The sequence below is a fragment of the Paenibacillus glycanilyticus genome (assembly GCF_051200795.1).
Taxonomy (GTDB): Bacteria; Bacillota; Bacilli; order Paenibacillales; family Paenibacillaceae; genus Pristimantibacillus; species Pristimantibacillus glycanilyticus.
On the sequence record NZ_CP195155.1, the window covers coordinates 6,395,685 to 6,453,008 of the forward strand.

56 protein-coding genes are annotated in these 57,324 nt (G+C 52.8%); 18 read left to right on the forward strand and 38 right to left on the reverse strand.

The genetic code is table 11. The annotated features are described in order from the left end of the window. Positions 1-75: 75 nt before the first annotated feature. Entirely contained in the window at positions 76-894 is an 819-nt protein-coding gene (yidC, locus tag ACR9FF_RS28850) for a membrane protein insertase YidC (protein WP_127496155.1), read from the reverse strand. Beyond that, entirely contained in the window at positions 860-1,189 is a 330-nt protein-coding gene (locus ACR9FF_RS28855) for a hypothetical protein (protein ID WP_435167397.1), read from the reverse strand. The genes yidC and ACR9FF_RS28855 overlap by 35 nt, the downstream gene beginning before the upstream one ends. A gap of 261 nt (positions 1,190-1,450) precedes the next feature. Between ACR9FF_RS28855 and ACR9FF_RS28860 the strand changes: the two genes are divergently transcribed. After that, a complete protein-coding gene (locus ACR9FF_RS28860) occupies positions 1,451-3,544 on the forward strand; it encodes a multicopper oxidase family protein (RefSeq protein WP_435167400.1) in 2,094 nt (697 codons plus the stop codon). 60 nt (positions 3,545-3,604) lie between these two features. Here ACR9FF_RS28860 and ACR9FF_RS28865 read toward each other — a convergent pair whose 3' ends face one another. Next, entirely contained in the window at positions 3,605-4,489 is an 885-nt protein-coding gene (locus ACR9FF_RS28865) for a LysR family transcriptional regulator (RefSeq protein ID WP_435167403.1), read from the reverse strand. 130 nt (positions 4,490-4,619) lie between these two features. Between ACR9FF_RS28865 and dapA the strand changes: the two genes are divergently transcribed. Next, a complete protein-coding gene (gene dapA, locus ACR9FF_RS28870; RefSeq protein WP_435167406.1) occupies positions 4,620-5,486 on the forward strand; it encodes a 4-hydroxy-tetrahydrodipicolinate synthase in 867 nt (288 codons plus the stop codon). Between the two features lie 3 nt (positions 5,487-5,489). On the opposite strand, the gene ACR9FF_RS28875 is transcribed toward dapA, so the two are convergent. Then, a complete protein-coding gene (locus tag ACR9FF_RS28875) occupies positions 5,490-5,903 on the reverse strand; it encodes a glycosyltransferase (RefSeq protein WP_435167409.1) in 414 nt (137 codons plus the stop codon). A gap of 211 nt (positions 5,904-6,114) precedes the next feature. Here ACR9FF_RS28875 and ACR9FF_RS28880 point away from each other — a divergent pair, with 211 nt between their 5' ends. The 5 genes from ACR9FF_RS28880 (at position 6,115) to ACR9FF_RS28900 (ending at position 9,317) form a co-directional block, all read left to right on the forward strand. Further along, complete coding sequence (locus ACR9FF_RS28880; RefSeq protein ID WP_248756641.1) at positions 6,115-7,089, forward strand: aldo/keto reductase; 975 nt, start codon at positions 6,115-6,117, stop codon at positions 7,087-7,089. 96 nt (positions 7,090-7,185) lie between these two features. Further along, positions 7,186-7,755 (forward strand): TetR/AcrR family transcriptional regulator, encoded by a 570-nt coding sequence (locus ACR9FF_RS28885; protein ID WP_435167412.1) that lies wholly within the window; start codon positions 7,186-7,188, stop codon positions 7,753-7,755. Positions 7,756-7,847: 92 nt separating this feature from the next. Further along, positions 7,848-8,390: an NAD(P)H-dependent oxidoreductase gene (locus ACR9FF_RS28890; protein WP_127496163.1), complete on the forward strand. Its 543-nt coding sequence runs from the start codon at positions 7,848-7,850 to the stop codon at positions 8,388-8,390. After that, positions 8,387-9,019 (forward strand): DsbA family oxidoreductase, encoded by a 633-nt coding sequence (locus ACR9FF_RS28895; protein WP_435167417.1) that lies wholly within the window; start codon positions 8,387-8,389, stop codon positions 9,017-9,019. The genes ACR9FF_RS28890 and ACR9FF_RS28895 overlap by 4 nt, the downstream gene beginning before the upstream one ends. Positions 9,020-9,068: 49 nt before the next feature. Continuing rightward, positions 9,069-9,317: a tautomerase family protein gene (locus ACR9FF_RS28900; RefSeq protein WP_127496165.1), complete on the forward strand. Its 249-nt coding sequence runs from the start codon at positions 9,069-9,071 to the stop codon at positions 9,315-9,317. Between the two features lie 71 nt (positions 9,318-9,388). On the opposite strand, the gene ACR9FF_RS28905 is transcribed toward ACR9FF_RS28900, so the two are convergent. Beyond that, the gene (locus tag ACR9FF_RS28905) at positions 9,389-10,285 is read right to left on the reverse strand and encodes a LysR family transcriptional regulator (RefSeq protein WP_435167420.1); all 897 of its coding nucleotides are present in this window, start codon (positions 10,283-10,285) and stop codon (positions 9,389-9,391) included. A gap of 127 nt (positions 10,286-10,412) precedes the next feature. Between ACR9FF_RS28905 and ACR9FF_RS28910 the strand changes: the two genes are divergently transcribed. Beyond that, positions 10,413-11,462 carry a YeiH family protein gene (locus ACR9FF_RS28910; RefSeq protein WP_435167423.1) on the forward strand — a complete coding sequence of 350 codons (1,050 nt, stop codon included), beginning with the start codon at positions 10,413-10,415 and terminating at the stop codon, positions 11,460-11,462. 45 nt (positions 11,463-11,507) lie between these two features. Here ACR9FF_RS28910 and ACR9FF_RS28915 read toward each other — a convergent pair whose 3' ends face one another. From ACR9FF_RS28915 to ACR9FF_RS28935, 5 genes are all read right to left on the reverse strand, one after another. Then, positions 11,508-13,478, reverse strand: a complete 1,971-nt coding sequence (locus ACR9FF_RS28915; RefSeq protein WP_435167426.1) for a GTP-binding protein — start codon at positions 13,476-13,478, stop codon at positions 11,508-11,510. 134 nt (positions 13,479-13,612) lie between these two features. Further along, positions 13,613-14,773 carry a glycoside hydrolase family 172 protein gene (locus ACR9FF_RS28920; protein ID WP_435167429.1) on the reverse strand — a complete coding sequence of 387 codons (1,161 nt, stop codon included), beginning with the start codon at positions 14,771-14,773 and terminating at the stop codon, positions 13,613-13,615. A gap of 76 nt (positions 14,774-14,849) precedes the next feature. Beyond that, on the reverse strand, positions 14,850-17,087 hold the full coding sequence (locus tag ACR9FF_RS28925) for a bifunctional 2',3'-cyclic-nucleotide 2'-phosphodiesterase/3'-nucleotidase (protein ID WP_435167432.1): 2,238 nt from the start codon (positions 17,085-17,087) through the stop codon (positions 14,850-14,852). Between the two features lie 258 nt (positions 17,088-17,345). After that, positions 17,346-18,092: a type I methionyl aminopeptidase gene (map, locus tag ACR9FF_RS28930; protein ID WP_127496170.1), complete on the reverse strand. Its 747-nt coding sequence runs from the start codon at positions 18,090-18,092 to the stop codon at positions 17,346-17,348. Between the two features lie 153 nt (positions 18,093-18,245). Further along, positions 18,246-18,449: a hypothetical protein gene (locus tag ACR9FF_RS28935; RefSeq protein WP_164775516.1), complete on the reverse strand. Its 204-nt coding sequence runs from the start codon at positions 18,447-18,449 to the stop codon at positions 18,246-18,248. A 207-nt stretch (positions 18,450-18,656) separates the two neighbouring features. Here ACR9FF_RS28935 and ACR9FF_RS28940 point away from each other — a divergent pair, with 207 nt between their 5' ends. Together ACR9FF_RS28940 and ACR9FF_RS28945 are read left to right on the forward strand one after the other, a co-directional pair. Next, positions 18,657-19,160 (forward strand): hypothetical protein, encoded by a 504-nt coding sequence (locus tag ACR9FF_RS28940; RefSeq protein WP_015847483.1) that lies wholly within the window; start codon positions 18,657-18,659, stop codon positions 19,158-19,160. A gap of 179 nt (positions 19,161-19,339) precedes the next feature. Then, complete coding sequence (locus ACR9FF_RS28945; protein WP_435167437.1) at positions 19,340-21,601, forward strand: ATP-binding protein; 2,262 nt, start codon at positions 19,340-19,342, stop codon at positions 21,599-21,601. On the opposite strand, the gene ACR9FF_RS28950 is transcribed toward ACR9FF_RS28945, so the two are convergent. The 5 genes from ACR9FF_RS28950 to ACR9FF_RS28970 all read right to left on the reverse strand — a co-directional run bounded on the left by ACR9FF_RS28950 (position 21,598) and on the right by ACR9FF_RS28970 (position 27,829). Further along, entirely contained in the window at positions 21,598-22,476 is an 879-nt protein-coding gene (locus ACR9FF_RS28950; RefSeq protein ID WP_127496172.1) for an ABC transporter ATP-binding protein, read from the reverse strand. The genes ACR9FF_RS28945 and ACR9FF_RS28950 overlap by 4 nt on opposite strands. A gap of 3 nt (positions 22,477-22,479) precedes the next feature. Next, positions 22,480-25,326 (reverse strand): FtsX-like permease family protein, encoded by a 2,847-nt coding sequence (locus tag ACR9FF_RS28955; protein WP_435167441.1) that lies wholly within the window; start codon positions 25,324-25,326, stop codon positions 22,480-22,482. Between the two features lie 31 nt (positions 25,327-25,357). Next, on the reverse strand, positions 25,358-26,380 hold the full coding sequence (locus ACR9FF_RS28960) for an efflux RND transporter periplasmic adaptor subunit (RefSeq protein WP_164775517.1): 1,023 nt from the start codon (positions 26,378-26,380) through the stop codon (positions 25,358-25,360). After that, on the reverse strand, positions 26,358-27,083 hold the full coding sequence (locus ACR9FF_RS28965) for an ABC transporter ATP-binding protein (RefSeq protein WP_127496174.1): 726 nt from the start codon (positions 27,081-27,083) through the stop codon (positions 26,358-26,360). The genes ACR9FF_RS28960 and ACR9FF_RS28965 overlap by 23 nt, the downstream gene beginning before the upstream one ends. A gap of 188 nt (positions 27,084-27,271) precedes the next feature. Further along, positions 27,272-27,829 (reverse strand): CatB-related O-acetyltransferase, encoded by a 558-nt coding sequence (locus ACR9FF_RS28970; RefSeq protein ID WP_164775518.1) that lies wholly within the window; start codon positions 27,827-27,829, stop codon positions 27,272-27,274. Between the two features lie 198 nt (positions 27,830-28,027). Here ACR9FF_RS28970 and ACR9FF_RS28975 point away from each other — a divergent pair, with 198 nt between their 5' ends. Beyond that, positions 28,028-28,861, forward strand: coding sequence for a lipoyl protein ligase domain-containing protein (locus ACR9FF_RS28975; protein ID WP_435167446.1), 834 nt, complete (start codon positions 28,028-28,030; stop codon positions 28,859-28,861). Between the two features lie 288 nt (positions 28,862-29,149). Here ACR9FF_RS28975 and ACR9FF_RS28980 read toward each other — a convergent pair whose 3' ends face one another. From ACR9FF_RS28980 to ACR9FF_RS29045, 14 genes are all read right to left on the reverse strand, one after another. Beyond that, positions 29,150-29,923, reverse strand: coding sequence for a hypothetical protein (locus ACR9FF_RS28980; RefSeq protein WP_127496177.1), 774 nt, complete (start codon positions 29,921-29,923; stop codon positions 29,150-29,152). A 62-nt stretch (positions 29,924-29,985) separates the two neighbouring features. Continuing rightward, complete coding sequence (locus tag ACR9FF_RS28985) at positions 29,986-30,735, reverse strand: GTP pyrophosphokinase (RefSeq protein WP_127496178.1); 750 nt, start codon at positions 30,733-30,735, stop codon at positions 29,986-29,988. Between the two features lie 111 nt (positions 30,736-30,846). Then, the gene (locus ACR9FF_RS28990; protein ID WP_435167450.1) at positions 30,847-31,440 is read right to left on the reverse strand and encodes a hypothetical protein; all 594 of its coding nucleotides are present in this window, start codon (positions 31,438-31,440) and stop codon (positions 30,847-30,849) included. Between the two features lie 52 nt (positions 31,441-31,492). Then, positions 31,493-32,365, reverse strand: a complete 873-nt coding sequence (locus tag ACR9FF_RS28995) for a PhzF family phenazine biosynthesis protein (RefSeq protein WP_435167453.1) — start codon at positions 32,363-32,365, stop codon at positions 31,493-31,495. Between the two features lie 75 nt (positions 32,366-32,440). Continuing rightward, the gene (locus ACR9FF_RS29000; protein ID WP_317978779.1) at positions 32,441-32,884 is read right to left on the reverse strand and encodes a threonine/serine exporter family protein; all 444 of its coding nucleotides are present in this window, start codon (positions 32,882-32,884) and stop codon (positions 32,441-32,443) included. 19 nt (positions 32,885-32,903) lie between these two features. After that, complete coding sequence (locus tag ACR9FF_RS29005) at positions 32,904-33,677, reverse strand: threonine/serine exporter family protein (RefSeq protein ID WP_435167456.1); 774 nt, start codon at positions 33,675-33,677, stop codon at positions 32,904-32,906. Positions 33,678-33,701: 24 nt separating this feature from the next. Further along, positions 33,702-35,090, reverse strand: coding sequence for an MATE family efflux transporter (locus ACR9FF_RS29010; RefSeq protein WP_435167459.1), 1,389 nt, complete (start codon positions 35,088-35,090; stop codon positions 33,702-33,704). A gap of 29 nt (positions 35,091-35,119) precedes the next feature. Continuing rightward, positions 35,120-36,322 (reverse strand): ROK family protein, encoded by a 1,203-nt coding sequence (locus ACR9FF_RS29015; RefSeq protein WP_127496182.1) that lies wholly within the window; start codon positions 36,320-36,322, stop codon positions 35,120-35,122. A gap of 40 nt (positions 36,323-36,362) precedes the next feature. Next, positions 36,363-37,550 (reverse strand): response regulator, encoded by a 1,188-nt coding sequence (locus ACR9FF_RS29020; RefSeq protein WP_127496183.1) that lies wholly within the window; start codon positions 37,548-37,550, stop codon positions 36,363-36,365. Then, the gene (locus tag ACR9FF_RS29025; RefSeq protein WP_164775519.1) at positions 37,528-39,378 is read right to left on the reverse strand and encodes a cache domain-containing sensor histidine kinase; all 1,851 of its coding nucleotides are present in this window, start codon (positions 39,376-39,378) and stop codon (positions 37,528-37,530) included. Before ACR9FF_RS29025 ends, ACR9FF_RS29020 begins: the two co-directional genes overlap by 23 nt. A gap of 157 nt (positions 39,379-39,535) precedes the next feature. Then, complete coding sequence (locus ACR9FF_RS29030; protein ID WP_373312721.1) at positions 39,536-40,336, reverse strand: carbohydrate ABC transporter permease; 801 nt, start codon at positions 40,334-40,336, stop codon at positions 39,536-39,538. 93 nt (positions 40,337-40,429) lie between these two features. Continuing rightward, positions 40,430-41,320 (reverse strand): carbohydrate ABC transporter permease, encoded by an 891-nt coding sequence (locus ACR9FF_RS29035; protein ID WP_127496186.1) that lies wholly within the window; start codon positions 41,318-41,320, stop codon positions 40,430-40,432. A 120-nt stretch (positions 41,321-41,440) separates the two neighbouring features. Continuing rightward, the gene (locus ACR9FF_RS29040; RefSeq protein ID WP_127496187.1) at positions 41,441-42,814 is read right to left on the reverse strand and encodes an extracellular solute-binding protein; all 1,374 of its coding nucleotides are present in this window, start codon (positions 42,812-42,814) and stop codon (positions 41,441-41,443) included. 393 nt (positions 42,815-43,207) lie between these two features. Continuing rightward, the gene (locus ACR9FF_RS29045) at positions 43,208-44,428 is read right to left on the reverse strand and encodes a polysaccharide deacetylase family protein (RefSeq protein WP_435167465.1); all 1,221 of its coding nucleotides are present in this window, start codon (positions 44,426-44,428) and stop codon (positions 43,208-43,210) included. Between the two features lie 177 nt (positions 44,429-44,605). On the opposite strand from ACR9FF_RS29045, the gene ACR9FF_RS29050 reads away from it, so the two are divergent. After that, a complete protein-coding gene (locus ACR9FF_RS29050; RefSeq protein ID WP_435167468.1) occupies positions 44,606-45,235 on the forward strand; it encodes an NAD(P)-dependent oxidoreductase in 630 nt (209 codons plus the stop codon). A gap of 62 nt (positions 45,236-45,297) precedes the next feature. On the opposite strand, the gene ACR9FF_RS29055 is transcribed toward ACR9FF_RS29050, so the two are convergent. After that, positions 45,298-45,780, reverse strand: a complete 483-nt coding sequence (locus ACR9FF_RS29055) for a glutathione peroxidase (RefSeq protein ID WP_127496190.1) — start codon at positions 45,778-45,780, stop codon at positions 45,298-45,300. A gap of 187 nt (positions 45,781-45,967) precedes the next feature. On the opposite strand from ACR9FF_RS29055, the gene ACR9FF_RS29060 reads away from it, so the two are divergent. The 6 genes from ACR9FF_RS29060 to pepT all read left to right on the forward strand — a co-directional run bounded on the left by ACR9FF_RS29060 (position 45,968) and on the right by pepT (position 51,012). Then, positions 45,968-46,408 (forward strand): MarR family winged helix-turn-helix transcriptional regulator, encoded by a 441-nt coding sequence (locus ACR9FF_RS29060; RefSeq protein ID WP_127496191.1) that lies wholly within the window; start codon positions 45,968-45,970, stop codon positions 46,406-46,408. A 135-nt stretch (positions 46,409-46,543) separates the two neighbouring features. Further along, on the forward strand, positions 46,544-46,912 hold the full coding sequence (locus tag ACR9FF_RS29065; RefSeq protein ID WP_435167472.1) for a GntR family transcriptional regulator: 369 nt from the start codon (positions 46,544-46,546) through the stop codon (positions 46,910-46,912). Then, complete coding sequence (locus ACR9FF_RS29070) at positions 46,912-47,808, forward strand: ABC transporter ATP-binding protein (protein WP_174806580.1); 897 nt, start codon at positions 46,912-46,914, stop codon at positions 47,806-47,808. The genes ACR9FF_RS29065 and ACR9FF_RS29070 overlap by 1 nt, the downstream gene beginning before the upstream one ends. Continuing rightward, on the forward strand, positions 47,805-48,485 hold the full coding sequence (locus ACR9FF_RS29075) for a hypothetical protein (RefSeq protein ID WP_127496194.1): 681 nt from the start codon (positions 47,805-47,807) through the stop codon (positions 48,483-48,485). The genes ACR9FF_RS29070 and ACR9FF_RS29075 overlap by 4 nt, the downstream gene beginning before the upstream one ends. A gap of 104 nt (positions 48,486-48,589) precedes the next feature. Further along, positions 48,590-49,630, forward strand: coding sequence for a Glu/Leu/Phe/Val family dehydrogenase (locus tag ACR9FF_RS29080; RefSeq protein WP_317978789.1), 1,041 nt, complete (start codon positions 48,590-48,592; stop codon positions 49,628-49,630). Positions 49,631-49,776: 146 nt separating this feature from the next. After that, the gene (gene pepT / locus ACR9FF_RS29085) at positions 49,777-51,012 is read left to right on the forward strand and encodes a peptidase T (protein WP_435167477.1); all 1,236 of its coding nucleotides are present in this window, start codon (positions 49,777-49,779) and stop codon (positions 51,010-51,012) included. Here pepT and ACR9FF_RS29090 read toward each other — a convergent pair whose 3' ends face one another. The 8 genes from ACR9FF_RS29090 to ACR9FF_RS29125 form a co-directional block, all read right to left on the reverse strand. Next, the gene (locus ACR9FF_RS29090; RefSeq protein WP_201002668.1) at positions 51,013-51,627 is read right to left on the reverse strand and encodes a flavin reductase family protein; all 615 of its coding nucleotides are present in this window, start codon (positions 51,625-51,627) and stop codon (positions 51,013-51,015) included. 20 nt (positions 51,628-51,647) lie between these two features. Continuing rightward, positions 51,648-52,253, reverse strand: coding sequence for an alpha/beta hydrolase (locus ACR9FF_RS29095; protein WP_435167481.1), 606 nt, complete (start codon positions 52,251-52,253; stop codon positions 51,648-51,650). Positions 52,254-52,285: 32 nt separating this feature from the next. Further along, positions 52,286-53,236: a VOC family protein gene (locus ACR9FF_RS29100; protein ID WP_127496199.1), complete on the reverse strand. Its 951-nt coding sequence runs from the start codon at positions 53,234-53,236 to the stop codon at positions 52,286-52,288. 95 nt (positions 53,237-53,331) lie between these two features. Continuing rightward, the gene (locus ACR9FF_RS29105) at positions 53,332-53,775 is read right to left on the reverse strand and encodes a MarR family winged helix-turn-helix transcriptional regulator (protein ID WP_127496200.1); all 444 of its coding nucleotides are present in this window, start codon (positions 53,773-53,775) and stop codon (positions 53,332-53,334) included. 137 nt (positions 53,776-53,912) lie between these two features. Then, a complete protein-coding gene (locus tag ACR9FF_RS29110) occupies positions 53,913-54,923 on the reverse strand; it encodes a peptidoglycan-binding domain-containing protein (protein ID WP_435167486.1) in 1,011 nt (336 codons plus the stop codon). 165 nt (positions 54,924-55,088) lie between these two features. Continuing rightward, positions 55,089-55,907: a GNAT family N-acetyltransferase gene (locus ACR9FF_RS29115; protein ID WP_435167489.1), complete on the reverse strand. Its 819-nt coding sequence runs from the start codon at positions 55,905-55,907 to the stop codon at positions 55,089-55,091. A 123-nt stretch (positions 55,908-56,030) separates the two neighbouring features. Further along, positions 56,031-56,549 (reverse strand): DUF3231 family protein, encoded by a 519-nt coding sequence (locus ACR9FF_RS29120; RefSeq protein ID WP_435167492.1) that lies wholly within the window; start codon positions 56,547-56,549, stop codon positions 56,031-56,033. 2 nt (positions 56,550-56,551) lie between these two features. Continuing rightward, positions 56,552-57,028 (reverse strand): WGxxGxxG family protein, encoded by a 477-nt coding sequence (locus ACR9FF_RS29125; protein ID WP_435167495.1) that lies wholly within the window; start codon positions 57,026-57,028, stop codon positions 56,552-56,554. Positions 57,029-57,324: the final 296 nt, after the last annotated feature.

Genomic DNA, 57,324 nt, shown 5'->3' on the forward strand with positions numbered 1-57,324 from the left:
TACGGGAAATTAAAAGGACGCATCAACCTGTGCAAACAGGTAATGCGTCCTTCTTCTTTTAACCCGCACGGGATATTATTTTGCCGAAACCGCAGGCGAATCGTTAACCCCCGCTGCAGGCAGCGTCGGATATAGCTTCTTCGATACAAGCGTTTGAATGATCATAAACGTTCCCCCGACAACCCAATACAGCGGAACCGCAGCCGGAGCGCTGAAGGAGAAAATCCCCATCATCACCGGCGAGAGCAAGCCTAGCATCGCCATTTGCTTTTGCTGGGCAGAATCCACGCCAATCTGCGATACGCGGAACTGCACGTAATAAATCGCTGCTGCCAGGAACGGCAGAATGTGATCCGGCGTGCCGAGCTGGAACCACAGGAACGAATGCTGGGCTAGCTCCGGCGTCATCTTGATCGCGTAATAGAGGCCGGTCAGGATCGGCATCTGAATCAGCATGGGCAGACAGCCTATCGCCATCGGATTAAACTGATGCTTGCTGTAGAGCTCCATCGTTTCTTTTTGCAGCTTGGCCTGGTTCTCGGGCGTCTTCTCTTTGTACTTCTCTTTCAGCTTGTTCAGCTCCGGCTGAATGACGCTCATCTTCTGCTTCATGCCTTGCTGGCCTTTATACTGCCGCAGCATCAGAGGCAGAAGGACGATCCGCACGAGCAGCGTCATGACGATAACGGCCATGCCGTAGCTGTCGCCAAAGAAGGAAGCAATGTGCTGAATCAGATACGAGAACGGAAAAACGACATAGTGGTTAAAAAAGCCCGGCGTATCGGAATCAATCGTTCCTTTGGCGCCGCAGCCGCTGACGATCACAAGGATCGCGATCGCTGCGAGAATTCTGTATTTTTTAGTAAAAGCGGTGAATGCATTGTTTTTGCTCATAATAGCCTCCTCGTTTGTGTGCGTGCTCGGTAATCTCCACAAACGAAGCGCGACAATCCGCAGATTCACCATCCGGTGCTTCTTTACGCTTAATCCTTCGGGCCAGCCAATGCTGGATCCTCTCCAGCCTGCTGATGACCACGACAATCGGAATAATCGGCTCCCATACAACCCGCTTCTGCAAGGTATTAAACTCCGCGTCAACGCTCTGATGGGCGAAATACGCCAGATAAGCCATCGAACATAAAATACTGATCGAGAAAAAATACGGGATTAAATCCTGCAGCTCTAACAATGCATTCACCTCCTTATCGTAATTAGCATTGTAAGCATTGCTGCTTGCTTTCCTCTAATACGGCTGCAGCCGGCATACGTTTCTTCTCCCGGCCCAAAGTCCAGTGCAAATCCCATCTCGGGACGGTTAAGGCGAATGTCCGCCGGCGCTACAATGAACTATGACTATATTATCACATCGCGGACAGGATAGCTTCCTTGGCTTCTTGGAATCCGATGCACTATTTTCCGCGGCAAAGTCCGGGACGGAGGAATCGATTGTATGTATTTTGCAGCTATTAGCGTGGCAAGGGGCTTCCTGCTTCTTACCCTGCTGCTCGCCTGGATTGCCGGCAACAAGGCGTCCGCCCTGCTATTCAGCGGTTCAGAGGCGAATTTAAACCGAAAAGCGCATAAATTAATAACCTGGGCCGTCTTCTTGTCCATTTCCTGCGCGGGCGTTCTTGCAGGCATCATATGGCTTATGGCGGTTACGGATTCCGTCTTCTGGCGGGACCGCCTGCTCATCCCGCCCGTCCTGATTGTTCCGATGCTGATGATATGGCTTGGCGCGTTCCCCCGCCTTCGCCGCATCCGGCAAGCGACGATGCGCAGGACGGAAGCGCCGCTTGACGTCAGACTGCTGAGCCGGGCTTCGCAGCCCGCGCTTGTTGCGCCTTACCAATTCGTAGCGCTTGGCTCCCTGACCGGCCTGTATTGGACGTTCACGACCACGATTCCGTTCGACGTCATGAACGGAACCATCCCGCTGGTACTGCTTCTTATCGCCGGGATGGTTCTCTGGCTGACGCATCTTAACCGCAGCTCAAGAGTAAGCTTGACCGGAACAAAGCCGGTTAACCGTCCCCTGATGCGGTTCCTGCGACGGATGGCCGTATTCGCGGTTGTTCTGGCAATAGGAAGCATCCCGTTTTACGGCGCGTTAGAAGCCAGCAAGCTGCCCGAGAAGATCTCCATGACGGATGGTCCGATGGATAACGGAACGGGTACGGCACTTGCCCATGACCATCACAGCGGTGCCGTTACGGCATCGGCAGAACCCGTGAAGGAGATCTCCGTCGACAGTCTGACAGGCCCCGCGGAAGGAAAAGCCGATGTTTCGTTTACGCTAACTGCCGAGAAGAAGACCATTACGCTGGCTTCCGGACGAACGGTAGAAGCCTGGACCTATAACGGTCAGACGCCCGGACCGGAACTGCGCTTCAAGAAAGGGCAGCTGGTCGAGGTCAAGCTGATTAACAAAGATATCGAGGAAGGCGTAACGCTGCACTGGCATGGCCTTGACGTTCCCAATGCGGAGGACGGCGTGGCCGGAGCAACGCAAAATGCCGTCATGCCCGGCGATACCTATACGTACCGGTTCGTAGCCAATCAGGTCGGCACCTTCTGGTACCATTCCCATCAGGATTCGCAGGAAGCCGTGGAAAAAGGGCTGTTTGGCCCGCTGGTGGTCGAGCCGGAGGAAGGAATGCCTCCAAATACAAAAGACATCACGGTGATGACCCATATCTGGGATAACCGGGGCGTTGCCATCGGGGATAACGAAGGCATCCAGCATACAAAGATCGCGCCGGGAACTCCGGTACGTCTACGCCTCATCAATACGGATGACTGGGTCCGACAGTCTTATGCGCTGCTAGGAGCCTCCTTCAAAGTGGCGGCCATTGACGGAACGGAGCTTCATGAACCGCAGGATCTGAAAAATGTTAGACTTGATCTGATTACGGGCGGCCGATACGACTTGACCTTCACCATGCCGGACACGCCGGTAACCTTAAGCGTGGGTCCGGGCGGCAAGCTGGGCATCGTGATGAGCCCGGACGGGCAAGGCGATTTGCCAAAGCATGCAGCTGACATGCCGATCTTTGACCCGACCCATTACGGGACGCCGGCTGCAACGCCTTTTGACGCAAACAGCCATTTCGATCGGGAATTTACGATGGTGCTGGATAACCAGCTTGGGTTCTTTGACGGCAAGCTCGCGCTTAACTATACGATTAACGGCAAAGTGTTCCCGGATACGCCGATGTTTATGGTCCGCGAAGGCGAGCTTGTGAAAACAACGATTATAAACCGCGGCGCCGTTGAGCATCCGATGCATCTTCACGGGCATCATATGCTGGTCCTGTCGCGGAACGGCGAAGCCGCAGACGGCAGCCCCTGGTGGACCGATACGCTTGATGCAGCTCCTGGAGAAGTCTACGAAGTCGCTTTTGCAGCCGATAATCCGGGACTGTGGATGGACCACTGCCATAATCTCGCCCATGCGGCGGCAGGCATGACGATGCATTTGATGTACGAAGGCATTACATCTCCGTATACGGTAGGTACGGCTACGCATAATCATCCCGAATAATAACGAATGAGAAGACGCGAGGCTGGTCCTGTGCAGGAACAGTCTCGCGTCCTTTATTTATTATTTATGATCTTCCCCTTCGCGGAGCAGAGCGATAAACGCTTGAAGCGGCTGCGACATCCATTTGCGGGGATGAATCAAATACTGCAGGTCAAAACGGATTTCCGGATGGATGAACGGGAGAGCCGCTAATCGTCCCTGCTTCATATCTTCCGCAACTACCATGCGGGGCAGCAATGCGAGGCCTAGACCGTTCACGACGCATTGCTTCACCGCCTCCGGATTGCCGAGCTCGAACAAGGCGTTAAAGGCGATCCCGCCCTGCCGCAGCACCTTCTCGAACATTCCCCGGTACACGCAGCTTTCCTCCGACATGATAAGCTCCATGCCGCTCAAATCTTCCAGCTCAATCCGGGAGTGATCGGCAAGCGGATGGCCTGCCGGCGCAGCTAATACCAGCGGTTCTTCGCGCAGCGGCCGGCATTCCAGCGACGCATCGGCGGGCTTGGCGTCAAGCAGCAGACCGATATCGTATTCACCGTCCTTCACCTTGCTGATAATGTGCGATTCGCGGTCCGGCTGAAGCTGGATGGTCAGCTCGGGAAACAGCTGGCGCAGCTTCTGCAGGTATGGAGGCAGGAAATAAGCCGCCAGCGAATCGATAGCGCCGATCACAAGCGTACCTCCCGCATAACCCGCGACCGTTTCCTTCGATTGCTCATACAGCTCCAGCATTTGAACGGCCAATGCATACAGCTTCTCGCCGGGCGGCGTCAGGCGCATTTGTCTGCCGAACCGTTCCAGCAGCGGCGCTCCGTATTCCTTCTCCAGCTTCTGAATCTGAATGGTTACGCTGGACTGCGCATAACCAAGCTCTTCCGCGGCACGCGTAATACTCCGCCTTCTCGCTACCTCGCAAAAGGTCTGCAAATAAACCAGCTCCATGCTCCCACCTCGGCTTGTATCTAATTATTGAAATTATTGATGCCAGTCATGAATCATTATAGATAACTGTAATACTTCAACCATGCTACAGTAAAGACAGAATTCATAAATCAAACGGGAGGCGCTGGAAATGCTAACGGAAATGACAGGAATTTACGTACCGGTGGTAACACCTATGGGGGCTGGCGGAGAAGTGGATATCCGCTCATTCCAATCCTATGTGAAGCAGCTGGTTGAGGATGGCGTAAACGGGATCGTGGTAAACGGAACAACGGGAGAATCCCCGACGGTCACGCTGGAGGAAATGGCGGCTCTTACGGCAGCCGCGCGCTTGGTCTGCGGGCCTATGAACCGTCCGGTCATTGTTGGGACGGGAACGAACGATACGGCTTCCACCGTGAGGAAAACCGCAATTGCAGGAGAGCTTGGCGCGGATGCCGCCCTTGTTGTTGTGCCCTATTACAGCCGTCCTTCCCAGGAGGGCATCATCGAGCACTACAGACAGGCAGCAAGCACGGGCCTGCCGATCGTGGCTTATGAGATTCCTTCGCGCACGGGAATATGCCTTGCTCCGGATACGGTCCGCGCCATTCTGGACCTGGACGGCGTCATCGGGATCAAAGACAGCTCCGGCGGAATCGAACTGATGATCGAGCTAGCAAGCAGCGGGGATCACAAGCCGGTCTTATGCGGGGAAGATCTTTACTTTCATGCTATGCTCTGCTGCGGCGCAGCCGGCGGCATGCTTGCATCCGCTAGCGTCCGGACAACGGCTTTCGTAGAGGTGTATGAGCAGTTCATGCTAGGCCAGCTTGAAGCAAGCAGGCAGGCCTTCGGCGCTCTGCTTCCCTTAATCCGTCTGCTGTTCCGGGAGCCGAATCCCGCTCCGTTAAAATATCTTCTTGCCCGGCAGGGCCGCATAGCCTCTGAGCATATCCGCTTGCCGCTTACTCCGGTGTCGGAGGAGCTGCGGCAGCAGCTGAATGCCTGGCTGTAGCCTCTAGCCGGCCGGAATAGCTTCCCACAGCGGGGAATGAGTAAAGCCTTCCATCGACCGAATCGTATAAGCCGGATGCGGGCTTGCCAGCTCGGCCATGTCTGCTTTGCGGTCAAACGGCTTTACTTCCATAACGGCGATTCCGGAGCCCACCGCATGGTCAATGCCTGCCGCGATCGCGGCGGCATGGCCGCAGCGGGCCGACAAATAGATCGCTCTCACGCGGATATCCGCCGCGCAAAAGACGCGCAGCATATCAGCCGACCGGTCTGTGCTGTAGTTATCGACAAAAATAAATTCGTAGCTGGCGGCGGCAGGCTTCATGATTTGCTTCAGGCGCTTATAAGCGCCAAACAGCGATTCCTCGTCATTGCAGACCGGCACGATAATCGAGTAGGTAACTGGCAGACGCGTCATTTTCCCCATCCCCTTCGGACAAAATGTTGCTCTATACTGCTACTATAATCGATACAGCTTAAATTCCCCTTAATTTAAGTATAAGTAAACGCTTTACTTTTATGTCAAATATAGCACGACAAGCCTGATTCGCATATAGCTTGTAATGCCCACATTTTGCTATACTAACTGCAACATTCATTTGATCCAAGAAAAGGGGATGACCTTAACAATGTTATACAACCGGCTGGGAGGAAGCGGACTGAAGGTATCCGCGTTAGGCCTCGGTACAAATTCCTTTGGTTCGCGGGCAGACGAAGCCGCTTCGGCGCGCATTCTTCACGCGGCCATCGACCGCGGAATCAATTTTATCGATACGGCTAATATTTACTCGGCAACGGCTTCGGAAGCCATCATCGGCGCAGCGCTTGCGGGCAGACGCCATGAGGTTGTATTGGCAACCAAAGCCGGGCTCGTCAGAGGAGAAGGTCCCAATGCAAAAGGCTCCTCCCGCTACCATCTGATGCTGGAGCTGGAAGACAGCTTGAAACGGCTCAAGACCGACTACGTTGACCTGTATCAAATTCACACCTTTGACCCGGAGACACCTCTCGAGGAAACGCTGCGGGCGCTCGAGGATATGATCCGATCCGGGAAAGTCCGGTATATCGGCGCCTCCAACTATGCCGCTTGGGAGCTGATGAAGGCTCTTGGACTTAGCGACCGCCTTGGCCTGAACCGGTTCGTTTCCACTCAGACTAGCTATTCGCTGGCTGACCGGACGCCGGAGCGCGAGCTTGTGCCCCTGTGCCTCGATCAAGGCGTAGGCATTATTCCTTACTTCCCGCTGGCAGGCGGAATTTTGACGGGCAAATACCGCGCGGGCGAGGAAGCTCCTGAAGGTTCCCGTGCTGCGACCAACCCGGGCTTCACGCGTTTCTTCGGCGAGAGCAATCTTGCGCTTGGAAGCCAGGTCAGCGAGCTGGCAGGCAAGCTTGGCTGCTCTGCCAGCGTCTTGTCCCTGGCTTGGCTGATGAAGCAGCCTGCCGTCTCAACCGTTATCGTTGGCGCTACAAGCACGGAGCAGCTGGAGCATAATCTGGGCAGCGTGGAGCTTCCGCTTGATGCGGCGGCGCTGGACGAGCTGGATACATTAAGCCGTTCATTCCGTCATGGCGAACCGTTTGCGCTATACCGTTTGCCTTAGGCAAACGGATTCGCACGGGCAGGCATCAAGAAGTCTTCAGTTTTTGGATGAAACAGGATATTGACTTTTATACCTACTGAAAGGTAGAATGCGTACATGAACAGTAACAAAAACACGGCTGATTTGATCCTTGATACCGCCCAGGCGCTTGTGCAGGAAGTCGGATTTAACGGCTTCAGCTACGCTCACATTGCTGAGAAGATTGGTATCCGCACAGCAAGCATCCATTACCATTTTCCGAATAAGGAGGATCTAGGGGAAGCGTTGATTACCCGGTATCATAAGGGATTCCTGGCTACCGTCGCTCAAATTGACGCCGATACGCAGAACAATCTGGACAAGTTACGCAAATACATCAATATCTTCAGTATCCCGGTCGATAGTTATTGCACCTGCCTGAGCGTTATGCTTTCTTCGGATCTGGCTACCCTTTCGGAGAAGGTTGGGGCAAAGCTGGCGGATTTCTTTACCGCCAACTTAGCGTGGGTGGAGCGCGTTCTGGAAGAAGGCCGCCGTGAAGGTCATCTGCGTTTCGAAGGCTCGGCCAGCACGCGGGCGCATCTGATTTTGGCTTCCCTTCAAGGGGCGCAGCTGCTTGCAAGAAGCTACCGGGATGCAAACCGGTTTGCGATTATTGCCGATGGAGTTCTATCCGCTTTAGCTTAACGGGCAAAGCGGATCTTTTTCACTACTCTACCTACCTTTCAGTAGATAGACAAAACAGCATTTATACCAACAAACGAATGGAGAGAAAATCAATGAAAACACTCGTAATCGTAGCGCATCCTAACCTGGAAGCATCCAACTGGAACAAAGCATGGGTCGAGGAGCTGAAGAAGCAAGGCGATATCACGATTCACGATCTTTACAAGGAATATCCAACCGAGAACATCGACGTTCAGCGCGAGCAGCAGCTTGTGGAAGCGCATGACCGCATCATTTTCCAATACCCGCTCTACTGGTACAGCACGCCGCCGCTTCTAAAAAGATGGTTCGATTCCGTGCTGCAGTACAATTGGGCTTACGGTCCTGAAGCTACCGCAACGAAAGGCAAAGAAATCGGGGCCGCGATCTCGACTTACGGCACGGCGGATTCGTATCAGCCAACCGGTTCCAACGGCTTTACGCTGGAGCAGATCTTAGCGCCGCTTCAAGCGAGCGCGCGTTTCATCAGTGCCGTCTACCTGCCGCATTTCACGGTCAACGACACATCCGATGTAACGCCGGAGCGTCTGGCCCAGAGCAGCAAAGCCTACGTCGAACACCTTAGAACGGTTAAACCGCTGGCGGTGGCCAAATGAAAAGCGTAACGATCGACGTTTTTATGGATACGGTATGTCCTTGGTGCCGAATGGGGGATGCTAGCCTCAGAACCGCGCTCAAGGAGCTTCCGGAAGGCGTAAACGCTACGGTACGATACCATGCGTACCAGTTAAATCCGGGCATTCGCAAGGAAGGCGAGGACTACCGGAAGGTGATGATCGGCCGATTAGGCGGAGAAGCGCAATTCGAAGCGAGAATGAAGCAGTATAACCAGACCGGCGCTCGTTTCGGCCTGAATTACAATATGGATCTCGTAAAACTTACGCCAAATACGGAATTGTCGCATCAGTTGATCGCGATAACGCCGGAGCACCTGCAGTCGAATTTGATTTTGAACCTGTATACGGCTTATTTCGAACAAGGATTGGACATTGGCAATGTGGACACGCTTGTGGAAATAGCGCAGACAAGCGGAGTCGCGTATGATCGCGAGGATCTGAAAACCCGACTTATCAAAGGGGAAGGACTTGATAAGGTAGAGGAAGGACAGCGCGACGCGCAGCAGCTTGGTATCCGGGGCGTTCCTTTTTACGTGATAAACGAGAAATATGCCCTATCCGGTCTGCAATCCCCTTCTGATTTGGTCCATGCCTTCATGCAGGATTAATAGATCAAACAATAGCCTTAAAAAACTAAAAGGAACGGAGAAGATGATTATGCCTATCGTAAACATTCAAGTCACGCGTGAAGGCACGTCGCCCGAACGAGATTCGATTACCGCGGAAGAAAAAGCCGCCCTTATTAAAGGCGTCAGCGAATTGCTGCTGAACGTACTGAATAAGCCGCTCGAGTCCACCTTTGTCGTTATTGAGGAAGTCGATACCGATAATTGGGGCTGGGGCGGTCTGCCCGCTCTGGAGTATCGCCGCAAGGTAGCTGCCGAGAAGGCTGCCTCCAAAGAATAAGAATTAAGAATGAGCTTCAAACCGCAGGCTGTTCACCCCGCAATCCCATGACGAGGTGGACAGCTTTTCTATTAAGCCTGCTCCGGCCAGCCCTTTCGCTCCCGCAAAATTTGGATAAACACCTCGGCCGCCTTCGTATGCTGTTGATGCATTCCGGTGAGAAGCGAGAAATCGCGTTCCACCGGCCTGCCGCCAACGGTCAGCCTGCTGACGGTGCCAAGCGCGATCTCTTTGCGCACCGCCCAATGGGACAATAACGAGATGCCAAGGCCCGCCTCGACGGACTCCTTGATAATCTGTGTGCTGCCGAATACCATGCGGTTCTCCGGACTCAAACCCTGCTCAAGAAACATCCGATCGGTCACCTCCCGCGTCCCCGAGCCCTCTTCCCTGACGATCCAGGTCTCCTGCTGCAGCCTTACGGCATCAATATCGTCAGCCGCGGCAAAAGGATGGGACGAAGCCGTCACGACGTACAGCCGATCCTTGGCCAAAGACTCCGCGTACAGCTTCCCATGCTCCAGCTCGCCTTCCACAATGCCGATATCCAGCTGCCCTCCGGCAACTAGAGAGCTGATCTCCTTCGTGTTACCGATTGTAATGGTCAGCTTAATAAGCGGATAGTGCACCTGCAAATAAGCAATGGCATGCGGCAGCACGTATTCCCCAAACGTATAGCTGGCGCCAATGGAAAGCATGCCGCTGGCGTTATGCATCAGATCGTCCACCAGCCGCTGCATGCGGGTATACAATGCCTCTATTTCTTTGCCATGCTTATACACAATCTCCCCTGCTTTGCTTAACCGGACATGCTTGTTGCTTCGGTCGAGCACCTTGGTTCCGATGTTGCTCTCCAGCGCTTGAATATGCTGGCTGACTGCCGGCTGGGTCATATGAAGCGCCTCTGCGGCACGCGTAAAATGACGCGTCTCCGCAACCGTCATAAACACGAGTAACGACTGATCCACGCTTTTAATCAACCTCCAATCATAAGTAATTCATTATTATAATTATTATAACTATTTATTTTTCTTATCGTAAAGATCTGGTTAAACTAAACTCATCAACCAACAACAAACGTCGAGGTGACGACAGATGAGTACGTTAACCCATTCTACCTTTACTCCTAAAAATAAACGTTTCCTTCAGCCGCTGAACTGGCTGTGCGGCCTGCTGCTGACGGCCGCAATTGCAACAGCCGCCTATGAGCTGGCCCGCCTGCCGGGACTTGATCGTCTCGGTCAGATGGCCCTGGCGCTGACGGGCACCATTATCGTCCGGCAATTTCTAGGATACCCGGAGAGACTAAGAGCAGGCATTCAATTCGCTTCGAAGCATCTCCTTCGGCTCGCAATTGTATTATGCGGACTGCGGCTGAATATCAGTCTGCTGCTCCACCAAGGTCCGGCCCTCCTGCTGCAAGGCGCCGTTACGATCATCCTTGCCGTAGGGTTAACCCTTGGCATCGCCCGTCTGCTGAAGGCCGATGCTCCGCTGTCCCTGCTCCTTGGCATCGGCACCGGCATATGCGGAGCGGCGGCAATCGCTGCCGTATCCCCCATTGTGAAAGCCCGCGACGAAGACACCGCGGTCAGCGCAGGTCTGATCGCCTTAATCGGTACCGCCGCCGCTATCGGCTATACCGTTCTACAGCCGCTGCTTCCGCTTACTGCCGGGCAATACGGAATATGGAGCGGCCTTACGCTCCATGAGATCGCCCATGTGCCTCTGGCTGCGGCCGCAGCCGGCCAGGACGCCATTAACGCCGGTCTGCTTGCGAAGCTAAGCCGGGTGCTGCTGCTCGTACCGGTCAGCTTTATTCTGATGCTGATCATGAAACGCAGGAACAAGGGCAATAACGCCTCTGGAGCAACCATTGCCTTCCCGTGGTTCCTGCTTGGCTTCGCGGCTATGAGCCTCTTCGGGAGCCTGTCGCCCGGCACACCTCTAGAGCTGCCGGCCCATGTAACCGATCAGCTGCTGAATGCCCCGTCGTTCCTGCTTGCGATGGCTATGGTTGGCCTTGGCCTGAACGTGGATCTGCGAGCCCTTAAAGACAAAGCGCTGCGCCCGCTTGCCGCGATGGCAGCCGCTACCGTGCTGCTCTCGGCTGCGACTTACCTGCTTGTCCACTATGTGTATTAATAAAGAAGCTGGCCGCCCCCTTGCACGGGTTGCGGCCAGCTTTTCTTATCCTTGCAGCGCCTTGCGGACGCTTAATATATATTTGGACTGATCCAGCGGATTCACGCCGCGCCGTGTCCGTTCCGCCTCTACATCGGGCGGGCACTCTTCATACCCCGCGAAGAAGGTCGCCATCGTGCCGCGCCCCTTCGTGAGCGAGTTCAGCTCCATCGAGTATTCGAGCGACGTTGCCGCCGGCACGCGCCCTTCGATAAGAAGCCGGTCGCCTTGCAGCGTTGGCGCCTCGAACGTCCCCCGCATAAGGACAATATCATTCATGACGCGGCCTCCGTTCTCCTCCGGTACAACGATTCGGAATTGGAGCACCGGCTCTAGCAGCTTTGTGCCCACCGAATCCAGTCCGTTCATAATGGCCATTGGCGTCGCCACGACAAAATCAAGCGGATGCGTATGCCACACATGATGCTGGCCTTCGATCAGCGTAACCTTCAGGTCAACGACCTCCCAGCCCTTCAGCCCCTGCTGCAGTGCCTCCGGCACGCGTCTTGCCACCTCGTTCTGGTATTGCGGAAGCAGATCCTCCGAGCGGACAAACGCTTCGTAACGAAGCCCGCTTCCGCGCTCGCCCGGTTCAATGCGGAACCGGAGGATTGCCCAGCAAGGCTTCGGCATCAGATACGCGATATAGCCTTCGCCCGGCTGGCTTGGCGTCTCCTTGTAGATGACCGACGGCTGGCCGAAGCTCACCTGCAGGCCATACCGGTTCTCGAGCACGCTTGTCAGAATCTCGAGCTGAATCGGGCCCATCACCTTCACGTGCAGCTCCCGCTCATCCTGCAGCCACTGCACGTCCAGCAGCGGATCCTCGTCCGACAGCTCTTGAAGCGCCGCCACAACGGCGGGATACTGCTGCTGATCGGCCCAATGCGCCTGTACCGTAAGCAGCGGCACCGCAAGCCGCACTTCCTCCGGCACGGCACCCGGATCGCCGATAATATCGCCGATCCTCACATGCGACATGCCGCATACGGCCGCGATATCGCCTGCTTCCAGCGTGCCAAGATCCTCCGAGCGGCTGCCCTCCACCTTGCGGATTTGCGTGACCTTTTCCTCGATATTCTGCGTATGATTCCGGATCACGTCCCGGTTGCGCATCGTCCCTTCGTACAGCCGGACAAAAGCCATGCGCCCCATCGTCTTATCGCGCTCGATCTTGAACACAATACCGGACAGCGGCGCTTCCTGATTCCCGCCTGGCTCAGGCAAATAATCGATGACGGCATCCATCAGCTCATTTACGCCGATTCCTCTTCCGGATGCGCCGTACAATACCGGGAACAGCTCCGCCCGCTTCGTCATTCCGGAAGCATGGCTTTTCCAATCCTCGGCTTCGCCGCTTATATATTGCTGAAGCAGCTCCTCATTCCGTTCCGCAATCGCTTCCACCAATGCGGTTCTTGCTTCCTCATCGGCATCCGTTCCCCACGAATCCGCAGAGCCCGCGAACTGCTGCTCGTTTCCGATCGGATACTGTACCTCTATCAAATCCGGAGTCAGATAGCTGCGGATATCCCGCAATACCGCTTCGCGGTCAGCGCCGATCCGGTCCATTTTATTGATATAAATAATCGTCGGAATACCCAGCTTGCGCAGCGCGCTCCAGATCATCTCCGTTTGCGCCTGCACGCCTTCCACCGCGGATACGATCAGCACGGCGCCGTCCATCACCCGAAGCGAACGCTCCACCTCCGACAGGAAATCGACATGCCCCGGCGTATCCACAAGATTAATCGTTGTATCCCGCCATACGAAGGAGGTGGTTGCCGCCCGTACCGAGATGCCCCGCTCCTTCTCCACATCCAGCCAATCCGTTAATGCCGTCCCCGCGTCTACGCTGCCAAGCGCACGCGTCCGTCCGCTGACAAACAGCATATGCTCGGTCGTTGTTGTTTTCCCCGCATCCACATGCGCGAAGATGCCTACGTTGCGCCGTCCGGCGCTGCTTCTGCCCGTCATTGCCCTGGTTCTCCATTTCTTCCGCAGCCTGCGGCATGCTGTACCTGCTTCTTCCTACAGACTAACGCAACCTGAACGGATGGACAATACCAAAAAAACAGCCCATCCCCGGATGAGCTGTTCCTTTATAAAAATTAAAAGGTGCGGTAGAACCGTCTCGCGCTTTCCTTCTCGGCAAGCGGCAGCCGAAGCTCTACGGGCAGCATCTCCGGGAAAGCCTTATGCGGCTCGCGCTGATACCAATACGCAACGGACGAATAGTCATTGGCCTGACAGTTGGCATGCCCGTGTTCGATGCTGAATCGTATGGATTTTCTGAAAATAATCGGATCAGTTATATGATAGCGGTATTGCGTCATTTTGCCGGAATAATCGTTAAACGAAATCGTATTGCTCTCCTTCCACGCATCGCCGTTCTCCCGAATCGGGGCGTATAGCGACAATCCGTGATAAGGCGCGTAATATTGACCGGACGGATAACCCCAAGCGGCGCAGAAATAATCCTCCGTCCCCGTGCCATGCAGGCGCGGCGGCCAAGGCTCGCCGTCAATGAAGAACATGTCATCCCCTTCGCCCGGCCAGCTGAAGCCCGGAACGGGGTTGATGTGATCAATGCTCAGGTTGCAGCCTACGTAATGGCCTTCGCCTTCGGCATCCAGCAGGACGTAGTTCTCGTCGCCCGTCAGATTCTTCATCTCGCTCACCTTATCGTCTTGCGCGTAATTCGGCTTATGCTGCCGATCCTGCTCCGCCTTAAGCTGGTCAAGATCCGCCGTACCCTTGGTCGGATTCTCCCTTCTCCATGAGGCATGGAAATAGAAGCTGTCCTCGGACACCGGCTGCTTCACGTAGTCCACGTAGAAGTAAAGCACCATATCGTTCTCGCATTCGTTGACGATCTCGATCCGCGCGCTTTGGCGGAAGGGCATTTCGAAGAAGCAGTTCATGGCCGCTTTATTCTCCACCACGCCTTGGGTCGTAATCATATTAAGCGGCATGGACACATAGTGGCTGGCCACGCCATGCCCAACCCCAAAGAAATCGCCAACGGGGGAATCCACGCTAGGCTCGGCTTCTCCGTCCCAATACATGCGGATCAGCACTTTGCGGAAGGCGTATTTGTCCCGGGCGCCAATCGTCATCCAAATATGCTTGATAATGCCGGAGCCTTCGATATCGGAGATCACCGCCGTCGTTCCGGCTTTAATCTCCAGAAAATCCCGATTGCCTCCGGTTCTGTCCCAACTGGAATCGCGATGGGAAGTCCCTTCCCTGCGCAAATACAATTCGTGCATCCTAACCGCTCCTTTTTAAGCAGATAAATGAAAGATGACTCCCGAACATATTCGGGAGTCATCTTGATTTCACCTCTTATTTGCCTGTCGGTATAAGAAGCTTTTGGCCTACGTAAATCCGATTCGGATTTTTCAGCTTATTGTATTTCGCAAGCTGCTGCCAGGTTGTGCCGTAATTACGGGCAATCTCCCATAACGTATCGCCCTTCTTCACCGTGTAGACGATATCGGCAGGAGCCTCCGGCTTCGGATCGGGCTTTGGCTCCGGCTTCGCAGGCGGTTCCGGTTTCACTGGCGGCTTCGGATCGGGCTTCGCAGGCGGCTTGGGAACAGTTGTTGCCGGAGCCGCAAAGCTTAACTTAAACTCCGAGTAACCGTCTTCCGTTGAGCCAACGTAAGAAAGCGATTTGACTTCTGCTGCCGCAGCTTTCGCATCCGGCGAAGTCTTAAAGGCAACATTCACCTTGTCGTTGATCGGCGCAAGCGACCAGTTGCCGTCCGCTGTCGGGTTAATGGTCTTGAACGAGCGAATATAGTCAATGATGACCTGGCGGTTCTCGTCCGGCGAAGCCAGTATAATCCGCTTGCCGTCCGGATTCGCGAACTTGCTGGACGAAGCGCGGTAGTTGTTAGACGCAACGACGAATTTCTTCGCCGGATCAATAGGTTTTCCCTCGTATTTCAGATTCACAATCCGGCTGGACTTCGCGTTTAATACCGTCCCGTCAGCTTTATATTTCGCGGGCTTCGAGACGTCGATCTGGTAAGTCACCCCGTCGATAACGTCAAAGTTGTAAGTAGGGAAATCATAGTTGATCAACTCCTGCTTCTCCCTCGAAGCCGGGTCAATCGTATTGAACTGGCCAGCCGACCATTCCAGCCATTCCTTCAGCTCCGCTCCGGTTACAAGCACCGCATTCACCGTGTTGGAATACAGATACAGGTCGGCTACGTTCTTAATCGCGATGCTGCCCGCGGGAATGTTGGTGTAATAAGCGGGACCTTGCCGACCGCCCGCCTTAAACGGCGCCCCTGCCGACAAGACCGGAATCCCTTCGTAATCGGTCCCCTGTAGCTGCTTCTCCACGTACCATTTCTGCGCATTGGTCACGATTTGAATCGACGGGTCATCCTGCACCAGCGCAAAAAAGCTGTTTATCGGAGCCGTCGTTGTCCCTACCGGTCCGCGAACGTAATCCAGCGTATGCTGATGGTCCTCGGCTACCGCATCCAGAACTTCCTGATCCGCGTCAACCAGCGGCTTCTTGTTCACCGTATCGAAGATCGGCTTCACCGCTGTTTTCGAATCCGCAACGGTCCATTTGCCGTCTGCCAGCTGCAGCTTCAGATCAATAATGCCAAGATTGTTGCCCCAGAAGCCCGGTTCAACGGCCGGCACTCCGTTAATCGTCCCTTTCGTCAGATCAACGCCAGTCTTCCCTTCAAACGACTTGTCCGGAAATACCTTGTGCGCATGGCCGAACAGGATCGCGTTAATATCCTTCACTTTGCTTAAGTAGAGCACCGAGTTTTCCATCTGATCCGTCTGCGGAATATCCTCAAAGCCGGAATGCGGAATCGCGATAATAATATCGGCTCCCTTGGCTTTCATCTCCGGCACGAATTTTTCGGCGGTCTTCACGATATCCTTCGTTATAACCTTGCCTTCCAGCTTGGCTTTATCCCACTGCAGAATCTGCGGCGGCACAAAACCGATAACGCCAACCTTCAGCTTATGAACGGCGCCGGTCTCGTCCTTCACTTCCTTGTCGAGAATAAGATAAGGGGTAAAATAGTTCTTGTCATTCGTCTCGTCTTTATCGCCGTCATCGATATACACGTTCGCGTTTACGTAAGGAAAGTCGGCTCCGCCAATCGAATTTTTCAGGAAATCAAGCCCGTAGTTGAATTCATGGTTGCCGATATTTCCCGCATCGTAATCAAGCAGATTAAGCGCTTTGTACACGGGATGCGTCTCCCCCTGCTTCAGAGGGTCCACCGTCGCCACATAGTCGCCAAGCGGGTTGCCTTGAATCAAATCCCCGTTATCGAACAGGAGACTGTTCGCCGCTTCCTCCCGCGCTTGCTTGATCAAGGTCGCCGTCTTGGCAAAGCCGTACTCGTCCGTAGGCTTGTCCGCGAAATAATCGTAGTTCACGATATTTACGTGCAGGTCCGTCGTCTCCATAATCCGCAGCTCAACCGTAGTCCCGCTGTCTGCCGCAGACGCGGCCGCGGGCAACGGCAACACCGTTAAGCCTGCTGCCACAACAGCCGAGAGTGTCCGCTTCCATGTTGATTTACTTGACTTCACCAAAGCAAAATCCTCCCTATCTATCCCTATTTGTCGATGCTCACCTTACACAGAGATGAAATAACTGGATGACGGCGGCATCATTTTCCTCATTTTAGGGGAAGTAATCTGAATTGTCACGCAATTATTTTGTAATTTTATTACTAATTATGTAAGGTTTTCTTTCGTTCAGAAAGGGCCTGAACGGATGTAAAAAAAGGGGATACGGGATGATGGCCTCAGCCATTCAACCCGTATCCCCTTATTCGCGGCTAATTGTTATTGCTCGGTCAGAATAACCGGACCGTTCGCCGTAATCGCAATCGTATGCTCATACTGGGCGGACAGCTTGCCGTCTCTTGTGCGCGCCGTCCAGCCGTCCGCGTCGATCTTCATTTGGTAGGTTCCCACATTCAGCATCGGCTCAATGGTGAAGACCATCCCTTCCTTAATCCGCGGACCTTTGTTAGGCGGCCCGTAATGCGGCACCTGCGGATCCTCGTGCATCTCTTGCCCGATGCCATGTCCGATGAAATCGCGGACAACCGAGAAGCCTTCGGCCTCGGCATAAGCCTGGATCGCATGGGACACGTCCCCGATCCGGTTGCCGGCAACGGCTTTTTCGATCCCTTTATAAAGGGATTCTTTAGTCACGCGCAGCAAGCGGTCCGCTTCTTCGGAGACATTGCCTACCGGATAGGACCAGGCGGAGTCTGCCAGCCAGCCGTTCAGGTTAACGACCATATCGATCGTTACGATGTCGCCGTCCTTCAGCTTCTCCTTCTTCGGAAAGCCGTGACAGATGACATCGTTGACCGATGCGCAGGTTGCGTACTGATAGCCTTTGTAGCCCTTCTGTTCCGGTGTCGCGCCATATTGCTTCATCAGCTTCTCGGCGAATTGATCAATCTCGTGGGTCGTAATGCCCGGTGCGATTAACTTCGCGATTTGTCTATGGATTTCGGCCAAAATCTTGCCGGCTTCATGCATGCGGTTGATTTCCGCTTCCGTCTTAATAATAATCATGTGTGCTTCTCCCTTATATGGTGTTCAATAATGAGCATACCAAAGCGACAAGCTTACATGCAAATACTATATCCCTTGCGCAAGCGAAAATAACCCCCTCCGGGTCCGGAGGGGGTTATTGAAAAACCGCTATATTTTATAAAATGACCGTAATCATTGTTCTTCTGCTTCGTCATCGGATGCTTCTTCAGCATCAGTCTCTTCTTCCTCGGAATCAGCAGCCTCTTCTTCGGCTACCGCCGCTTCTTCTTCAGCTGCTTCAACTACCTCTTCTTCGGCAGCCGCAACAACCTCTTCAGCGGATTCTTCAACAGCTTCCTCAGCTGCTGCTTGAACGACTTCTTCTTCATGGCTCATCGTAATCACCTCCTGTTTCTTTATACCTTAATAATAGCGCTTTCATAGAATCCTACAAGAGGTGTAAAATGTCGTAATCTGTGAGATTATGACTAATACGACGAATTTTTTACAGGACTGGACTTTAGTCGGGTTCCGGTTGTAGCCTAAAGAATGAGGACTTCCAAAAACCCGCATGATATGCTGTACCTAAAGGAGATGAGCGCAATGAATAAAAGGACCATTCTTGGCCCTGTATTTATTCTTCTCGGAGCATACTTACTGTTGAATAAGGGAATGCATTTCGGACCGGGTAACCTGTTCGGCTACTTCTGGCCAAGCTTGTTCGTAATCCCGCTTGGTCTGTTCTTCCACTGGCTTTATTTTTCCATGACGGGGAGAAAAGGGATCGGCGTCCTGATCCCGGGCGGTATCCTGCTGGTGTCCGGCGTGACGTCGCAGATCGCCATGCTCTTCAATAACTGGGAGTATATGTGGCCCGGCTTTATCGTCGCGGTTGCAGCCGGCCTCTTCGAGTTCTACTGGTTCGGCAACCGCAACAAGTGGCTGCTGATTCCGATCAACATCCTGCTCGTGCTGGGATTGTTGTTCTTCGCCGTGTTCTCGCTTGGAACATTCCTCAATCAAGTAGAGGTTGTACGTCCGTTCCTCGCTATCGCGCTGATCATTGTAGGGGCAGCCGCCCTGGTTATGCGCCGCAAAGAGCATTAGTGCGTTTTACGCTTCAAAACAGAAAGAGCAGCCTCGGGTTGGAGGATGCTCTTTTTCTATTTAACAATTAATCGATAGTTTCGACACAATCCGCTATGTTCCTGCTCTCCCAACTGCGATATACTAGATTCCATATGTAAAATAATCCTATTGCTGTGCACCTTCAGGAGGAATACCGTTTGTCTATCAAGACCAAGCTGGCCTGGTTCATATCGCTTACCGTCATTGTCATCCTAAGCCTAAACTTATCGATTTACTACTTCTCCACCTCTTCCCAGCTGCAAAGGGACGCCGAGCAGCAAATGGTGGGCATCGCCAAGCAGATTGGCGAAACCCTTGACGCCGCGCAAAGATCCAAGCAGCTGATCGAGGATTCCGTCGGCGAGAAGCTTCGGCTCGCTTCCATCTCCGCGCAACGCAAGCTGGGTCCCGATATCAACAAGATTACGAACGGGCAGCTCGTCATGCTGAGCCAGGAGCTGGGCGTGGACTATATTACGCTCTGGGCGAAGGACGGAGACGACATCACTGCTCAGAAGTCCTCCAATCCCAAGGCGATTGGGGCAAGCTCCAAAGCGCTAGGTTATTGGTATACCGCATTCAGCCAGCTGTTCGAAATGCGCCAGGTCATCATTCCCCAAGGACAGAAGCTGAATCATTTCTGGTCTCCGCCGATTACGATCATTCCTTCCGATTTGAATGACGTCAATAAATTGGGCTTTTATTATAATGACAAAACCAACTACCTGATCAATCCGATTGTCCATGCCGGTGCATTCTTTAATCTGGAAAACTTGAAGAGCAGCGATGCCATTGCACAGCAGATCATTGCGGATAACCCTTCCATTCTTGAAATTTCCGGGTTCAGTCCGGCCTTTTATAAAGATCCCCAAGTTATTTTAATGAAGGATAATGTACCTCCCTACAAGCTGGATAACAAGAGCATGATATTCGGCCGGTACAATTACGTCGATCTCCATGATTACACCAATCTGATGAAAGCCGATCAGACCGGGGCGATTGTCACGACAAAAGCAAAAATTCATGGCCATAAAGTGTTGAAGAGCTTTATCCCGATGTCGGGGACAAGCAAATCCGTCATTGTCGTGAACATCAATTATGCAGCCATCAAGCAGCCTTTGTATCATCAGCTGTTTATTCAAATTCTGATCTCGCTTTGCCTGATGGGCGCTGCCGTCGCCTGCAGCTCCTTTATTGCCGGATTCATGATCCGGACATTGGAGATGATTATGCAGCGGGTCCACGATATCTCGCGGGGCAACTTCGGCGAACAGATCGTTATCGACAGCAATAACGAGTTTGGCGCGTTAGCTTCGCAGGTCAACGCCATGAGCTCCAATCTGCACAGTTACCAGACGCAGCTTACCGCTGCGGCCAAGGAGCTTCTCCATACGAAGCAGTATCTGGAGTCCTTCATCAACAATACCTCCGACGCCATTCATGTCGTGGATCTTGAGGGCAGAACGATAGATGCGAACAAGGCCTTTGAGACGATGTTCGGCTGGACGCTGGCGGAGGCTGCCGGACAGAAGCTGCCCATGTTTAAACCCGAGATTTTGGCCGAGCTTAGCGAGAAAGGAAAAACCATTCTGAACGGCGGGCAGGTAACAGACTATGAGACCGTTCTGTACCGCAAAGACGGGCAGCCGGTTGAAGTGAGCATTACGTTGTCCGGCATTCGGGACGAACGCGGATATTTTGTCGCTTACGCATCCATTGCGAGGGATATTGCCGAGCGCAAACGGACGGAGGAAATCATGCGCCGGTCGGAGAAGCTGTCGGTTGTCGGGCAGCTTGCGGCGGGCGTCGCCCATGAAGTCCGCAACCCCCTTACCACCCTGCGCGGCTTCGTTCAGCTGATGCAGAAGGACAGCAGACTGGACAAATCTTACTTGAACATCATGCTTTCGGAGCTAGACCGGATTAACCTCATCGTAAGCGAGTTTCTCGTATTCGCGAAGCCGCAGGCCGATCGTTATCAGGAAGCGGATTTGTATGCGATCATGAATGATATTATCGTTCTGTTGGACTCCGAGGCCAATATTCATAACGTTCAGATGATCACTTGTCTGGAGCCCGGGGTTCCGCCTCTTCGATGCGAATCCAACCAGCTTAAGCAGGTGCTTGTGAATGTGATGAAAAACGGCATGGAAGCTATGCCGGACGGCGGCGAGCTGACGCTGGAGCTTGCGCGGGAATCGGAAGAGAACATTCTGATCCGGATCAAGGATCAAGGAGTGGGTATCCCCGAGGAGGACCTTGCGCGGCTCGGCGAGCCTTTCTTCACGCGAAAGACCGAGGGCAACGGCCTCGGCCTTATGATCAGTCATCAAATTATCCAGCATCATAAAGGAACGATCCGGTACGACAGCAAGCCCGGCGAAGGGACCTGCGTCGAAATCCGCATTCCCTTTCGTTAACCCTCTTCTGGCGGAGACAGCATAATTCTGCCGTTCTCCAGCTGGACCCGCGCCTTGCGGTGATCCTTGAATCCAGCCGCCTCCAAATAGCCATGCGGCACTTGGAGGCGGCCTGCTTTGTCCAGCACGGCATACTCGACATGAGATTCCCTCTCCGCCTCATCCTCCGCCAGCTCGGCAAGCTCCTCCATATACGATTTGCGGCGCAGCATCTCCGAAGAGATTTTGCCGTCCCGGATCGCTACCACGCGGTCCACCTTGCGGGCCAGCTCCGGATCATGGGTTACGATAACGACCGTAAGCCCCAGCTCCCGGTTAAGCGTGCGGAACAACTCCAGAATTTGCGCCGCCATCCTCGTATCGACCGAGCCGGTAGGCTCGTCGGCCAGCAGCAGCCGCGGATGATTGGCCAGCGCGATGGCGATCGCCACCCGCTGCTGCTCCCCGCCGGACAGCTGCTGCAGCTTATGATGGGCGCGGTGGGATAATCCCACCGCTTCGAGAAGCTCGCGCGCCCGCTGCTGCTTGCGGCGGCCGTTCAGCAGAATCGGCAGCTCGACATTTTGCTGCGCGGTCAGGTAAGGAATCAGGTTCCTGGCGTTATTTTGCCAGACGAAGCCTACGCTTTCCCGCTTGTATTTCACGAAGTCCCGTTCCTTGAACTTCATCAGATCCTTGCCGTCCACCGTCAGACTGCCTGCCGTCGGACGGTCAAGCCCGCCCAGCATATTCAAAAGCGTGGATTTGCCGCTGCCGCTGTTGCCGATAATCGCCATCAGCTCCCCGGCCTCCACATGGAGGTCAAGGCCTTGCAGCGCGAACACTTCCAGTTCGTTTGCCTTGTAAATTTTGACCAAACCTTCGCAATGGATCAACGGTTAATCCTCCCCCAGCTTAATAGCCTGATGGATTTTGAGGCGCGAGAGCATGTAGCCCAGAATAATAAGGCCGATCAGAATGGTTGATCCCACAAAGACGTAGATCCGGATAGAATCAATCGGGTCGACCATTACTTTAAACGGCGGTACCAGCTGCTTCGCGTCAAAAGCATTCTGGAACAGAGGAACAAACAAGCGGCTTGCGGTCAGCCCCGTGACCAGACCGATGGCAATCGCGGCCCCGGACGTCAGCAGCTGCTCGACCGTCAGCATCCCGATTAATTGGCGCAAGGACAAGCCCATGGCCCGCATAATCCCGTTTTGCAGCATCCGCCCGCGCAGCACCAGCGTCCAATAAAGCAGGAAGCCCGCAAAGCTGATGACAAGCGAGATAATAAAACCAAGCGTTAAGGTGCCGTTAACCGCCATCAGGAACGGATCCGATTTGGCCGTAGTCAGCTTGCTCTTCATGTCGGATATATCAACAATGCTTAGCTTTTTGTCTTCGATATCCCGGTACAAATCGTTTACGCTTGCGCCCGGCTTCATCTTCAGCCATACCTGGTAGGGCTCAAGCGACAAATACGTCTGAATTTGCAGACGGCTGCCCACAATCAGCTTAGGCGCCGGCGTTTCCGCATCCCGCGGATTCGGATTAAAGGTTGGGAAATAGTCCAACACCCCATATACGACAAACGGCTGCATATCGATGCCATCCCAGCCTACCCAGACCGTATCGCCGGCCTTCAGCTTATTCTCGTCGGCCAAGGTTTTCGAGATCAGCACCGCATTAGGCGCCGCAGCCATCAGATTCAAATAATCATAGAAAGGATAATCCAGCAGACCGTCGCGGAACCAAGCCGTCTGACCGAATTCATCCGTATCGATTCCGACCAGCTTGGCGGAGCCGGAGCCTTCCTCGGTGCTGTAGGATGCATTGTCATGGATCAGTACTTTTGCCGTGCTCTCAACGCCGGCAAGCTGGGTATAAGGCTCGAAAGGCGGCTCCGAATAGTGGATGACCGGCTTCGTCAGCGTGACGGCCGCCTGTTGCTGCTGGGGACCTCCTCCCGGATTTTCGGGCGGCTTGTCGTTTGGCCAGTTCGCCTGAAGGACTACATCCGCCCCGCTCGCATACCGGATCCGGTCTTCGCCGTTATGATTGATGGTGCGGGCAGCGCTTGCGCTAAACATGCCGGTAGCGATCGTCATCATGAGGAAGACCATCAGGAACTGATAACCCGCGCTCGATCGTCCGACCTGAATAAGCGTCGCATACATCGAAGGCGGCCACCATTTGCGCCCGATCCAATAGATTAATCGCAGGAAATAAGGGTATACCCTTAGCAGCAGCATGCCTCCGCCCAAAATAAATAAGGCGGGCACCGCGAACTGCAGCGGATCGATATGCAGCGCTTCATTATCGAGGCCAAGCGTCTGCAGCGTCTTCATCCGCTCGTGGAAAACTTTAAGACCGTACAAAGACACGGCAAGGGCAATCACGTCAAGGAACAGCTTATGCCAAAACGGCGTCTGCCGCATGCGGGCCAGCTGCTGCTTATGCCCGACAATGGTGGTTTTGGTCGCAAAAATGACCGGCACTAGCATGACGATTAGAGCGGTAACCGCTGCCGCTGCCGCATACAAATAGACCTCGCTGTTGAGATGAACGCGGATGCCGGAGCGCTGAACGAAGGACATAAAGCCGTTCGAGGAGCCCAGCACCTTGGTCAAGAACATGCCGAGCGGCGGCCCCGCGGCGACCGCTACCGCGCCAAGCAGCGTATATTCCGCCAGGTAGGACAGCATAATCTGCCAGCGGGCGGCCCCGCGGCTGCGCAGAACGGCAATTTCGGTCTTCTGCCGGTTCGTGATCAGATTCGATACCATAAAGACGTACAGGCCAAGCATCGCAAGCACGGGGACGTTGAGCGACCACATCAGAATGCGCAAATTATCGGAGCTCTTGAAATAACGATCGATAACGTCGACATACTGCGCTTCAAGCGTGTAATGGTAATTGGCTTTTACCTGGGCCTTCATGGTTTCGGCAGCCTTCAGATAACCGTCAATATTGCGGAGCTCCAGATCCTGATATTTCGGTACGATATGCCAAGCGTTCGAATTGACAAGCAGGCGGTGCGTCTGGATAAACTCCTTATCCAGCACGTCGCTGTTCATGATAAGGGAACTCGTGAATCCTCCCAGATCCGGGGACAGGAAGAAAAGATCATCGTCCTCCTTCTTCGTCATGACGCCAACCGGCTTTACCTTGACTTCATTTTTATTGAGATCCTCGAAGACAAACACCGTGCCGAGTACCGTACGCAGCGTGCTCAGGCCTTTTTCCGTCACGAGCACCTCGTATACGCCGTCGACCGGCTTATCCGCCGGCATCCGACCGTCGATCAGCTTAATATGCTGCTCGAGGTCTTTGACGCTGGTCAAGCTCGTGCGGTATATCTTTTTCTTCTCGCCCGGAGGCGGAGCCTGATCAAGACTAAGATCAAAGGCGGATGTGTATAAGTCGGAGGTTTTCTCGATCAGATCCACCGGGATCATCGGAAGCACTTTGCCCGTCATAAACCGTTCATTCGCCTGCATCTGCTTGATGCGCTGCTCCGCGTTGTTCACGCCGATATACGTAAATTTCATATTCATCGTACCCGGGTAGGAGCTCAGCTGCGAAGCCTCCAGCTCCTTCACCAGCATGCGGGACAGGATGGCTTCCGTATACGTCGGAATACTGGAGACCAAGCCGACCGTCAGGACAAGTCCGATCAGAAGGCTGAGCTCCAGCCATTTGTTTTGCGTCATTTTACGCACTATCATGGACAATAAAGCCACAGGTAAGCCTCCACTTCGCGAAAAAAATGAATTAGTTCAGAACGATTGTCTGGCCTTCCTTCAGCCCGCGGACGATTTCCACCTCCGTTGCCGATTGAATGCCTACCTCCACATCCACTTCCCGCAAAGCTTTTCCGTCCAGCACGCGGACAAACGTGCGTCCCAGATAGGAACGGAGCCCGCTCTTCGGAATGAGAACCGCATTCTTATGCTCCATGAGAACGATGGATACGTTGGCGCTTGAGCCGATCTCCGCCCCTTCCGGAAGCTTGCCGACATTCACGTAAAGCGTGCTGCTGTATTTGGATTTAAGGTCGGGATCGGTTGTCAGCGGGGCGGAGGACGGCGTCTGCACGACCTTGCCGGTCGTTTCGAAATTTTTGCCGGCCGTAATCACCGCGTTCATGCCCACCTGGACCTCGCCGATGCTGCCGGCATCCGAAGAACGATAGGAAAAACGCAGCTTGGTTGGATCCGCCACCCGGACAAGCGTCTGGTAAGGCTGCACGAAATCTCCCTCTGCCAGCTCCTCGACAAAGATGACCTGGCCGTCCATCGTTGCCCTCAGCTTGCTCTGTTCGGCGGTCTGCTCCAGCTTGTCCCGCTTCAGCTGTTCAATCTCCAGCTGCAGCTGGGCGATATGGATCTCCTGCGCATTGCCGCCCTGCTTCGCTTGCTTCAAGGCGTATTCGGCCCGCTCCGCCGCCAACTTCTGCTCGAGCGTCTGCACGTCCAGACCGTCTACGACAAGCTCGGCCAGCAAATCGCCTTTCTTGACCGTATCGCCAGAGGAAACGTACAGCTTCTTCAGCCGTCCGCCCTGCGATTTGAATTGGGCGTATTCGCTTGCCGTCGATTCGAACACGCCCGAGCCTTTTACTTCACGGCGGATATCGCCCGTCTTCACCTCATCGGTTGAATAATTCTGCTCCGCCGGCTTTACGAGCGGCGGCTTCAGAGGCTCCTCCTCATTCGGGATAAGCGAGCAGCCCGCAAGCAGGGACAAGCTAACGCTCAAGGCTAAAGCTAAACTATAATTTCGCAGCTTCAACAATGGTTCCATCCTCCAGTTCATAGACTTCATCCACGATTTCCATGATCGCCGGGTCATGCGTCGTCATGACGACCGTCATGCCCTCTTCCCGCACAAGATTGCGCAGCACGCTTAATATGTGCAGCCCGGTCCGGCTGTCGAGCTCCGCCGTAGGCTCGTCAGCTAGGAGCAGCTTAGGCTTGTGGGCAATCGCCCGGGCGATCGCCGTCCGCTGCTGCTCGCCCCCGGACATCTCGAAGGGGCGGTGATGCATCCGCGGCTTCAGGCCGACGTAATCAAGCGCCTGCAGGGCCGCTTCCTTCCTCGCCGATGCCGGAACGCCGGCTATACGCATGGCGAATTCCACATTCTCGTAAGCAGACATAAGAGGAAATAACGCGAAGGATTGGAAGATCAGCCCCATCTGCGTCCTGCGGATATCCCCCCGTGCCTTGTCGGACAGCCCGCTAAGCGCAATGCCGTCGAAATCCACAGTCCCTTCCGTGGGCGAATCCAATGCTCCAAGGAGATTTAGCAGCGTTGTTTTGCCTGAACCCGATCTCCCCTTCAAAGCAACCAGACGTCCGCGCGCAATAGATAGATTAACGCCCTGCAGAACAACCGCAGCGCCGGAACCGCGTCCAAATGTACGCTTGAGCCCATCCACCCGAAGCAAGGTCTGCTCTTCCGCGTAATCCCTGACTTCGTGAGCAGAATCCGTCATTCTCCCCAACCCCTTTTTCTTCAGGCATCCATATGCCGCTTTTAATGTAACCGCTGTCAAATTTCGTCGTTGAATTGGATTTTACAGGAACTTACAGAAGGTGTAAATGCTATTTTTATAAGGTCGGTAGTAATCCCCATAGAATCAGTGAAAAAGAGCATGCCGGTAGGCATGCTCTTCTCTTCCCCCTATTTGCCTAGTCTCGTACAGTAACGGAAGAAAGGCTTCAGATTGGCCTGCTGAAGCAGCGGAACGGCCGCTTCGATCTGCTGCACCTCCCAATCCCACCATTTCACCTGAAGCAGTCTCTCGATGACATCGGGCGGAAAACGATACTTGATGACGCGGGCAGGATTCCCGCCAACGATGGCATAAGGAGGTACGTCCTTCGTTACCAGCGCATGCGTGCCTACAATTGCCCCGTGGCCAATCGTAACGCCGGACAATATCGTGGCGTAATGCCCAATCCACACGTCATTGCCGATCGTAACATTACCATTGGAATAAGCGCCTTCCGTAAAATACTGCGTCATATACGCGGTAAAAGGGAACGAGCTGATCCATTCGTAGTGATGATTGCCTCCCAGAAATATCGTTGCGGTGTTCGATACCGAACAGAACTTGCCAATCGTACCAATCGTATTTTCCGTCCAAGACAGCACGATTGGCGTGCCCATCGTAAACGGCCCGATAAACAGCTTATTGTTAACCTGACGCGGAGGCAGTGCCTCCAAAATCGTCTTCATATTAGTCACTGCTCAATCATCCTCCGACCTATCAACTTGCCTCGCTTAGAAGCAGTATATTCATAGAGCGCTTGCTCCGTACAGGCTACCCGGCAGGCAGCGGCGGATATGTGGCGGTTGCCCGGCAAATCTTGTTTTGGCGGGAAGGGATCAGTATGATGGGAGTATGGGAATTGGCAGGAAAGGAAGATACGAAAGATGAAATGGAGCGCTATCGGGCAGCTTGGGGATCGGGGGCTTGTCCTGCTGGACAGAATGAATGATTTCTCGGAGGAAGATCCGCTGTATGCCTTTGCCTTGGACGAGCTGCTGTGCAGAAACACCGGAAGAGGCGGACCGGCCGTATGCCATATGTGGCGCCATCCCCGCGCCTTCATCATGGGACTGAGAGACAGCCGCCTGCCGAGAGCCGGCGCAGCCCGTGATTTGCTGGAAACGGCCGGATGGGACACCGCGGTTCGCAATTCCGGCGGAGCCGCTGTTCCGCTGGATAACGGCGTTGTGAACCTGTCGTTAATCTTGCCGAAAAGCGACGTGCTAGATTTCCACTTTCACGACAACTTCGAGCAGATGTACGAGCTCATTCGGCTGGCGCTGCAAGCATCGGGCAGGCAGGTCGACAAAGGCGAGATCAGCGGCGCTTATTGCCCCGGCGATTTCGATCTGAGCATCGGCGGCTACAAGTTCTGCGGCATTGCCCAGCGGCGCCAGGTCAATGCCGTCATCATTCAAGCCTTTATCGTGGCGGAGGGTTCCGGCGCGGAGCGTGCCCGGCTGGTCCGCTCGTTCTATGATATTGCGGCGGCAGGCGCGGATGCGGCCGACTTCCCCGTCGTTACGGCGGACAGCACCGCCAGCCTGGAGGAGCTTGCCGGGCTGGGGGCGGATGCCTCGCTTGCGTTCGCAGCCGCTGTAAGGCAGGTCATCAAGGCCGCCCAGGAAGGCCAGCCCTCTGTTGGCAGCCTAATCCTGCCGACGGCCGAACAGGTCCGCGAAATGGCGGAGACCTTGCATAACCGCTACGCGATATAGCGCTGAAACGAAAATAAGACCCTCCGAGGGTCTTATTTTCGTTTCTATCCTTAGGGAAGCTTAACGATGCGCAGCATCGTTAAGCTCCTCGAAACTTGCCATTGTCCATTCCTTTACGATGCGCGACATCGTTAAGACTAGGAAAAATGTACTCTTTTGCAGCTTTTCGCTCTAATAATTCGAGCTTAACGATACGCCGTATTGTTAAGCCCTCTAAATGTTGCCCCAGCCTACTCCTTAACGATGCGCGACATCGTTAAGCTTCAACCTCATATCTTCAATTGCTTATCAGCCCACAATCTCCAGCTCTTCCCCGAGCAGCTCCTTCAGCCTCGGCACGACTGCTGCCTTGAAATGCTGCGGATCTGCAGCGGTTATATACAGTACCGCACCGGCATTCTCCTCCGTATAGTTAAGGAAATAACGGTACTCCTCCACCGGCTTGTTCTGCTCCGCAATTGCGCAGGTAAACCACCAGTCCGTGAGCTCAAATGCGCGTACGATTTCCTCTTGTGCGTTGACCCGGTACCACAATATATTTTTCAAATAAACCGGACGTTCGTTAGGCAGCAGCCACACCGTATTCGTACCGACCAATCGGCTGTTTACGAAAGCTTGCGTGGCTTCACCTTCATCTTCCAGCGTATAAGTTCCATAAACCTCGTACACGGCAGACCCGATTTTGCGCAGCAGCTCTTCATTCAGCTCATCCAGGGGAACTTCCTGGAAGTAAGCGAGCAGCTGGTCCATTACAGCCAGACTCGTCTCCGGGTCGCGTTCCGGTGCATAGTGGCGCAGCAATATCTCCTTCACGGCTGTACTAATCGTATGGTCCGGGTCAAGGATAGCACCGGCATGAAACGTCTCCGCCGCGTCCATCATCAAGCTCTCTTTATGCGGATCCTTATCCCGGTCCCAATTCGTATATTGAAACAGGACTTCCGTATCCGGCTCGCGAAAAGCCAATATAACCTTGGCCATCGTCTCATAAGCGGCTGGCCCATAACCTAATTCATCCCCTTGCTCCAGCCGAAAAGGATGCGAGTCGATCATCAGCTTCAAACGTTTTTCCTCCTTATAACAACAAAAGTGCCGATAAGCGCGTATCGACACTCCTCAGCTTATTAATTATCCGGCTTGTCGCCGATCATCTCGAGCAGCGCGATTGGAATGTTGAACTGCTGATTGTCGATTTGCAGCATGCGGAGCTGCTCCTCGGCATCAATCACGTTGTCTCCCTTAATCTCGCCCATCTCCATGTGCAGACGCTCCATCTGACGGTCAAGAGCCGTTACCGAGTCCGCAGCGGCCTTCAGCTCCTGCAGCAGACCTTCGGGTACCGCGGCGTTGTATTTGTAGAATATTTTATGCTCCAGGCTTGCCCAGAAATCCATTGCGATCGTCCGGATCTGCACCTCGATGCACACATGCTCCACGCGGTCGGACAAGAAGACCGGCACCTCGATAAGCATATGCAGGCTTTTGTACCCGTTAGGCTTCGGATTCTTGATATAGTCCTTAACCTCAAGCACCTTCAGGTCTGACTGTCTCTTCAGCATTTCGGAAATAAGATAGATATCTTTAATAAAAGAGCATGTAATGCGCAGACCCGCGATATCCCGGATATTGTTCTTGATGCTTGGCAGCGAAATCTCCAGATTTTTGCGGACCAGCTTATTCATAATGCTCTCCGGGGATTTCAGCCGGGATTTGGTATGCTCGATCGGGTTATAGTCATGGAGCATTTGAAATTCCTCTTTCAGAATTTCGATCTTGGTCTCCATTTCGTCCAGCGCAAACTTATACGTCATCATAAACCGAGTAATCAGTTGTTTCAGTTGTTGGAACTGCGATACACTGCTAAGAAGATTCATGCTTCTTGCCTCCTGGCTCCGGCTGCCTCTTTGTATGAAGACCGGTAGTATTCCTATTCAGTATAACGCCCGCAAGGCCGTAATCGCAATTTTACGACCTGCCAACCGCGCTCAGCCCTCTTTATTCGCGTAGCATATCCCGTTTTTGCAGCCGTAGGAATAGATCTCCCCTGTATCCGGGTAGGTCATTCCCTTTCTGTCGAAATCAGAAGGCTCCACCTCATCAATCCTTTGCTTTAAGAGGTAGGCCATCTCGGCAGACAACGGCACATCCTGCTTCCCCCCGATGGCAAATCCCGACTGACCCTCATAAGCCGTCAAAATCCAGCTGCTTCCGTCGCTTCTCTGCGCTTTGATGACATAGGTAAAAGCTTGTTCCATATTAGTGGACTCCTCATTGGGCTCACCAAACAGGGTTAAAAGACATCCCCTGTATCTAGCTATTGCTTCCGTCTCATACGCATAACCAGCAAGCTTTGATGTCCCCATCGTATCAGCATTCACTTTGGTGAAAGTGACATCTTTAATTAGGCTGGCGGAATTTCTTATCTCCTCTTCAACAGCTTGATAATCATTTAGAATATCTGCCTGAATAATCTTCGCGTTGGAGAGTTTAGATTGTTCTTTTCCTAAGTATACGCTTAAAAATAGATAGACCAAGGCCCCTACAACAATCGAAAAAAACAGGGATTTTTTTCTGTTCATAGCATACCTCCACCGAACCATTCACATTGATCCCGTACAGCAAAGTACTCAATTACATCCACTCGCCCTTCGCCACGAGGAACACTTTGCCGCCTATCTTAATCTCGAATTCCCCATTCTTTTTCGAGGCATCAATCAACAGCAAGGAGTCCCGTCCGACGGAGTAGCCTTGCTCTACCCGAAGCTGGATACCGCTTGTGCCAAGCACCTCATGCTCCAGCAGATAACCGGCCAGATTGCCGTTGGCGCTGCCCGTAGCCGGATCCTCGTAATACCCGGTTTCATTCACAAACACCCGGACATGAAGATCGTTTGCCTCATGCACCGTTTCCTGCGTAAATACAAGAAGATTGGCGTCCGCCGTCTCCTTAAGAAACTGCCCGAACTTCTGATGGTGAATGGCGCAGCGCTTGACGGCGTCCAGCGTTTTCACGGGCACGATAACGGATGGCAGCCCCGTTGAAGCGACGCGGATCGGCAAGTCTGCAGCGATTTCTTCAACGCCAATCTGGAGGATATCCGCGATAACCGATGGATCAACGCTCTCTCCAAAAGCCGGCTGCTTCTGCGTCATCCACAGGACGGGATTCTCCCCTTCCGCAAACGAGACGGGAATCTGTCCCACGCCAAGATTCAGGAGGATAGGCTCCTTCCCTTCATTCTCATGCAAATGCCGGATGACATAAGCCGTCCCAAGCGAAGGATGCCCCGCAAACGGGATTTCCGCGTCAGGCGTAAAGATGCGGACGTCGTAACCCCCGTCAGCCAACTTGTCCGACATAATAAAGGTAATCTCGGAGTAATCGAACTCCTTCGCAATCAACTGCATTTCGGAAGTCTCAAGCTCTCCGTCAGGCAGCAGCACCGCCAATTGATTCCCCTGATATTTCCGTTCCGCAAACACATCCACCATATAAAACCGCATTCAACTTCCTCCTCCCGAAAAATGAGAAAAGAACGCCTCCGCCTCATGCGCGGACACGCCCTCCTATATACAACCCTATAACCGCTCCATACGGCGTATCGTCTGGTTGACCACCTCTGACAAGACGAGACCAATCGCAATCGTACCCGAAATCATAAAGGCTTTGACGCCAAGCTGAACCGCGACATCATAGTCGTTCTCCACGACCCTGCGCATCGCATCGTAAGCAATGCCGCCCGGCACAAGCGGGATAATGCCCGCAACGCTAAACACGATAATCGGCGTCTTGTACAGCTTCGCGAACAGCTGGCTGATCACCGCTACGATAATGACGGCAATCAGCGTAGACGGAATCGCCTCCAGTCCCATTTCCGCGCAGGACCGGTACAGCAGCCAGCCTACCATTCCAACAACGCCGCATTGGGGGAGCATCTGTCTAGGCGCGTTAAAAATAAGGCCAAACGCCGCCGATGCAATAAAGCTTGTAACCGCTTGTTCGATCCACAACACTCCCGACATGCCCGTCCCCTCCTCAACCTTAATAAAATGACAGCACCGCCGCTATGCCCGCGCCGATCGCAAACGCCGTCAGAAACGCTTCTACTCCCTTGGACAGTCCCGACACAAGATGGCCCGCCATCAAGTCCCGGACGGCATTCGTAATATGCAAGCCGGGCACCAGCGGCATAACCGAGCCGATAATGACGGTATCCATATGGAGGGCTAGTCCGCTTTTTACAAGCAGAATCGTTACCCCGCCAAGGATCAGGGAGGCTACAAATTCCGCAAACAGCTTAACCGGCACCAGCCGGTGCAGCAGCACCATGCTCCCGAAGCCTAATCCCCCGGCCAAGACGGCAGACAGAAAGTCATGCCACGGACCGCCGAACATGACGAGGAAGCAGCCGCTCGAGACCGCAGCTACAAACACCTGCAGCCAGGTCGGATAGGCGAAGGATGACTCGTCGATCTCCGTCAGCAGACGGTGAGCCTCGCCCACCTCCAGCTTCCCTTGGCTGATGCGCCGTGAAATATCGTTTACAAGCGTGACCTTGCGAAGGTTCGTTGAACGCTCCGAAATGCGAATCAGCCTTGTGGTCGGCACGGAAGCGTCCATCGCGAACAAAATGCCGGTTGGCGTGACGTAGCTCTGCGCATCCGAAATACCGTAAGCAGCGGCGATCCGCACCATGGTATCCTCCACACGGTACGTCTCGCCGCCGTTCTGCAATATGATTTTGCCTGCGAGCAAGCAGGTTTGCGCGATCAGATGATAAGAATTGATCGGCTGCTCCATTACAGTAGAAGTCATGGCTTAATGCTCCTTATGCCAATGTTACGTTGCGGTGGTCACCGGTTGATCCACGGGAGTCCGCTTCACCAGCGCATGCTTCTCCCACGCCCGGCTCAGCCAGCGGAAGAACATCGCAAAGGCCCGCAGCCATTCATCGGCCGCAATCGCAAGCCAGATACCGGGAAGACCCATATCAAGCTGGAACACGAAGAAGTAACCAAGCGGCAGGCTCATGCCGACCATCGACACCGTACCCGCCCATAACGGGAACTTCGCATCGCCGGAAGCGCGAAGCGAGTTCACGAGAATAATGTTGATTGTTCGGCCCGTCTCCAGAATCACGCTGTAGAGGAGAACGTTCGCTCCCAGCCGGATTATTTCCGGATCGTTCGTGAACATGGTCATCAATTGCTCGCGGAAAATCATCACCACCGCAATCATCACCGCGGTTGATGCGGAAGCCCAGCCCGTGCTGTACCATACCCGGTAATAAGCATCGGTCTGCCGGCCCGCGCCGATCATCCGGCCTACGATAATCGATGTGCCTAATCCAATCGAGAAGGCCATTAAATAAATGAACTGCGAGACATTCGCCGCGTACTGACGGGCGGCAAGCGATTCTTCGCCTAAGAAGGTCGCATAATACAGGAAGACCATCTGGCATCCTTGATACATAACCTGTTCAAGAGCGGACGGAATGCCGATTTTTAATATTTTACCAATATACGACTTGGATAATGTGAAATAATAACGGATCTTTACGCGAACTTCCATAATGCGATACAGCATCCAGAAGAAAACGACCAGCGCCAGCGCCCGACTGATGACCGTTGAAACCGCCGCACCGTGAACGCCCATCTGCGGGAATCCGAAATGCCCGAAAATAAGCGCGTAGTTGCCGATCAAATGGACGATATTCATGCCGAGCGATACGAACATTGCTTCCTTCGTGAAGCCATGCACCCGGATAATCGCCGACACGGAGTTAATTAACGCCTGCAGAAAAATAAACCCGCCTACGAAGGACAGATAAGACTTGGCATGCTCCAGCACTTCGCCGTGCAGGTTGAGGCTTTGCAGGATCAGCCCATTAAAGATAACAAACACGATGCTGAGCAAGAGGCCGACAATCAGGTTCAGCGTAATGCTAAGCGCCGAAATTTTGGCGGCTTCCTTCATCTGCCTCGATCCGATATATTGCGCAACAACGATCGAAGCGCCGTTGCCGATAACCTCGAGCACAAGCAAAGCAATAAACAGATACTGATTGGAGGCGCCCACGCCCGATACCGCATTATCCGAGATTGCGCTCAGCATAAAGGTATCGGCAAGCCCCATCAGCATAAATAACAATAATTCCAGAAATATCGGCCATGTCAGAAATAAGAGATTAAACTCCTTCGATGGCTTCCCCGCCTGTGCGGCCGTCATGATGACACCTCTTCTTAAGTCAAATTCTTCTACGGCAGCTGCTTCAGCACCATTACGGCCGCACCGGCCGCAACAGCTTCTTCCTTAAGCAAACCTTTCGAGAACAACGGCTTATATTGCGGGTAATAATACGTATGGCTTCTTGCTACCTCCACCGCCGTCTCAAACACGCATTCATGCGCATTAAGAAGCGCTCCCCCCAGAATGACCTTCTCCGGATGCAGCACGTTTATCAAATTCGCTAGTCCGATTCCGAGATAAGCAGCAGCCTGCTTAAATTTCTCCTGCACCATTATATCACCGGCCGATAAGGCATGGAGCAGTTTTTCGAAACTCCAAATTTCGCCGTTCCCGCCATCGCTGCCGCTGCCACGGACTTCCCGGCTATGCGTCAGTGCTCCCGCCATGGCTAGTTCGCGCACTTCGTTCTCGATAGCATGAACCGACACAAAGGACTCCAGCGACCCGTTAATCGCGCTGCCAGGCTGCGAGAGGTCGCCGGCCTGGATAATCATCCGGCCAATCGCCCCTTCCATATCGGTTGCTCCGTATACCAGCTGGCCGTTCGACATAACCGCCGAGCGGAGACCGGCGCCCACATGTACATACAGCATATGCTGATAGTACTCGCTTCTCAGCGCCCAATGCTCTCCCACAAGCGCCGTATTCGCGCCGTTATCGAGCAGAACCGGGAACCCTAGCCGTTCCTCGAGCAGCTCGCAGATCGGCAGGTTATGCCAGCCCTGGGCAGGAAAATAAACGGGATCCAGAATAAGACCCCGTTCACGGTCAAGTGGACCTACCGCTCCAACGCCCATTCCGATAATGCTGGAAGGCTGCAGGCCATGCTCATGCAAGAACCGGTGGACGGCCTCCTGCACCCTGGTCAGAAATACGTCCGGCGTCATGCTCTCATCCATCTTCCAACGTATGGCCGACATCCGGTTCATATGCATGTCGTATAGACCAATGGAGGAGTAGATCCGTGAGATCTCGAGTCCAAACAAATAGCCGTAGGTTGGATTCGTCTCGTAGAGAATGGGTCTTCTCCCGCCGGTAGAGCTGCCGCGCCCATGCTCGCGCAGCTTGTTTCCTTCAATCAACTCATCCAGCAGCCGCGTCATGGAGCTGCTTGGCATCGAGAATTCCTTGATCAGCTCAGCGCGCGATACGACGCCTCGCTGAGCAATGTAGGTATAGACCAGATTGGCCGGTGTCTTGGTAATGGACATAGGACTCCTTCATCTACCCGAATGTGTGTTTTCAATAAGATTACAACGGTTTTTCAATACCGTCCATCCGGTGGCGCTGACGGAACTCCGACGGCGTCTCCCCGTACTTCTTGCGGAATAGCTGCGAGAAGTGGCGCATGTCCTGATAGCCGATCCGCTCGGCCACATCGGCAAGCTTCAGCTTGGGATTCAGCAGCATCTGCTTGGCCTGCTCCAGCCGCAGCCCGATAACATATTCCTTAAAACCCGCACCCGTCTTCTGCTTGAACAGCTGGCTGAAGTATACCGGATTCAAGTAGACGATCGCCGCGACCTTCTCAAGCGATAGATCGGCGTGATAATGAGTTCGGATATATTGCAGGGCAACCTCGATGGATTGGTCGCTTCCGCTTGCGTAATGCTCATACACCTGCGTTGACGATGCCTGCCTCATCCGCTGCACTTCTCCCGGTACGGTATCGATATCTTCAATCCTGTCGGTATGCATGATCTGGAACGGCACGCGCAAATACTTGATCAGATGCGTGCGCAGCTCTTCCAGCAGACTTGTAATTGTTCCGCCCTCCGGAAGCGTTACAAGGCCAAGAAGGCTCTTACTGTCGTAAATCGTGACAAACCCTTGACCATGCTTCTCGATCAGCTCGCCCAGCACGTTCTCGATCATGAAATGCTCGAGCTGAACAACCTTGTCGCTCTCCATCTTGACCATAATCAGATTGAAATGCGGATGGCTGTCCATAAACGGAGTCATATCGAAGCGTCCGATATCAAGCCCTTGGGCCCAGCGTTGAAAAACAGCCTCCCGCAAATAGTTGCGGTTCAGCTTCAGCAGCTCGGCTTCCTCCGTCTGCTCCCGCTCTTGCTCGATCTCCCCGCTGATTTTCTCGATCATCTCGGCCAGCATTTCCTTGCCGATCGGCTTGAGCAGATAGTCCTTCGCTCCAAGGCGTACGGCCTCCTGGGCATAGCTGAATTCCGAATAGGCCGAGATGACAACCCATCTCACCCGCGGATACATGCTGCGAGTCAAATTCATCAGCTCCAGACCGGTCATGCCCGGCATTAAAATATCCGTTAGCACGATATCAATATGATGCTTGCGAAGCTGGGTAACCGCTTCTTCCGCGTTGACGGCCAGATAGGTGCTGTATGCCGGAAACCGGTTGTTTAATGTCCGCTGGATGCCTTCCCTTATAACGTTCTCGTCATCCACGATTAATATGTTCATCGCCCGTTTTACCTCCTATAGCAGGCAGTGGTATTGCGATAATTACCGTTGTCCCTTTTCCTACTTCACTTGTAATCCGCATGCCATAAGGCTCACCGTACATCAGAACAATACGGCGGTGAACATTTGGCAAGCCAATCCCTCTTCTTCCTTTACCTTCCGGCAAAGGATAGTTTCGGTTAAGGCCCGAATGCTGCAGCATCGTCTGCAGCTCTTTCAAGGCACCCTCTTCTATTCCTACTCCATTATCTTCAATGACAATCCGCAGCTCGTTAGCTTCTTCATCCGCCACAGCGGACACCCGCAGAAGCCCGGGCCGGTCAAGCGGCTCAAGACCGCTCTTCACCGCATTTTCAATAACAGGCTGAATCGTCATCTTTGGAACGATCGCACCGAGCCACCTATTGTCCACCTGAATCTCCGTGCTAACACGGCCTATAAGGCGGTTCTCAATAATTGTCATGTAATGGCGCATTTGCTCAAGCTCCTGGCCAAGCGTTGTCTTCGAAGCTTCTTCCCAGTCGCTGCTGTATCGAAACATATGGGACAATGATAAAATAACGCGGCCAAGCCGATCATTCTCGCGTTCGTCCAGCATCCAATAAATCATATCCAGCGTATTGTACAGGAAATGCGGATTAACCTGGGATTGGAGTGCCTGCAGCTCCGCGTTTTTTTCGCTTATGGAGGAAAGCGTTATGCGTTCAATAAGTTCATCCATTCGCTGCACCATCCGGTTGAAGGAGGAGACCAGACTGTTGATCTCCTCGAATGATTTGACGTCCACCGAGCCTCTGAAATTACCAAGCTCCACCTGCTTCATCTCTCTGATCAAGAGCTTCAGCGGAGAGGATATATTCCGCGAGATCAAGGTTGCCAGCATAATCGACAACAAGATGACCGCGATAATGACGGCAAGCAGATATAATCTAGTCTGCACCAATTCTTCGCTAATGTCTGCCTTCGGTGTCAGACCAAATACCGTCCAATCCGCTACAGCTGTTTTGGCAGCAACCATTAATTGATTGGTCTTATTATCAACCACGATCTCATTACCCTTAGGTCTAGGCAACCCGTTAAAAGAAGGTACCGCCTGCGGCTCGCCAGCTGGCTCCATCGACAGATCATCCTGATTTTTATCCGTGGATGCGATTACGCCATTGTTCTTATCAACGATAAATACCCGGCTGTTTGGGCTGATCGATGCGTTAGACAAGGCCGATAGAATCGGATTTGGATCGGACTCGATCAAGACAATGCCAACCGGCTTATAATTATTAAGATCAAACAGCTGGCGTCCGAATACAAATACAGGCTCTGGCAGCATGCTGTTAATAACCGAGCCTTTCATTAAGCCAAGCCATACCATTTCGCCTTTTGAATTTTTAAGCTTGCTGTACCAATCTGCAGACGTATAATCCTGATTGACTAGACCGGCAAACCGCCGTTCATAGTTGTACAGCTTTCCGCCATTGGTCATAACATGGATGCCTACAATATCATCTCGCGAAAAGTATGCGGCTCCAATAATATTCGTAATCGCCCGTTCATTCATGACACTGACGCTTATATTCTTCTCTTTGTCTGCTTCCTTAAGAAGTCTGGTCAATTCATAGTTACTGTTCAGCGATTTGGTCACGCTGTCATATCCTTCAAGAAGCAAATCAAATAACCCCACCGTTTGGGAAACGTTCTTCTCCGCGAGATCACTGATTTTTGAATGAATAATCTGGGCTGTCTTTTGATAATAGAGGAAGCTGACCAAGATGAGCAGCGTCATCATCGATGAAAACAGCAATAAAAACAACCGATTCTGTATAGAGTGCATTCCATGATAACGAGCCAACTTTGGATCCTCCTAAAAGAATAATGCTCATTCCCTCATTGTAACACATGACGAAACGGTTACGCTGACCTTTGGCAGCGCAACCGTTTCGTATAGTAAAATTACAATTTCCTAAAATTCAAAAAAGCGGGGAAGGGAATTAACCCTTCACCGCGCCTGCTACCATACCTTTTGTAATCTTATCTGCGAGCAAGAAGTAAATAATGATGACCGGCAGCGCCCCGAGAACGAGGAATGCGCCAATCGCTCCGTAGTTAACCGAATACTGGCTGACGAAGCTGTATACCCCGAACGGCAACGTTTTGAGACGTTCGGTCGAAATAAAGGTTGCGGCCAGGATGTATTCGTTCCAGATGTTGATAAAGGTCAGAATACATACCGTCATCATCGGCGGAACCGATACCGGCAAGATAATGCTCCAGAATATCCGGAACACGCCTGCTCCGTCCACGATTGCCGATTCTTCAATTTCATTAGGAATCGACTTCATGAATCCGCTTAGAATAAATACGGCAATTGGCGTTTGGAATGCGATGTAAGGCAGAATAAGCGACCAATGCGTATTCAGGATATGAATGTTTTTGAAGATGATCATCAGCGGCAAGAGTGTTGCCTGCATCGGAATCATCATCCCGATCAGGAAGAGCACCATAACGGCTTGGCCGTATTTCCACTTGAAGCGGCTTATGGCAAACGATACTAGCGAGCTGAGGAACAATACGCCAACCATTGTAATCAAGGTAACCTTCAAGCTGTTAAGCAAATATTTAACGTAATTGCCCGACTCCATCGCAGCAGTATAGTTGCCCCACTGTAGAGCATGCGGCAGAGCAAAGAATTGGCCGGACAAAATTTCTTCGTTAGTCTTTAACGAATAGATAGCCAGCCACAAGAGCGGATACAATTGGGTGACTATCAGAGCTGACAGAAGAATCCACATCAATATTTTCCCGATCGAAAATTTTCTTTGCGGCTTTATTCTTGGCAGCGCTGCTGTAGTTGTACTTTGGCTCATAGTCGTATCCCTCCTTCGTTACGTGTATTTCCGTTCCAGACGGTTGAATCCATAGTTGATGACCACTGTTGCTACAAGACAGACTACAACCAGAATGGCTGCAATGGCACTTCCGTATCCGTATTTCATCGACAGGATTGACATTCTGTACATATGCGTCGCGATAACGTCCGTTGCGTTACCCGGACCGCCGCCTGTCATAACCATAATCATGTCGAACGATTGCAGCGAGCCGATAAAGGCAAGAACAATCGAAATCTTGAAGATCGGAACGTTCATTGGCAAAGTAATATACCAGTCAGCCTTCAAGCCTTCAGCGCCGTCAATCTTGGCGGCTTCATAAATATCCGACGGAATGTTCTGGATACCCGTGAACTGAATGAGAGTGTGATAACCAAGGTATTGCCACAAAGCTACGAAGTACAAGCTGTACATCGCGATATCTGGATCCGTCAACCACTGCTGGGACCAGCTGTGCAGGCCTACCCAGTCAAGCACCTGGTTAAGCATGCCGCCCATGGACGCAGGGTTGTAGATAGTTTTCCAAAGTTGTCCGATAATAACAACCGACAAAATTACCGGCATAAAATAACTGGATACAAGGAAATTCGGCTTCTTAACGAAGCGGCTAAGTAAGATTGCGACAAACAGAGCAATAGGAATTTCTAGCATGGAAAATACAGCAAACATCAGGGTATGGCGTACAGCCGGCCAAAATACGGCGTCATGGAATAACAATTTGTTGAAGTTGTCCAGACCGATGAATTTTGATGCTCCGATCCCGTTCCATTCAAGCGTACTCGTATACAGGGAAACGATGATTGGGACAAAAACCAGACAGACATAGAGTAACAAGCACGGCAGCACGAACAGCGCTATCGTCAACTTCGAAACCTTCAGTACGTTCATCTCGTGTGCCCTCCTATCTTTTAGCTATTTTTTTAACATCCGTACAAAAGGGGTTCCTGGGAGAGAACCCCTTATTGCACGGTGTGCAGCTTTTTTTGTATTTTATCTGTTGTTCAAAGCTTATTTATTGCTTTCGAAAGCCGTTTGATGCTCTTTTGCAACTTCAGCCGAATCTTTCTTCTGAACGAAGATGTTTTGGATAGAAGTCAAGTGGCCTTGGGAAGTACCAGGGTTCATTGTGTTATCGAACGAGAGGTCGCCGCCTTTAACATCTTTGAACAGGTCCAGTACGCTGATCGCCATGTCGGAGTAGCCAGCAGCTTTGAAGTCGCCGTCAACTTTTTGAGCAAGACCTACAGCGCCTTTAACCGCAAACGCTTCTTTAGGGAAGTTCAGCATGAAGTAGTTCAGGAAATCTTTTGTTTCTTGCAGGTGTTTGCTGTCTGCAGAGATCGCGAATGCGGAACCTGGAGCAAGCATGAATTGGTTAGGGTCGCCTTTGCCGTTAACCGTAGGGAATTTGAATACGCCTACTTTATCCTTCAGAGCTTCGGAAGTTTCGATACCGCCAGTTGCCCACGAACCCATGTAGTACATTGCAGCTTTACCCGTTTTGAAAATGTTCTCGCCAGCGTTATAGTCGAACGATGTAACGCCTTCTTGGAACGCTCCTGCTTGAATCAGGTTTTGCATAGCGTCTACAGCTTCAACGAATGCCGGATCTTCGAATGTTTTCTTGCCAGCTACAACATCAGACAGGAAGCCAGGGCCGCCGTTTGTGCGAAGCAGGATGTTCATGAACAGGAACGAACCCGTCCAAGTATCTTTTTCACCGATTGCCATTGGCTGGATGCCTTTAGCTTTCAGGGTTTTAACGTCCGCGATCATTTCTTCGAATGTTGTTGGCGGGTTAGCGATGCCAGCTTGTTGGAACAGATCTTTGTTGTAGTAAACTACGCCGATGTTGTTGCCGTCCGGCAAGGCGTACAAGTTATTGTCGAATGTATAGAAGTCAAGAACGCCGTCTTGGAATGTATCCTTCAGGCCGTTTTGCTCAACCATATCGTTCAGCGGTGCAAAAAGTTTTGCATCAACGTACGGCTGCATTTGAGCTGCCGGGTTAACGATTGTGATGTCCGGCACTTCATGCGAAGCTGCTTGCGTTTTCAGCTTTTGTTTTTGTTGGTCTGTATTCAAGGAGTCCAGCTCGATCTTCACGTTTGGATGATCAGTTTCGTATTGTTTTACGATCTTTTTCATCATTCCGTTTTTAGGATCCGTTGGATCTGGGTAAATGTTCTGGAAAGTAATCGTAACTTTCTCGTTGCTTGCCGGCTTCTCTGTAGCCGCGTTAGTTGCTCCCGCATTGTTGGAAGCGCCGGAGTTGGCATTTTTATCGCCGTTATTGTTATTCGAGCCGCATGCTGTCAAGCTGATTGCCAAGGAACCTGCAAGTACAAGACCAAGAACGCTCTTCATATTCATTTTAGCCATTTGTTTATCCCCCTTGTTTGTGATGCTTTTATTATCTTGAAAACTGCAAGCCCTTACAATGCGTGAACTTAGGATATCAGGTAGGTTTTCTTTAGGTCTTGAGATTCCCCACCCAAGGTGAAACGACTTATCCCTGTTTAACAGGGGGCGAGTTTCATTCCGGTGAATTCTAAGCAAACAAATAAAAATTTAAATTTATTAGCTCTTAGAATTTTGAAAAAGCCCACTCGAATAATGTCGAACCTTACTGAACCATGCGGTTATTATTTGTTCTTTCCTGCCCCGAAATCCCTTCCGGAACGGATTGCCAGGTTATGAGCTGACAAAAAAAAGCTGCATCCCGGGTCCGATTGACCGAAGGATGCAGCTCTTTTATTGGGAAATTCGATTGTTTTATGCCGCCGTCGCCGTAATTTTGTATTGCTTCTTATGCTTGCTCCAGCTGAACTTCATGCCTTTCATCTTGCAATACTCCTTTAGCGGAATCATCACGCCATTGGGTCCTTTGTAGGGCTGCTCCTTAAAAGCGGCATTCTGGCCGTCCATATGGACCATAACCGGGGCATTGTCCAAATCCAGCGCCTTCAGCTTCTCCATAAGCTGTTTGGCTGACTCCCCTTCCCTCGCGCCGTTCACGCGGAAGCCGTTTGTCTGTCCGCGTCCGTTGATCCCTTCTTTGACCGTAAAGGACAACGAAATGCCTACTTCCTTCAAAATATCCAGTACTTCTGCATTATAAGCCCCGTAAGGAAAAGCGATAATGCCCTTTGTATTGCCAAGCTCCGCTTTCAAGTGCTGCTCCGCTTTCTCGAGATCCGTCTTCACGCGGGTATGATATTCCTCATCCGTCTCGACGCGCTGCTCTTTCTTCAAATATTGATGGCGGGTCAGAACCGGCTTCGTCAAGCCGTCGGCGCGCATAACGCCGTATTTGTGGCTGTCATAAGTATGGTTATAGAAGGACATGCCGGACTTTTGCATCTCGCGCATCTGGGTCCAGGTCATTTTCGGACGGCCGACCTGCTTCGGTTTGTCCGCATTGTCCGCACCGGAGACAATCACGAAGTTAACCGCCGGGTAGTTGTGCTGTTTCAGCACCGGGAAAGCCTTCGTATAGAAGCTCTCATACCCGTCGTCAAAGGTCAGCAGTACCGCATTATCCGGCACATTGCCTTTATTCGCGATAAAATCCGCATATTGATCGATGGAAATGACATGGAATCCGTCTGCCTTCAGCAGTTCCATCTGCTCCTTGAACAAATCAAGCGAAATAGCCGACTCGGCCTCCGCGTTATTGGTTTTCTTCGCCGTTTTATCCGATATATCATGATACATGAGTACGGCAACCTTGTCCGAATAGTAAATGCCGTTCGTTCCCGGATTCTCCAGGGTCCATTCCAGCTTGGATTTAAAGGTTGACTCCAGGAATGCGGCCGGCACCATCGGCTCGCCGTCAACCAGATCCACGGCAGGCGGCTGCTTGAGCTTCTCGCCGTTGACATAAAAGCTGACCGATTGATTGCTTTCCGGCACGGAACAAGCAACGGCTAGGAGCCCTAAACATATGAGCAGCAGAGTAACATTGGTCCAAAGAGCTACACGAGCACGAATCATTCACTTACTTCCCCCTAAATAATCAATCCATTTCATAGTTTTACAAATACTGGACATCATTAGACAAAAAAAATATCCGCGATCTAATACAACTATTAAACGCAGTATACGGCTGGAATGTTGCTCCATTATGATAATTTTTTAATGTACAATTCATTATATAGGGAGGGGAATGAAATGAAAATCGCTATTTTCGGGGCAACAGGCCGTGTCGGGCGTATGGTTACGACTCTTGCGCTTCGCGACGGTCATACGGTGAAAGCTCTCGTGCGTACGCCGGATAAATTAAAGGAGCTGGCGGACAGCTCGCCCGGACTGAAACTCGTGGAAGGGAATGCGGCTTCCGCCGAGGACGTCGGCGAAGCCGTATCCGGGACGGATGCCGTCATCAGCGCATTAAGCACCGACGGCGGTTCTCTCTTATCGGACAGCTTCCCGCTTATTCTCGAAGCCATGAACCGGCTTGAGATTAGACGGATTGTCGCCATTGGCACGGCTGGAGTACTGGATAGCCGGACTGAACCGGGCTTGCTGCGGTATCAATCGAGCGAATCAAGAAGAACGCTCACCCGTGCCGCTGAGGAGCATCATGCGGTGCTGCGGCTATTGGAGGAATCCGGGCTCGATTGGACGCTGGTCTGCCCGACTTATTTGCCCGACGGTCCGGCCGAGGGAGGTTATCGCGTAGAGCGCGGCTGCCTTCCGGAGAATGGAGCCCGAATTACGACAGGCGATACCGCCGAATTCGCCTATGCCCAGCTGTTCAGCGAGCAATACATAAGGACGAAGGCGGGTATTGCCTATTAGAAGAAAAAGCCGGGCTTTTGCGTTTTAATGCGCAAAGCCCGGCTTTTTCTCAAGTTGGCGAATTACTTGCTAAGCAACGCCTGGATCTCGGAGTCGATTCGCTCCGGCGTCACGTTTGGTCCAAACCGCTTTACAACCTTGCCTTCCTTGTTTACCAGGAACTTCGTAAAGTTCCATTTGATGCGCTTCGAACCAAGAATGCCGCGCGCGTCCTTTTTCAGCTTTTGGAACAGGGGATGCGCAGTGTCGCCGTTAACGTCAATTCTTGCGTACAGCGGGAAGTTCACGCCAAAGTTCAGCTCGCAGGACTGCGCAATCTCCGCGTTATTCTCAAGCTCCTGATTCATAAACTGGCTGCTCGGGAAGCCTAATACGGCAAAGCCCTTCTCTTTGTACGTGTCATGGAGCTTCTGCAATCCTTTGAATTGCGGAGCGAATCCGCATTTGGTCGCCGTATTCACGATCAACAGTACTTGGCCTTTGTACGGGGCCAGCGTTTGCTTCTCGCCTTTGATCGTGTTTACTTCAATATTGTATAAAGACATTTGTGATACAGCTCCTTTTAAAATGAATTGTTATTGATTAAATTGTATGCAATTTATATAGCACTGTCAAATACCGATTTTTTCTTTTTTGACACGTTTCAGAGGCGGTGCTACAATACAGTCACCCAATTAATTTGCATACAATTTATATAGAGAAGATTAAATCAATAAAGGGGCTGCTGCCATTATGGACACCAACGAACTGCTGAAGCTGGAAAATCAGCTGTGCTTTGCTTTTTATTCATGCTCGAGAGAAATTACGAAGCTGTACCGTCCTTTACTCGCCGAGCTTGGTCTTACTTATACCCAGTACATTACGATGCTTGCCTTGTGGGAGCAGGACAATGTATCCGTGAAGGAGCTTGGTTCCAAGCTCCTTCTCGATTCCGGAACGCTCACGCCGCTGCTTAAGAAGCTGGAATCCATGGGGCTTCTGACAAGGGCGCGGGATAAATCCGATGAACGGCATTTGGTCGTCCGCCTAACCGAGCAAGGTCAGGCGCTTAAGGATAAAGCCTCTTGCGTGCCCCTGCGGCTATTTGAAGGTACGACGGTTATGCCGGAAGAGATCTTCGCGCTGCGAAATCAGGTGCAGACGCTGATGAGCAAGATTAACGACGCAACCTAATAGGAGAAGGCTTTCTGTTAAAACAGGAAGCCTTCTCCTTTTTTGTTATGCCTATTGACTCCGTATAACGCATCTTGTATAGTTGGTTACATGAGTAACCAACCACTCAGGTAACTAAGAGGTGAGGAAAACACAATGACCTTAATCATCGACGATAGTCGCCCTATCTTTGTACAGATCGCAGAACGAATCGAAGACGACATCATTCAAGGAAGGCTTCCGGAGGAATCGCAAGTCCCTTCAAAGAACGAATTCGCCTCCTTTTATCAGATTAACCCCGCTACGGCGGCGAAGGGCGTCAACCTGCTGGTGGACGAAGGAATCTTGTATAAGAAAAGAGGGATTGGGATGTTTGTAGCTACAGGCGCGCGTGCCGTGCTGGTCGAGAAGCGCAAGGAGCAATTTTTCGAGCAATACATTGTAACCATGATGCGGGAAGCCGAGAAGCTGGGCATTTCGGCGGATCAATTAACGGAAATGATTCGGAGAGGGGAGGCCAAATAATGAGCAACGTTGTCGAGGTAAGCCGTTTAACCAAATCGTACGGAAATGTTACGGCCGTTAGCGAGGTATCATTCAAGCTTGAGGCGGACAAAATTTACGGCCTGCTGGGAAGAAACGGCGCCGGCAAAACCACGATCATGCATATGATTACCGCCCAGCTGTTCGCCACAAGCGGCGTGCTGAAGGTATTCGGCGAAGAGCCGTACGAGAATTCCCGCGTGCTCAGCCAAATCTGCTTCATTAAGGAAAGCCAGAAATACCCGGACAACTATACGGTAAACGACGTGCTGGAGCTGTCCTCCTCCCTGTTCCCGAACTGGGATAGAGAGTTTGCGAATGATCTGGTCAAAGACTTTCAGCTGCCGCTGAAGCGCAAGATGAAGAAATTGTCCCGCGGCATGCACTCTTCCGTCGGGATTATCGTCGGGCTGGCCAGCCGCGCTCCGCTTACGATCTTTGACGAACCGTACCTGGGTCTCGACGCCGTTGCCAGAGCTTTGTTCTACGACCGGCTGATCGAGGACTATTCCGAGAATCCGCGGACGATCGTCCTGTCGACGCATTTGATCGATGAGGTAAGCCGTCTGCTCGAGCATATCATCGTCATCGACGGAGGCAAGGTGCTTATTAATGAGGATGCCGAAGAGCTGCGAGGCTCCGCCTATTCCGTGGCAGGCACCGCAACCGCGGTTGAAAGCTTTATCGCCGGCAAAACCGTCATTTCGCGGGAACCGTTCGGCGTACTTCTGACAGCGGGAATTACCGGCAGGTTATCCGAACAGGATCGGAAGAAGGCCGATGCTCTTAACCTTGCCATCTCTCCGATTTCCTTGCAGCAGCTTATCGTACAGTTAACGGGCAAAAAAACGGATGTAAAGGGAGGCGCCCCTAAATGAACCGAATTGGCAATGTACTGAAAATGCATCAACGCGACAAGTTCGCGTGGCTGATCATCCCGTTCATGATTCTCGGCTCCAGCTTTGTGATCAATCTGATCGTCGGGTTTCTGAGCGGCGTCGGGATTTACACCGGTGGTCTGATGTCGATCTTTATCTACATGTTTGTGCTTGGCATCATTGTTCTCCCGCAAACCTTTCCTTTTGCGATCAGCTTCAGCGTCCGGCGAACCGACTATTACGCGGGTACAGTCTTACACGCATTGATCTCCGGCGGTTTCACGGCTATTATTCTGCTGCTGCTCAGCGCGATCGAGAAAGCGACCAACTTCTGGGGTACGGGACTACACTTTTTCCATCTTCCTTTTTTGACGGACGGCAATATCGTTCAGCAGTTTATCTTTAACTTCCTGACCCTTGTCCTGCTCTTCTTCTGGGGCTTTGCGATCGGCAGCGTATTCCGGAAATTCCGGGCGATTGGCCTATTCGTTCTGACGCTGGCCTGCCTGCTGGCCACCACCATTATGATGGTTCTCATTATCTCCAAAGACTGGTGGGATGAGATCGCGAACTGGTTCATGGATCTTACGGCCTTTGGGCTGTCGCTGTGGTTCCTGCCGATCATCCTTATCTTCGCTATCGTCTCGTTTGCGCTGATCCGCAGATCGACCGTCTGATTTTTGCTCCCCCTTATCCGGGCATCCAGTGTCATCGGCTGTTGCTGTTGAATACAACGGTAATACCAATGCTGCTGGACTGCCAGACAAGGGGGATTTTTTATATGGATTTGCGGAGCTTGTTAAACCTTGATGACTATGAACGGCTGGAGGTAATCCATGATGCGCGCAGCGGACTTACCGCAGTTATCGCAATCCATAGCACAAAGCTTGGCCCCGGGCTTGGGGGCTGCAGAATGTGGAACTACCCCTCCGTGGAGGATGCAATCATAGATGCCGTCAGGCTGGCCCGGGGCATGACCTATAAATCGGCGATGGCGGAGCTGCCCTTCGGCGGAGGCAAAGCGGTTATTATCGGAGACCCGGGCAAGGACAAAAATGAACGGCTGTTCCGGGCTTTCGGGCGTTTCATTAACCGGCTGCAGGGCGAGTATATTACCGGCATGGACGTCGGAACAACCTCAGCCGATATGGACTGGGTGTTCCAAGAGACGAGTTACGTTACCGACATCACCGGATCGCTTGGCGCGGCGGGTACTTTTACGGCGGATATGACCGCTTACGGCGTCTTTCTGGCGATGAAGGCCTCCCTGAAAAAGCTGGACGGCTCGGAAAGCCTGTCCGGCAAAGTCGTTGCGGTTCAGGGGCTCGGAAAAGTCGGCATGTTCCTCTGCCGGTATCTGGCGCATGCCGGAGCCAAGCTGGTCGTATCCGACCTGAACGATGAGCTCGTCCGGAAGGCCGTGCAGGACTATGGTGCCCGGGCCGCAGGCGTGGATCAAATCGCGCGCGAGCTGTGCGATATCTTCTCCCCTTGCGCGCTTGGCGGCATCATTAACGATGCGAGCATCCCCCAGCTGCAATGCCGGATTGTTGCCGGAGCCGCCAATAATCAGCTGGCGGAGGAACGGCACGGCGATGTGCTGCATCGGCGGGGCATCCTGTATGCGCCGGACTATGTAATCAACGCCGGCGGCATCATCGTGACCGCCGCCGAGCTGAACGACAATTCCCCGTCCTACGCCAGAAGCCGCGTCGAACAGATCTACCGCACGCTGACGAACGTGTTCGACTGGTCCGACAAGCATGGCGTATCCACCGCCAAAGCCGCAAATCAGCTGACCGAGCAGCTGCTCGGCGAGTAAGGCGGTTCACACGCAGCAAGGGCTGCTCCCTGGTCGCCATGACCATGAGGAGCAGCCCTTGCTGCCGTCTTTCGGTTATTCGATTTCTGCCCTCTACTCCTTTATAATGGGAACATAAGCAAGATACCCGAAAGGAGCCGGAATAAATGAAAGAAGAAATTATTAAACGACTGACCTCGTATGTCATTGTCGATACCCAATCCAATGACGAGAGCGAGACCTGCCCATCAACGCCGGGCCAGCTTACGCTTGCGAACCAGCTTGTCGAAGAGCTCAAATCGATCGGGATGCAAGAAGTTACGATCGACGCCAACGGTTACGTAATGGCGACTCTGCCGGCTAACACCGACAAACAGGTGCCAACTATCGGCTTCCTGGCACACGTTGATACGGCAACCGACTTTACCGGCAAAAACGTAAAGCCGCAGCTGGTCGAATACGAAGGCGGCGACATTACGCTGAACGAGGCGCTGGGCGTCGTGCTGTCGACGAAGGATTTCCCGGAGCTGGGCAACTACAAAGGACATACGCTGATGACGACGGACGGCACAACGCTGCTTGGCGCCGATAATAAGGCCGGCATTGCCGAGATTATGACGGCCATGGCCTATCTGATCGCGAATCCGGACATCAAGCACGGCAAAATCCGCGTTGCTTTCACGCCGGACGAAGAGATCGGCCGCGGCCCTCATCGCTTTGACGTAGCCGCTTTTGGAGCCAAATATGCCTACACCGTCGATGGCGGTCCGCTTGGCGAACTGGAATACGAAAGCTTTAACGCGGCGGCTGCCAAAATTACCGTCAACGGCACCAACGTCCATCCGGGCACGGCCAAAGGCAAAATGGTCAACTCGATGAAAATCGCCATGGACCTTCACAGCCGTCTGCCGGCAGCCGAAGCGCCCGAGCTTACCGAAGGCTATGAGGGCTTCTATCATCTCAACACGCTGCAGGGCGATGTGGAGCAAACCAAAATGTCCTACATCATCCGCGACCATAACCGCGAGAAATTCGAAGAGAAGAAAGCGAATATTACCCGCATCGTCGAGGAATTGAAGGCGAAACATGGTCCTAACAGCATTGTTCTCGAGCTGAAAGACCAGTACTATAACATGCGCGACAAAATCGAGCCGGTATTCCATATCGTCGAAATTGCCCGCGAGGCGATGGAGAGCCTCGATATCAAGCCGCTTATCAAGCCGATCCGCGGCGGAACCGACGGCTCGCAGCTATCGTATATGGGCCTGCCGACTCCGAATATTTTCACCGGCGGCGAGAATTACCACGGCAAATTCGAATATGTCTCCATCGACAACATGGTTAAATCCGTGCTGGTGATTGTCGAGATTATCAAACGATTCGAAGCGCGCGGCGAAGAGTAATTAAGAAGGCCGTTCTACTTCGAACAGCTCGCCAAGCTTTGCATAGGAAGCGCCTGCCAGACGGCTGACCGGCTGAAGGGCCGCCGCATCGATATGATTCCGTTCATCCGCGATGGATTCATGCAGATGATAGCGGACAACACGGCCGATCAGCAGGTCCGCAGCGGGAGCTTCAGCCGTTCCGCCAAGCGGAATCGCCTGCTCCAGCACGCATTCCAGCCGGACCTTGGCCTCCGCTATGCCGGGAACGGAGATGCGTTCGCCAGGTACCGCCGTCAGTCCGGCGAGAGCAACCTCGCTCTCCTCCGGCGGCAGGCTGGCTGCCGTAGCATTCAGCTTTTCCACATACGATTCATCCGCAATGTGAACGACAAACTCGCCTCTTGCGATGGCATGACGAGAGGTATCCTTCCGGATACCTCTTTTGCGCTGCACGGATACGGAGATCAGCGGCGGATCTGCCGTTACGATATTGAAATAACTGAATGGCGCCGCGTTCAGCACGCCATCCTCCGATAAGGTCGTTACCAGGGCAATCGGCCTTGGAATAACCGTACCCGTAAGCAGCTTGTAATTCTCCCGCTCGCTTAAGTTTTCTGCATCAATCCGAATCATGAATCCGCCGCCTCCTTTTCTTAGAAATGATCTTTATACCAAGCGGCCGCCGCCGCCACTTCCGAACGGGTAAGCTGATGGCCGAACCGTTCCCAATGCACGTCTACCGCAGCGCCCGCACCGCCAAGTAAGCCTTCCAGCTCGTTTGTCTCCTCGGGCGAGCAGATCGGATCGTTCTCGCCTGCCCCGATAAATACCGGCACTCCGGACAAATCCGGCAATTCTAGACCACGGATCGGCACCATCGGATGATGCAGAATCGCACCGCGCAGCGAGTCCTTGTAGTGGAACAACAGGCTGCCTGCGATATTAGCTCCGTTGGAGTAGCCCACAGCTACCAGATTACCGCGATCGAACCCGTATTCCTCTGCCGCCTGGTCAAGGAAATCATTCAGTTCCTTTGTCCGGAACACCAGATCCTCGAGATCAAATACGCCTTCCGCAATCCGGCGGAAATATCGCGCCATTCCGTTCTCGGATACATTGCCCCGGATGCTGAGTACGGACGACTCCGGCGAAAAGGCTGCGGCAAGCGGCAGCAGGTCATGCTCCGTGCCGCCTGTGCCATGGAAGAGGACGAGGACCGGCGCTGCCGGATTCGTCCCCTGTTTGAATATATGCTTCATGGTATATACCTCCTAAAATGATTTTCTGTTCATTAACGATCCAGTTCCATTACCCGTACATCAAACGGTGTGAGCAGCTGCTCCAGCGTTGCGCGGTGCTGCTCGTACCATGCTGGCAGCATCAGTTGTTCGCCAAGATGTTCAGGATCTTCGTCACGCGCGAACCCTGGAGGATCCGTAGCGATCTCGAACAGTATGCCGCCTTGCTCACGGAAGTAGAGCGCGTTAAAGTACTGACGGTCGACGATTGGCGTTGGCTGGAAGCCGTTTGCCGCTACATGCTGCTGCCAAGTGAGGTGTTCGGCATCGTCTTTTGCTCTCCAAGCGATATGGTGAACGGTACCATGACCGCCATGACCGGCCGCCATAGGCTCCGTATTCACGTCAATGATGTTGCCGAGTTCGCCAAACGATTGGTAACGCGCCAAGCCGTTCTCTTCATCCACTTTCGACAAGCCCATTACATGCTCCAGCAATTGTGCGGTTGCCGCAGGATTCGTGCTGTACAGAATAGCGCCGCCAAAGCCTTTGATCGCATTTTCCGCCGATACCCCGCCAAACGACCATGCGCTTCTAGGACCTTCTTCGCGTGCTACCAGCTCTACGAGCAAGCCGTCCGGATCCGCGAATTGCAAGTACTGCTCGCCAAAGCGGGAGGTCTCTTTGAATTCGATCTGAAATTTTGCAAGGCGTTCTTTCCAGAAGCCCAGTGTGCCTTCAGGTACAACGTAAGTGGTGTAACCTACTTGACCGCCGCCTACAACGCCTTTACGGGAGTTTTCCCAAGGGAAGAACGTGATGATGGTGCCAGGGCTGCCGGCTTGATCGCCGAAGTACAGATGGTACACTTCCGGTGCGTCGAAGTTGATTGTTTTTTTCACGAGCCGGAGACCAAGCACCCCTGCGTAAAAGTCTGTAGTCACCTGAGGATGTTTTACGAAAGCCGTAATATGATGGATACCTGCGGTACGTTGATTTGTCATTATTTCCACTCTCCTAATAGGTTGTTTTTTGAATTTTTAAGAATCTTTAATTTAAGATATAGGGCCTGACTTGTTGTATATGGCTACGACCAACTCTATTTGAAGGTCGTCTGCGCGAACTTGCCTAATTTCTTGAGTAGTGAGCTTGCAGCCTGCTTTTCTTCCGCTGTCAGTCCCCCGACCGCTCCCTCAATTACGAGGGTATGCTGCGGGAACACCTCTTCTATGAACCGTGTCCCTGCTTCGGTAATTTCGGCGTAGATCAGTCTCCGGTCTTCCGTTGAAGCTCTGCGGCTGACAAAGCCTTTCTTCTCCAGCTTATCGATGACGTAAGTGATATTACCGCTGCTCATCAGCACCTTCTCGCCAATTTGCTGCAAGGGCTGCGGACCTTTGTGATACAGAAGCTCCAGCACTCCGAACTCGGTCCGGTTGAGGCCATGCTTGCGGATATCCCGGTCGGCATGAGCGTTCACCCATTGGCTTGCTCTGGCAAGCGCGATGTAAAGATCAAGCGAATCGTCTTTTTCCTTTTCCATTTGCTCGCCTCGCTTTCGTTTATCTTGATTTTAAGATACTTTATTTCGAGGCAAATGTAAAGAGGTTTTTTTAAAAAAGTTTTAGGGGCTGTCCAACGCTGGACAACCCCTTTGCTATCTTTGCCTCTATGCGGGGTTTAACGCAAATTAGGCGCGGAATTTTCGCTTGGCGCTTTGTTAGGCGCCGGATTTGGAGCTGCGTTTGGCGCTTGATTGTTAGGCGCGATGTTATTGCCGCCGCCATTGCTGCCGCCGGTACCGCCACCACCGAATCCTTTGCCGCCGCCCGTACCACCGCCGCCAAAGCCCTTACCGCCTTTGCCGCCTTCTTGCATTTGGCCGCCTCCGCCGCCAAAGCCTTTACCGCCTTTGCCGCCTTCTTGCATTTGGCCGCCTCCGCCGCCAAAGCCTTTGCCGCCTTTGCCGCCTTCTTGCACTTGGCCGCCTCCGCCGCCGAAGCCTTTGCCGCCGCCTGCACCGCCGCCACCGATACCTGCACCGCCGCCTGCACCGCCGCCACCGATACCTGCACCGCCGCCTGCTCCGCCGCCTCCGCCAGCGCCTGCACCGCCGCCACCGATACCTGTGCCGCCGCCACCGATACCTGTGCCGCCGCCACCTGCTCCGCCGCCGCCACCAGCTCCTGCTCCGCCGCCTGCTCCTGCGCCGCCGCCACCGCCTGCTCCTGTGCCGCCGCCTGCTCCTGCGCCGCCGCCTGCTCCACCGCCTGCTCCTGCGCCACCGCCTTGGCCAACGCCAAGACCTCTAGCTTTGCCGACACCTTTGGCGCTTACCTTTTTGCCGTATTTAGCCGTGTTGTACGAGTAAGTAATCGACTGGAATGTTTTTGCATCCACCGAGCCAGTCACCGGGAGGCCATGCGTTTTTTGATAATGCTTGACGCCTCTTACGGTTGTATTGTCATAATAACCGTTGATTTTGCCGGAATAGCTGCCGATTCCCTTAAGCATCCCTTGAATAACGTAGATGTCCGGTCCTTTGGCTCCTTTGCCGACCGCAAGAGTCGTTCCGGCACCGCCAAACATAAGTGCAGCAGACAAAACAACCGCACCCAGGATTTTTCCGGCCTTTTTAGCCTTCCCTTTATTCTCGTCCTCGCGGGAAGACAACATCCAATCCCATTTCATTTGTTACTACACCTTCCTATTCTCATTGAATTGTATTTCCACGCCTTACTATTCCCCAATTCAAAATTTCATACGGCACCTTTCTATTTAAAAAATAACGGAAAGCTACCGCGGTGCCCGGTAACAACAGCAAACCCTCTCCGCTTAAGCCGGAGAGGGTTTGCTTTAGGATACGAACTTAACGTCGGCTACCTTGCCGCTTTCTACAAAGCCGATATTCTGATACACCTTATTGGAATCGGGGTTGGTCAAATCCGCATACAGCATGGGGATCCGGTTTTCTTGCACGATCAGGCCGCAGCAGGCGGCAACCGTCGCGCTCGCATACCCCTGCTTGCGCAGCTCCAGCGGCGTATAGACATAATTAATACGGGCATGGCGTGGAGAGCGGTGAGCGATATGCGCCATCGATACTGGCCTTTTATCAACAATCCATATGTATAAATTGCCTGTTGCAATCGTATTTTCCGCCGTTGGCAATTGGCTAGCCGGATGGACCTTGTAACCATATGCGCTTTCCGCAAAGCCGGCCATGAAATCCGCGATTAGCGGAGCGTCCGAGGAAACGGTTGGCCGCAGCTCCCCCTCTACTTCCGCCGGGTACCGGATGTCCGGACAATAATAAGCTTCCATCCCCATTTTGTACTCGGGGCGCACACGATAGCGTACAGCGTACAGCTCCGCAAACAGCTTGGCATGCCTAGGCTCCGCCGTAATTCCGCGAAGCGAATATCCGGTAAGCTTCACCAGTCCTTTGAAGAGAAGGAGTCTTTGTTCCTCCGTAAGCGCCTCATCCACCCACAGCCAGGCATTATGACCAGGCGAACCGGCAAAAATCGCGGAGCCCCCCGCGGCTCTATAGATAACCGAATGGCTCATCTCGCATATCCGGTGCAGCAAATTCATCTTTACCTCGTCTGGAATAAATAAGGGTGATCTTAGAGCATCCATAGCCTGCTCGCCAGGCTGCAATCTCTCCCACATCGCGAATTCTCCTTTCTTATATGGTTCGCGTCCAAAGAAATTCTTCCCAGTCTATATGTATCTGTTGTATTCGTCAATCCTGCAAAAAGCCCTGCTCGCTGAGCAGGGCTTTTTGCTTAATTTTTAGGCATGAACAGGCTCGGGGCGCTTCAGTTGGAGCGGTGGCGGGATCAGCCACCCTTTCTTTTTGGACATCTCCAAAATACGCAAGCCCAAGGCTGCCTTTGTCATGTGGTATTTGCCGAACAGCGCGCCAATATCTTCCCTAATCGAGATACCCATTGCCTGGCTGCAAGCCACAAGACCCGCCGACAGACCGCCGGCAATGCCAAAGGCAATTTCGTTATCCGCAAATCTTGCTCCCGCGGGAATATCTTCAAGCTTTACCGGCGGCCTTTCGGGCATCACCGGAGCAGGCGTTATCCCGTTATGGGTAAGCAACGCGTCCAACTCAGTCGACTCCAGTCTTGACTGGTCAATAAGGTCCTCCAGGATCTTTTTGAGATCCTTATCGCCGGCATGGCTTAAATAAGCCTGACAGCAGGAAACAGCGCTTTTCGCCACCATAGACGCCTGCCATACGGCATAGATCTCACCGTAATGCATCGGCTCGTCTTTTGGATTACCACTTAAAATCCCCATGCTTAGGTACGCTCGCGATCACGGCTTCTAAGTCCGAACAATCCGGCCAAACCAAGCAGACCAAGCCAGCCCCAGTCGTAATCGCGGTCGTTCGTGTTAGCCAAGGTGCGGTAATTGCCGTTTGTTAAGGCGCTTGTTCCCGTACCTGTACCTGTAGTGCTTGTCGTGCTGTAGCTGTTCATTCGGTTTGTATTGCCAATGAAGCTGTTCCGGTTCGGATTATAACCGTTATTGGTGCTGTAGTTATTAGTGCCGAAGCCGTTCGTACCGTTCATTGTTCCGTTGTAGTTGTTCGTACGGTTGGTTGTCGTGCTGTTGCCATCCGTTCCGTAAGTTCCGTAAGTCGTGGAACCGTAATGCGTGCTGCGGAAGTTATCCGTTGCAACCTCATCTTTGGCTGACGCGGCAAAGGCTGGGACGGAAGCGGCAGACATAAGAATAGTTGCGGCGCACAGCGTGGAGAACAATTTCTTTTTCATTGGCGAAAACCTCCCTCGGATATTTGGTACATCCATAAGTGTGCTGTGAGGAAGGCACAGATATTCTGCCAGATTTTTAACTGGAGGGAATGCGGCATATATCCAACCCATTCCTTCCGAATACAGTAATCTCATATGCAAATGAGAGTTTATAAAATAAGGATTAGAGGGGGCAAGGGTCGAGATGACCAAAGCCATTATTGTAGAAACAAGTCAGGCAAGCGCCACTACATGGTTGTCGTGCATACCAAAAATACGCTGAATCAGAGGCTTCTGAACAGGCATACCTTTATTTC

Bases quoted from the DNA above. Each gene is read 5' to 3' on its own strand.
- ACR9FF_RS28890 (WP_127496163.1), top strand. From the start codon at position 7,848: ATGAAAACACTCGTAATCGTAGCGCATCCTAACCTGGAAGCATCCAAC.
- ACR9FF_RS28860 (WP_435167400.1), top strand. From the start codon at position 1,451: ATGTATTTTGCAGCTATTAGCGTGGCAAGGGGCTTCCTGCTTCTTACC.
- ACR9FF_RS29030 (WP_373312721.1), bottom strand. From the start codon at position 40,336: ATGTGGATTCTTCTGTCAGCTCTGATAGTCACCCAATTGTATCCGCTC.
- ACR9FF_RS28885 (WP_435167412.1), top strand. From the start codon at position 7,186: ATGAACAGTAACAAAAACACGGCTGATTTGATCCTTGATACCGCCCAG.
- ACR9FF_RS29080 (WP_317978789.1), top strand. From the start codon at position 48,590: ATGGATTTGCGGAGCTTGTTAAACCTTGATGACTATGAACGGCTGGAG.
- ACR9FF_RS29090 (WP_201002668.1), bottom strand. From the start codon at position 51,627: ATGATTCGGATTGATGCAGAAAACTTAAGCGAGCGGGAGAATTACAAG.
- ACR9FF_RS28895 (WP_435167417.1), top strand. From the start codon at position 8,387: ATGAAAAGCGTAACGATCGACGTTTTTATGGATACGGTATGTCCTTGG.
- ACR9FF_RS29125 (WP_435167495.1), bottom strand. From the start codon at position 57,028: ATGAAAAAGAAATTGTTCTCCACGCTGTGCGCCGCAACTATTCTTATG.
- ACR9FF_RS29110 (WP_435167486.1), bottom strand. From the start codon at position 54,923: ATGAAATGGGATTGGATGTTGTCTTCCCGCGAGGACGAGAATAAAGGG.
- ACR9FF_RS28965 (WP_127496174.1), bottom strand. From the start codon at position 27,083: ATGACGGATTCTGCTCACGAAGTCAGGGATTACGCGGAAGAGCAGACC.
- ACR9FF_RS29035 (WP_127496186.1), bottom strand. From the start codon at position 41,320: ATGAACGTACTGAAGGTTTCGAAGTTGACGATAGCGCTGTTCGTGCTG.
- ACR9FF_RS28875 (WP_435167409.1), bottom strand. From the start codon at position 5,903: ATGACGCGTCTGCCAGTTACCTACTCGATTATCGTGCCGGTCTGCAAT.
- ACR9FF_RS28975 (WP_435167446.1), top strand. From the start codon at position 28,028: ATGAAATGGAGCGCTATCGGGCAGCTTGGGGATCGGGGGCTTGTCCTG.
- ACR9FF_RS28970 (WP_164775518.1), bottom strand. From the start codon at position 27,829: ATGAAGACGATTTTGGAGGCACTGCCTCCGCGTCAGGTTAACAATAAG.
- ACR9FF_RS28990 (WP_435167450.1), bottom strand. From the start codon at position 31,440: ATGAACAGAAAAAAATCCCTGTTTTTTTCGATTGTTGTAGGGGCCTTG.
- ACR9FF_RS28935 (WP_164775516.1), bottom strand. From the start codon at position 18,449: ATGAGCCATGAAGAAGAAGTCGTTCAAGCAGCAGCTGAGGAAGCTGTT.
- ACR9FF_RS29095 (WP_435167481.1), bottom strand. From the start codon at position 52,253: ATGAAGCATATATTCAAACAGGGGACGAATCCGGCAGCGCCGGTCCTC.
- dapA (WP_435167406.1), top strand. From the start codon at position 4,620: ATGCTAACGGAAATGACAGGAATTTACGTACCGGTGGTAACACCTATG.
- ACR9FF_RS29070 (WP_174806580.1), top strand. From the start codon at position 46,912: ATGAGCAACGTTGTCGAGGTAAGCCGTTTAACCAAATCGTACGGAAAT.
- ACR9FF_RS29020 (WP_127496183.1), bottom strand. From the start codon at position 37,550: ATGAACATATTAATCGTGGATGACGAGAACGTTATAAGGGAAGGCATC.
- ACR9FF_RS28940 (WP_015847483.1), top strand. From the start codon at position 18,657: ATGAATAAAAGGACCATTCTTGGCCCTGTATTTATTCTTCTCGGAGCA.
- ACR9FF_RS28915 (WP_435167426.1), bottom strand. From the start codon at position 13,478: ATGACGGGCAGAAGCAGCGCCGGACGGCGCAACGTAGGCATCTTCGCG.
- ACR9FF_RS29100 (WP_127496199.1), bottom strand. From the start codon at position 53,236: ATGACAAATCAACGTACCGCAGGTATCCATCATATTACGGCTTTCGTA.
- ACR9FF_RS29040 (WP_127496187.1), bottom strand. From the start codon at position 42,814: ATGGCTAAAATGAATATGAAGAGCGTTCTTGGTCTTGTACTTGCAGGT.
- ACR9FF_RS28985 (WP_127496178.1), bottom strand. From the start codon at position 30,735: ATGAATCTTCTTAGCAGTGTATCGCAGTTCCAACAACTGAAACAACTG.
- pepT (WP_435167477.1), top strand. From the start codon at position 49,777: ATGAAAGAAGAAATTATTAAACGACTGACCTCGTATGTCATTGTCGAT.
- ACR9FF_RS29060 (WP_127496191.1), top strand. From the start codon at position 45,968: ATGGACACCAACGAACTGCTGAAGCTGGAAAATCAGCTGTGCTTTGCT.
- ACR9FF_RS29045 (WP_435167465.1), bottom strand. From the start codon at position 44,428: ATGATTCGTGCTCGTGTAGCTCTTTGGACCAATGTTACTCTGCTGCTC.
- ACR9FF_RS28880 (WP_248756641.1), top strand. From the start codon at position 6,115: ATGTTATACAACCGGCTGGGAGGAAGCGGACTGAAGGTATCCGCGTTA.
- map (WP_127496170.1), bottom strand. From the start codon at position 18,092: ATGATTATTATTAAGACGGAAGCGGAAATCAACCGCATGCATGAAGCC.
- ACR9FF_RS28910 (WP_435167423.1), top strand. From the start codon at position 10,413: ATGAGTACGTTAACCCATTCTACCTTTACTCCTAAAAATAAACGTTTC.
- ACR9FF_RS28995 (WP_435167453.1), bottom strand. From the start codon at position 32,365: ATGCGGTTTTATATGGTGGATGTGTTTGCGGAACGGAAATATCAGGGG.
- ACR9FF_RS29010 (WP_435167459.1), bottom strand. From the start codon at position 35,090: ATGACGGCCGCACAGGCGGGGAAGCCATCGAAGGAGTTTAATCTCTTA.
- ACR9FF_RS29055 (WP_127496190.1), bottom strand. From the start codon at position 45,780: ATGTCTTTATACAATATTGAAGTAAACACGATCAAAGGCGAGAAGCAA.
- ACR9FF_RS29005 (WP_435167456.1), bottom strand. From the start codon at position 33,677: ATGACTTCTACTGTAATGGAGCAGCCGATCAATTCTTATCATCTGATC.
- yidC (WP_127496155.1), bottom strand. From the start codon at position 894: ATGAGCAAAAACAATGCATTCACCGCTTTTACTAAAAAATACAGAATT.
- ACR9FF_RS29120 (WP_435167492.1), bottom strand. From the start codon at position 56,549: ATGGGGATTTTAAGTGGTAATCCAAAAGACGAGCCGATGCATTACGGT.
- ACR9FF_RS28900 (WP_127496165.1), top strand. From the start codon at position 9,069: ATGCCTATCGTAAACATTCAAGTCACGCGTGAAGGCACGTCGCCCGAA.
- ACR9FF_RS28865 (WP_435167403.1), bottom strand. From the start codon at position 4,489: ATGGAGCTGGTTTATTTGCAGACCTTTTGCGAGGTAGCGAGAAGGCGG.
- ACR9FF_RS29105 (WP_127496200.1), bottom strand. From the start codon at position 53,775: ATGGAAAAGGAAAAAGACGATTCGCTTGATCTTTACATCGCGCTTGCC.
- ACR9FF_RS29015 (WP_127496182.1), bottom strand. From the start codon at position 36,322: ATGTCCATTACCAAGACACCGGCCAATCTGGTCTATACCTACATTGCT.
- ACR9FF_RS29025 (WP_164775519.1), bottom strand. From the start codon at position 39,378: ATGCACTCTATACAGAATCGGTTGTTTTTATTGCTGTTTTCATCGATG.
- ACR9FF_RS28920 (WP_435167429.1), bottom strand. From the start codon at position 14,773: ATGCACGAATTGTATTTGCGCAGGGAAGGGACTTCCCATCGCGATTCC.
- ACR9FF_RS29000 (WP_317978779.1), bottom strand. From the start codon at position 32,884: ATGTCGGGAGTGTTGTGGATCGAACAAGCGGTTACAAGCTTTATTGCA.
- ACR9FF_RS29065 (WP_435167472.1), top strand. From the start codon at position 46,544: ATGACCTTAATCATCGACGATAGTCGCCCTATCTTTGTACAGATCGCA.
- ACR9FF_RS29050 (WP_435167468.1), top strand. From the start codon at position 44,606: ATGAAAATCGCTATTTTCGGGGCAACAGGCCGTGTCGGGCGTATGGTT.
- ACR9FF_RS29115 (WP_435167489.1), bottom strand. From the start codon at position 55,907: ATGTGGGAGAGATTGCAGCCTGGCGAGCAGGCTATGGATGCTCTAAGA.
- ACR9FF_RS29075 (WP_127496194.1), top strand. From the start codon at position 47,805: ATGAACCGAATTGGCAATGTACTGAAAATGCATCAACGCGACAAGTTC.